The 56685-nt window shown below is 72.4% G+C and carries 48 protein-coding genes and 1 pseudogene (1 of these 49 only partly in view); 20 read left to right on the top strand and 29 right to left on the bottom strand.

What is annotated here, in order from left to right:
* From M1P99_RS16570 to M1P99_RS16560, 3 genes are all read right to left on the bottom strand, one after another.
* Positions 1-667 carry the 5' portion of a 5'/3'-nucleotidase SurE gene (locus M1P99_RS16570; RefSeq protein WP_304453519.1) on the bottom strand. Its footprint begins 455 nt before the window's first position, so 667 of the gene's 1122 nt are visible here — the first part of the coding sequence; it begins with the start codon at positions 665-667; its stop codon lies beyond the left edge, outside the window.
* A 29-nt stretch (positions 668-696) separates the two neighbouring features.
* Positions 697-1392, bottom strand: coding sequence for an alpha/beta fold hydrolase (locus M1P99_RS16565; RefSeq protein WP_304453518.1), 696 nt, complete (start codon positions 1390-1392; stop codon positions 697-699).
* 106 nt (positions 1393-1498) lie between these two features.
* A complete protein-coding gene (locus M1P99_RS16560) occupies positions 1499-2794 on the bottom strand; it encodes an MFS transporter (RefSeq protein ID WP_304453517.1) in 1296 nt (431 codons plus the stop codon).
* 171 nt (positions 2795-2965) lie between these two features.
* On the opposite strand from M1P99_RS16560, the gene M1P99_RS16555 reads away from it, so the two are divergent.
* Positions 2966-3979: a LacI family DNA-binding transcriptional regulator gene (locus M1P99_RS16555; protein ID WP_304453516.1), complete on the top strand. Its 1014-nt coding sequence runs from the start codon at positions 2966-2968 to the stop codon at positions 3977-3979.
* Between the two features lie 97 nt (positions 3980-4076).
* Here the strand turns inward: M1P99_RS16555 and M1P99_RS16550 are convergent, their stop codons facing one another.
* A complete protein-coding gene (locus M1P99_RS16550) occupies positions 4077-6527 on the bottom strand; it encodes a glycoside hydrolase family 3 protein (RefSeq protein WP_304453515.1) in 2451 nt (816 codons plus the stop codon).
* Between the two features lie 198 nt (positions 6528-6725).
* Between M1P99_RS16550 and M1P99_RS16545 the strand changes: the two genes are divergently transcribed.
* Both M1P99_RS16545 and M1P99_RS16540 read left to right on the top strand, forming a co-directional pair.
* Positions 6726-8030, top strand: coding sequence for a DNA recombination protein RmuC (locus M1P99_RS16545; RefSeq protein WP_304453514.1), 1305 nt, complete (start codon positions 6726-6728; stop codon positions 8028-8030).
* A 214-nt stretch (positions 8031-8244) separates the two neighbouring features.
* Positions 8245-8814: a DUF6542 domain-containing protein gene (locus M1P99_RS16540; RefSeq protein ID WP_304455721.1), complete on the top strand. Its 570-nt coding sequence runs from the start codon at positions 8245-8247 to the stop codon at positions 8812-8814.
* Between the two features lie 87 nt (positions 8815-8901).
* Here the strand turns inward: M1P99_RS16540 and M1P99_RS16535 are convergent, their stop codons facing one another.
* The 4 genes from M1P99_RS16535 to M1P99_RS16520 form a co-directional block, all read right to left on the bottom strand.
* A complete protein-coding gene (locus M1P99_RS16535) occupies positions 8902-9147 on the bottom strand; it encodes an exodeoxyribonuclease VII small subunit (protein ID WP_304453513.1) in 246 nt (81 codons plus the stop codon).
* A gap of 68 nt (positions 9148-9215) precedes the next feature.
* Complete coding sequence (gene xseA / locus M1P99_RS16530; RefSeq protein ID WP_304453512.1) at positions 9216-10535, bottom strand: exodeoxyribonuclease VII large subunit; 1320 nt, start codon at positions 10533-10535, stop codon at positions 9216-9218.
* A 97-nt stretch (positions 10536-10632) separates the two neighbouring features.
* Positions 10633-11097, bottom strand: coding sequence for a DUF3060 domain-containing protein (locus tag M1P99_RS16525; RefSeq protein ID WP_304453511.1), 465 nt, complete (start codon positions 11095-11097; stop codon positions 10633-10635).
* A gap of 221 nt (positions 11098-11318) precedes the next feature.
* Complete coding sequence (locus tag M1P99_RS16520; RefSeq protein ID WP_304453510.1) at positions 11319-12029, bottom strand: hypothetical protein; 711 nt, start codon at positions 12027-12029, stop codon at positions 11319-11321.
* Positions 12030-12324: 295 nt separating this feature from the next.
* On the opposite strand from M1P99_RS16520, the gene M1P99_RS16515 reads away from it, so the two are divergent.
* Positions 12325-13296 (top strand): 4-hydroxy-3-methylbut-2-enyl diphosphate reductase, encoded by a 972-nt coding sequence (locus M1P99_RS16515; protein WP_304453509.1) that lies wholly within the window; start codon positions 12325-12327, stop codon positions 13294-13296.
* Positions 13297-13410: 114 nt separating this feature from the next.
* Here the strand turns inward: M1P99_RS16515 and M1P99_RS16510 are convergent, their stop codons facing one another.
* Positions 13411-13947: a DUF4245 domain-containing protein gene (locus M1P99_RS16510; protein WP_304453508.1), complete on the bottom strand. Its 537-nt coding sequence runs from the start codon at positions 13945-13947 to the stop codon at positions 13411-13413.
* A 72-nt stretch (positions 13948-14019) separates the two neighbouring features.
* Positions 14020-14628 (bottom strand): TetR/AcrR family transcriptional regulator, encoded by a 609-nt coding sequence (locus M1P99_RS16505; protein WP_304455720.1) that lies wholly within the window; start codon positions 14626-14628, stop codon positions 14020-14022.
* 212 nt (positions 14629-14840) lie between these two features.
* Here M1P99_RS16505 and glpX point away from each other — a divergent pair, with 212 nt between their 5' ends.
* Complete coding sequence (gene glpX / locus M1P99_RS16500) at positions 14841-15863, top strand: class II fructose-bisphosphatase (protein ID WP_304453507.1); 1023 nt, start codon at positions 14841-14843, stop codon at positions 15861-15863.
* Positions 15864-16080: 217 nt separating this feature from the next.
* Positions 16081-17757, top strand: coding sequence for a hypothetical protein (locus M1P99_RS16495; RefSeq protein WP_304453506.1), 1677 nt, complete (start codon positions 16081-16083; stop codon positions 17755-17757).
* 138 nt (positions 17758-17895) lie between these two features.
* Here the strand turns inward: M1P99_RS16495 and M1P99_RS16490 are convergent, their stop codons facing one another.
* On the bottom strand, positions 17896-18717 hold the full coding sequence (locus M1P99_RS16490) for an ABC transporter permease (RefSeq protein WP_304453505.1): 822 nt from the start codon (positions 18715-18717) through the stop codon (positions 17896-17898).
* Complete coding sequence (locus M1P99_RS16485) at positions 18714-19640, bottom strand: ABC transporter ATP-binding protein (RefSeq protein ID WP_304453504.1); 927 nt, start codon at positions 19638-19640, stop codon at positions 18714-18716. The genes M1P99_RS16490 and M1P99_RS16485 overlap by 4 nt, the downstream gene beginning before the upstream one ends.
* A gap of 489 nt (positions 19641-20129) precedes the next feature.
* Between M1P99_RS16485 and M1P99_RS16480 the strand changes: the two genes are divergently transcribed.
* The 5 genes from M1P99_RS16480 to M1P99_RS16460 all read left to right on the top strand — a co-directional run bounded on the left by M1P99_RS16480 (position 20130) and on the right by M1P99_RS16460 (position 25382).
* On the top strand, positions 20130-20495 hold the full coding sequence (locus tag M1P99_RS16480) for an RNHCP domain-containing protein (RefSeq protein ID WP_304453503.1): 366 nt from the start codon (positions 20130-20132) through the stop codon (positions 20493-20495).
* Between the two features lie 2 nt (positions 20496-20497).
* On the top strand, positions 20498-20929 hold the full coding sequence (locus M1P99_RS16475) for an RNHCP domain-containing protein (RefSeq protein ID WP_304453502.1): 432 nt from the start codon (positions 20498-20500) through the stop codon (positions 20927-20929).
* Between the two features lie 121 nt (positions 20930-21050).
* Positions 21051-21641 (top strand): DUF1707 domain-containing protein, encoded by a 591-nt coding sequence (locus M1P99_RS16470; protein WP_304455719.1) that lies wholly within the window; start codon positions 21051-21053, stop codon positions 21639-21641.
* A 132-nt stretch (positions 21642-21773) separates the two neighbouring features.
* Positions 21774-23162: a class II fumarate hydratase gene (locus M1P99_RS16465; protein WP_304453501.1), complete on the top strand. Its 1389-nt coding sequence runs from the start codon at positions 21774-21776 to the stop codon at positions 23160-23162.
* Positions 23163-23372: 210 nt separating this feature from the next.
* Entirely contained in the window at positions 23373-25382 is a 2010-nt protein-coding gene (locus tag M1P99_RS16460) for a serine/threonine-protein kinase (protein ID WP_304453500.1), read from the top strand.
* Between the two features lie 171 nt (positions 25383-25553).
* On the opposite strand, the gene M1P99_RS16455 is transcribed toward M1P99_RS16460, so the two are convergent.
* From M1P99_RS16455 to M1P99_RS16445, 3 genes are read right to left on the bottom strand one after another with little or no spacing between them, the layout of a single operon-like run.
* On the bottom strand, positions 25554-26156 hold the full coding sequence (locus M1P99_RS16455; protein ID WP_304453499.1) for a transglycosylase family protein: 603 nt from the start codon (positions 26154-26156) through the stop codon (positions 25554-25556).
* Positions 26157-26213: 57 nt separating this feature from the next.
* The gene (locus M1P99_RS16450; protein ID WP_304455718.1) at positions 26214-26867 is read right to left on the bottom strand and encodes a lytic transglycosylase domain-containing protein; all 654 of its coding nucleotides are present in this window, start codon (positions 26865-26867) and stop codon (positions 26214-26216) included.
* A 59-nt stretch (positions 26868-26926) separates the two neighbouring features.
* Entirely contained in the window at positions 26927-27628 is a 702-nt protein-coding gene (locus M1P99_RS16445) for a lytic transglycosylase domain-containing protein (RefSeq protein WP_304453498.1), read from the bottom strand.
* A gap of 456 nt (positions 27629-28084) precedes the next feature.
* On the opposite strand from M1P99_RS16445, the gene M1P99_RS16440 reads away from it, so the two are divergent.
* The gene (locus tag M1P99_RS16440; protein WP_304453497.1) at positions 28085-32311 is read left to right on the top strand and encodes an SCO7613 C-terminal domain-containing membrane protein; all 4227 of its coding nucleotides are present in this window, start codon (positions 28085-28087) and stop codon (positions 32309-32311) included.
* Between the two features lie 196 nt (positions 32312-32507).
* On the opposite strand, the pseudogene M1P99_RS16435 reads toward M1P99_RS16440, so the two are convergent.
* Positions 32508-33709, bottom strand: a pseudogene (locus M1P99_RS16435) (IS110 family transposase).
* A gap of 222 nt (positions 33710-33931) precedes the next feature.
* On the opposite strand from M1P99_RS16435, the gene M1P99_RS16430 reads away from it, so the two are divergent.
* Entirely contained in the window at positions 33932-34351 is a 420-nt protein-coding gene (locus M1P99_RS16430) for a pyridoxamine 5'-phosphate oxidase family protein (RefSeq protein WP_304453496.1), read from the top strand.
* Between the two features lie 93 nt (positions 34352-34444).
* On the opposite strand, the gene M1P99_RS16425 is transcribed toward M1P99_RS16430, so the two are convergent.
* The 3 genes from M1P99_RS16425 to M1P99_RS16415 form a co-directional block, all read right to left on the bottom strand.
* Positions 34445-35827, bottom strand: coding sequence for a PhoH family protein (locus M1P99_RS16425; RefSeq protein WP_304453495.1), 1383 nt, complete (start codon positions 35825-35827; stop codon positions 34445-34447).
* A 270-nt stretch (positions 35828-36097) separates the two neighbouring features.
* Positions 36098-36859: an isoprenyl transferase gene (locus M1P99_RS16420; RefSeq protein WP_179822778.1), complete on the bottom strand. Its 762-nt coding sequence runs from the start codon at positions 36857-36859 to the stop codon at positions 36098-36100.
* Positions 36860-36956: 97 nt separating this feature from the next.
* Entirely contained in the window at positions 36957-37574 is a 618-nt protein-coding gene (locus M1P99_RS16415; RefSeq protein ID WP_304453494.1) for an RNA polymerase sigma factor, read from the bottom strand.
* A gap of 305 nt (positions 37575-37879) precedes the next feature.
* Here M1P99_RS16415 and M1P99_RS16410 point away from each other — a divergent pair, with 305 nt between their 5' ends.
* The gene (locus tag M1P99_RS16410) at positions 37880-39247 is read left to right on the top strand and encodes a serine/threonine-protein kinase (RefSeq protein WP_304453493.1); all 1368 of its coding nucleotides are present in this window, start codon (positions 37880-37882) and stop codon (positions 39245-39247) included.
* 11 nt (positions 39248-39258) lie between these two features.
* Here the strand turns inward: M1P99_RS16410 and M1P99_RS16405 are convergent, their stop codons facing one another.
* The 3 genes from M1P99_RS16405 to mca all read right to left on the bottom strand — a co-directional run bounded on the left by M1P99_RS16405 (position 39259) and on the right by mca (position 42665).
* Positions 39259-41382, bottom strand: coding sequence for a thioredoxin domain-containing protein (locus M1P99_RS16405; RefSeq protein WP_304453492.1), 2124 nt, complete (start codon positions 41380-41382; stop codon positions 39259-39261).
* 81 nt (positions 41383-41463) lie between these two features.
* The gene (locus M1P99_RS16400; RefSeq protein ID WP_304453491.1) at positions 41464-41781 is read right to left on the bottom strand and encodes a hypothetical protein; all 318 of its coding nucleotides are present in this window, start codon (positions 41779-41781) and stop codon (positions 41464-41466) included.
* Between the two features lie 5 nt (positions 41782-41786).
* Positions 41787-42665 carry a mycothiol conjugate amidase Mca gene (gene mca, locus M1P99_RS16395; RefSeq protein ID WP_304453490.1) on the bottom strand — a complete coding sequence of 293 codons (879 nt, stop codon included), beginning with the start codon at positions 42663-42665 and terminating at the stop codon, positions 41787-41789.
* Positions 42666-42821: 156 nt separating this feature from the next.
* Between mca and M1P99_RS16390 the strand changes: the two genes are divergently transcribed.
* The 3 genes from M1P99_RS16390 (at position 42822) to M1P99_RS16380 (ending at position 44673) form a co-directional block, all read left to right on the top strand.
* Entirely contained in the window at positions 42822-43238 is a 417-nt protein-coding gene (locus tag M1P99_RS16390) for a DUF4307 domain-containing protein (RefSeq protein ID WP_304453489.1), read from the top strand.
* Positions 43239-43413: 175 nt separating this feature from the next.
* On the top strand, positions 43414-43914 hold the full coding sequence (gene greA / locus M1P99_RS16385; RefSeq protein WP_304453488.1) for a transcription elongation factor GreA: 501 nt from the start codon (positions 43414-43416) through the stop codon (positions 43912-43914).
* Between the two features lie 162 nt (positions 43915-44076).
* Positions 44077-44673, top strand: a complete 597-nt coding sequence (locus M1P99_RS16380; RefSeq protein ID WP_304453487.1) for an RDD family protein — start codon at positions 44077-44079, stop codon at positions 44671-44673.
* Here M1P99_RS16380 and M1P99_RS16375 read toward each other — a convergent pair.
* The 3 genes from M1P99_RS16375 to M1P99_RS16365 form a co-directional block, all read right to left on the bottom strand.
* Complete coding sequence (locus tag M1P99_RS16375; RefSeq protein ID WP_304453486.1) at positions 44666-46384, bottom strand: cation:proton antiporter; 1719 nt, start codon at positions 46382-46384, stop codon at positions 44666-44668. The two genes, M1P99_RS16380 and M1P99_RS16375, sit on opposite strands and share 8 nt — an antisense overlap.
* 131 nt (positions 46385-46515) lie before the next feature.
* Positions 46516-47922, bottom strand: coding sequence for a hypothetical protein (locus M1P99_RS16370; RefSeq protein WP_304453485.1), 1407 nt, complete (start codon positions 47920-47922; stop codon positions 46516-46518).
* 126 nt (positions 47923-48048) lie between these two features.
* Positions 48049-49230, bottom strand: coding sequence for an FIST N-terminal domain-containing protein (locus tag M1P99_RS16365; protein WP_304455717.1), 1182 nt, complete (start codon positions 49228-49230; stop codon positions 48049-48051).
* 194 nt (positions 49231-49424) lie between these two features.
* On the opposite strand from M1P99_RS16365, the gene M1P99_RS16360 reads away from it, so the two are divergent.
* Positions 49425-50846: a sigma 54-interacting transcriptional regulator gene (locus tag M1P99_RS16360; protein ID WP_304453484.1), complete on the top strand. Its 1422-nt coding sequence runs from the start codon at positions 49425-49427 to the stop codon at positions 50844-50846.
* Between the two features lie 300 nt (positions 50847-51146).
* Positions 51147-52271 (top strand): VWA domain-containing protein, encoded by a 1125-nt coding sequence (locus M1P99_RS16355; protein ID WP_304453483.1) that lies wholly within the window; start codon positions 51147-51149, stop codon positions 52269-52271.
* A 6-nt stretch (positions 52272-52277) separates the two neighbouring features.
* Here the strand turns inward: M1P99_RS16355 and M1P99_RS16350 are convergent, their stop codons facing one another.
* Positions 52278-53090, bottom strand: coding sequence for a GntR family transcriptional regulator (locus M1P99_RS16350; protein WP_304453482.1), 813 nt, complete (start codon positions 53088-53090; stop codon positions 52278-52280).
* 8 nt (positions 53091-53098) lie between these two features.
* A complete protein-coding gene (locus M1P99_RS16345; RefSeq protein WP_304453481.1) occupies positions 53099-53830 on the bottom strand; it encodes a GntR family transcriptional regulator in 732 nt (243 codons plus the stop codon).
* Between the two features lie 303 nt (positions 53831-54133).
* Here M1P99_RS16345 and M1P99_RS16340 point away from each other — a divergent pair, with 303 nt between their 5' ends.
* Positions 54134-54409 (top strand): hypothetical protein, encoded by a 276-nt coding sequence (locus tag M1P99_RS16340; RefSeq protein ID WP_304453480.1) that lies wholly within the window; start codon positions 54134-54136, stop codon positions 54407-54409.
* 135 nt (positions 54410-54544) lie between these two features.
* Here the strand turns inward: M1P99_RS16340 and M1P99_RS16335 are convergent, their stop codons facing one another.
* Positions 54545-55690, bottom strand: a complete 1146-nt coding sequence (locus M1P99_RS16335) for a cystathionine gamma-synthase (RefSeq protein ID WP_304453479.1) — start codon at positions 55688-55690, stop codon at positions 54545-54547.
* 154 nt (positions 55691-55844) lie between these two features.
* Positions 55845-56585 carry an acyltransferase gene (locus M1P99_RS16330; protein ID WP_304453478.1) on the bottom strand — a complete coding sequence of 247 codons (741 nt, stop codon included), beginning with the start codon at positions 56583-56585 and terminating at the stop codon, positions 55845-55847.
* Positions 56586-56685 lie beyond the last annotated feature (100 nt).

Raw genomic sequence — 56685 nt, 5'->3', positions numbered from 1 at the left:
CGGCCTGGGCCGCGAACGCGGCCCCGGCGGTGCCGGAGTTGGCGATCTGGGACGCCACGTTCGGACCGGAGTTGACGCCCGAGACGACCACGTCGGGCGGCCCGTCCCAGTCGACCAGCTCGGAGAGCCCGTGGTGGAGGGCGAAGGCGACGGAGTCGACCGGTGTGGCGCTGGGCGAGTCCTCCTCGCAGGGGCCGTCGGCGACGCAGACCCCGTGGACCGCACCGCCGCTCGGGGCGTCGGCGCAGTCCCCGGCGTGCTCCTCGGGGAGCCCCGGGTGCGTGCCCAGGCCGAACGAGCCGCTGAACGAGATCGCGCTGCTCATACTCGACTGGTAGCCCCAGGGCGCGAAGACCACGGCGTCGGCACCGGCAGCGCACAGTGCCGAGCGCAGTTCGTACAGCCCCCGGCCGTCCGAGCCGTCCTCCTCGGCGGCGAGCACGGAGTCATCGTTGGTCAGGAGTACGCGCAGTCCGTCGAGGGACGCGGCCGGGAAGTCCTCCCCGGCCCCCGTGTCCTGGCCGGGGGCGGGGGCGGGATCGGTGGCACAGGCGGTGAGCAGGGTCAGGGCCGTCAGGGCGGCCGAGGCCGCCAGTGCGGTGGAGGAGATCGGTGCGGAGGGTGCGGACGGGTCGGACGGGTTCCGTAGGGACGTCCGGAGGGACATGGTGGGACCTTTCTGGGGGATGGTCGGCCTCAGATCCAGCCGTCGAGCGAGGCGAGGAAGCCCGGCAGGTCGTCGCGGTGGACGCAGTGCCCCGCACCCCTCACCACGCGCACCGTGAAGCCGCGCTCGGCCAGTAGGCGGGCGCCGTCGGCGTCGATGGTGAAGCTCGGGTCGGCCAGCTGGACCAGAGAGGGCACCACCGCTTCGGCGGGAAGCCGGTCCGCGGCCGAGGCCTCGGCGACGACGTCGAAGAACGCGGGGTCGAAGGCGGCGAACCCGGCCAGCTCGGCCGCGACGTCGGGGTCGCTCCACCGCGGGTTCATGGCGCGGACGCTCTCGGCGGTGGCCCGCTCGACCATCGACCGCATGGCGTCGGTGGCGGCCGTCGTGACCGCGTCGAACCGGAAGGCGGGATCGGAGTACACGGCGCGGGCGGGACGGAGGTGTTCGACGGCCAGCGACAACGCGAGACCGCCCATGGAGTGGCCGATCGCGACGTCGGCGCCGGTGGGCAGCGTGTCCACCAGGTCCTGTCCGAGCGCCTCGACCGTGTACTCGCCGCGCGGGCTGCGGCCGTGGCCGCGCATGTCCACGCCGATCACGCGGTAGCCACGGTCGACGAGGTCGGCCTCGACGGCGTGCCAGGTCCCGTGGTCGGACATGGCGCCGTGGACGAGCAGTGCGGTGCGGGGGCCGGTTCCGGCCTCGTAGGTGTTGAGTCGCATGGAAGGCTCCTGTCGGGCGGCCGGCCGACGGACGAACCGGCGGACGGGCTGCGGACGAGTGGTCGGCGTGCGGGCCGCCGAAGGCGGGCGGCCTACGGGCGGGCGGTCAGCGGACACCGCGGACGAAGACGATGGCGAGCGCGCCCAGGAGGCCCACCGCCGACCCCACGAGGAAGAGGGATCCGTAGCCGCCGAGGTGGAGGATGATCGCCGAGGCGATGAACGGGGCGATGATCTGCGGCCCGGCGGCGGCGATGTTGAGCACGCCCATGTCCCGCGCGGAGTCGTCCTCGCTGGGCAGGACGAGAGTGGCCAGGGCCGTGTCCACGGCCATGAAGCAGCCGAACGCACTGCCGTTGACGGCGGCGAACACCAGCATCCCCGTCCAGGTCGGGGACAGGTACGGGATGAGCATCGCCAGGGCCGAGACCACGCCGGAGACCAGCGCGAACAGCCTGCGCCGGTCCAGGCGGTCCGAGAGCGGACCGCCGACCGCGGTCACCACGACCGTGCCCACCGCGCTGACCAGGGTGAGCACGGTGACGGCCGCGGCCGGCTCCAGCCCGGCGGGCAGCTCGATGAAGTAGTCGAGGATGTAGAGCTGGAAGCCGAAGATGAGGAAGTAGCCGAGGAAGAGCAGCGCCCGGCCGGCGAAGACCAGGGCGAAGTCCCGGTGGGCGAGCGCGGAGAGGAACCGGCCGAGGGCGGCGACCGCGTTGGTGCGGGTGCCGGGCGCGCGTTCGGACAGCTCGTCTCCGCGGGGGTCGTGGGTGAGCGCGGTCAGCAGGACCGCCACGGCCACGACGACACCGCCGAGCACGATGTAGCCCAGCGGCAGCCGGGCGGTGAAGAGCGCGGCCACGCCGGTGCCCGCGACTCCGGCGACGGAGACCGCGATGCCCATGGCCGCGGCCGCGGTGCCGCGCCTCTGGTGGGGGACGCGGTCGGGGATGACCGCGGTCAGCGCCGCGTGGTGCAGGTTCATGGCGCCCTGGGCCAGGCACCAGCCGACCCCGATCATGAGCAGCGAGTCGGCGAAGCCCAGGATGAGCACCAAGAAGAAGGCGGCCACCGCGCCGCCGACGATCCACGGGTTGCGGCGGCCCCAGCGGGACCGCGTGCGGTCCGACAGGGCGCCGCCGATCGGGTTGAAGAGGGTGCCGAAGACGGCGGCGACGCCGGCGACCAGGCCCAGGTTGGCGACGGCGGCCTGCTCGTCGCCGGGGGTCAGTGCCTGCACCTGCAGGGGCAGGAGGACGGCCCCGATGCCGAGGTAGAAGGCGAAGACGGCGAGGTTGCCCGCGCCGAGCATCGGCAGGAGGCGCCGCAGACCGCGCCGGCCCGAGGGGGTCGGGGTCTTCGTCTGCTCCACGTCCGAGAGGGGGGAGGAGTTTTCGGACATCTGGTTCTCCCTGGTGTGAACCCACGAGATCTAGAAACGCCTGTTCAGGCGCTGGTTATTCGATTAAGCTAAGTTAACCGTTTAACCTTGTCAATACATTCGACATCAGGAGTTCACACCCGGGTCGGTCCCGGACGTCGGACTCCCCGGCAGGCAGGGCAAGATAGCCGCATGACTTCGATCCGCCCCCGACCCGCGACCATCACCGACATCGCCAAGCGCGCCGGAGTGTCCACCGCGACCGTCTCGTACGTGCTCAACGACGCCCCGGGCTCGCGCATCCCGGAGGGCACCAGGACCCGGGTGCGGGCCATCGCCGACGAGCTGGGGTACGTGCCGCACGCGAGCGCGCGGTCACTGCGGAAGGGGTCCAGCGATCTGGTGCTCTACGTCCAGATGGACGTCGTCCACGGCCCCCTGGCCGCGGAGTTCCACCACCGGCTCACGCTGCGGCTGCGCGACATGGGGTACACGCTGCTCCAGTACGGGGGCGAGCGGCATCGGGGCGTCAAGGCGGCGCGCACGTGGGCGGCGATGCGCCCCAGCGCCGTCATCGTGGAGCACGAGCGGCTGACGCCGGCCGGGATCGAGCTGCTGCACAAGGCGGACATCCAGGTCATCGCGACGGGCGTGGCCGCCGAAGCCGTCAAGGGCACCGGCGTGTCCACGCTCAACATGGACGACGTCGGCGTCGGCGCCCGAGCCGGCGAACACCTGGTCGGGCGCGGGTACCGCGACCTCGCGGCCGTCGTGCCGCGCGGCAACGTGCTCCGGCGGATCGGCACGCTGCGCCTCCAGGGCCTCCAGGAGGCCGCGGCCCGTGCCGGGGTCGGGGCGACCGTGCGGTCCCAGGACATGGACTGGTCACCGGAGAGCGCCGCCGAGGTCGTTCGTACGTGGCTCGACGAGGGGTTGCCGGAGGCGGTGTTCGGCTACAACGACGAGTTCAGCGGGCTGCTCCTGGGCGCGCTGCAGGACGCGGAGGTCCGGGTGCCCGACCGGACCGCGCTGGTCGGAGCGGACGACGTCATGCTCTGCCGGATGCTGCGGCCACGGCTGACCAGCGTTCGCCTCGAACCCCAGAGCATCGAGGCGACCGCCGGGGAGATCGTCAGGGCGGTCACGGAACGCACGGAGGTCCACCTGTCCCCGTGGACGCCGACGCTGGTTCGGCGCGATACCTGACGGGGCCGTCCGCCTCGCCGCACGCCAGGCTCCCCGCGGGCGGAGCGGTGTCCCGCTGCGCCCGCGGGGGTGCGGCTCCGCCCGTGGGGGTACGCGCCTACGCGAGCTCGACGCGGGCGGTCAGCCGGGTGTCGGCGTAGGAGCGCCCGACCAGGACGTCGTAGCCGCCCGGGACGGACTCCCACTCGTCGGCGTCCTCCGCCCACCGGCGCACGGCCGAGCGGGGCACGGTCACCACGGCTTCGGCGGAGGCGCCCGCGTCCGCGTGCACGCCGGCGAATCCGGCCAGGACGCGCGCGGGCCGGTCGCCCGGTTCCCGCGGGGCCAGGTAGACCTGCACGACCTCGTCGCCCTCGCGCTCTCCGGTGTTGGTCACCCGGACCCGGATCACCGCCAGGTCCTCCCCGTCCGTGAGGTCGACGTCGACGGCGTCGTAGCGCCAGGTCGTGTAGGACAACCCGTGCCCGAACCAGAAGGCGGGCTCGGCGTCCGCCCGCTCCCAGGCCCGGTAGCCCACGAAGACGCCCTCCGCGTAGTCCAGCGCACCCTGATCGGGCACCACGCCCAGGACCGGCACGTCCTCCTCGCGGCCGGGCCACGTGGTGGGCAGGCGGCCGGAGGGGTCGCGGCGGCCGAGCAGGACGTCGGCGAGGGCGCCGCCGAGCTCCTGTCCGCCGAACCAGGTCAGCAGGATGGCCTCGACGTCCTCCCGCCAGGGCATCGTCACCGGAGCACCGGTGTTGACCACCACCACCGTGCGCTCGTTCACCTCGGCGACCCGCGCGACCAGTTCGTCCTGGCGTCCGGGCAGGGTGAGCGTGGACCGGTCGAAGCCCTCCGACTCCACGTCGGCCGTGGTGGCGACCACGACGACGGCGACGTCGGCGTCGCGGGCGGCGGCCACCGCCTCCTCGATGAGCTCGTCGTCCGCGGCCATCGGCGCGCGGTGGGTCAGGGTGAAGCCGATGAACGCGAAGTCGCCCATCCCCAGGTCCTGATGGGTCTTGGTCACCCGCACGCTGACCTTCTCGCCCTCGGTGAGCGGGACGACGGCCGTGGTGGCCGGCGGGTCGAACATGGCGGCGGCGGGGTCGTCGCCCTCGAAGTCCAGATCGCCGTCGAACAGCACCCGCCCGCCCACCGTGAGGCGGTACCGTCCGGCACCGGTGACGCCGAACACGTGCTCGCCGGAGCCGGACGGGGTGAAGTCCCCGCCGACCTCGATCCGGTCCAGTTCGGCGTTGGTGACGCCGTCCGGGAGCTCGCCGATCCAGCGGGCGGTGCCGTCGGGCAGGGGCTCGGAGGCGAGCGTCCGGCCGTCGGCCGCGTAGAAGGTGGCCGTCATCGGGACCTCCACCGGGGGCAGGCTCGCCCGGGGGTCGGTGCCCACGGCGTAGGTGAGTTCGACGCTCCCCGGCAGGGCCGCGCGCAGACCTTCCAGTGGGGACACCGTGCGCTCGGCGAAGACGCTCGCGCTGCCGCCGCCGCTGGTGCGCGCCTCGGCGGCCGCCAGGCCGATCAGCGCGACGCGGTCCACCCCGTGCGGGTCCACCGGCAGTGCGGCCTCGTTGCGCAGCAGGACGAAGGAGCGGGTGGCGACCTCGCGGGCGACGGCCCGGCCGTCCAGCCCGGAGGGCCGGTCCGCCGGGGCGACCACGGGGTCGGCGCCCTCCAGCAGTCCCACGCGGGCGGCCAGGAGCAGGACGCGCCGCGCGAGGGCGTCCACGGCCTTCTCCGGGACCCGGCCGTCGCGGACCGCGTCGAGGAGGTGCTGGCCGTAGACCGTGTTGGGGCCGGGCATGGCCACGTCGAGGCCGGCCAGGCAGTCGCGGACGGTGTCGCGGGCCGCGGTCCAGTCGGAGACGATGAATCCGTCGAAGCCCCACTCGTCGCGCAGCACGGCGTTCAGCTCGGTGTGCTCGGTCATCGTGGTGCCGTTGACCTTGTTGTAGGCGGCCATCACGCCCCAGGGCCGGGCCCCGCGGACGATGCTCTCGAAGGGCGCGAGGTAGATCTCCCGCAGGGTGCGCTCGTCGGCCCGTACGTCCACCGTGAACCGGTCGGTCTCGGAGTCGTTGGCGACGAAGTGCTTGACGGTGGTGCCCACGCCGCCGTCCTGGACGCCGAGGACGTAGGCGGTGCCGATCTCGCCGGTGAGGTAGGGGTCCTCGGAGAAGGTCTCGAAGTGGCGCCCGCCCAGCGGTGAGCGGTGCATGTTGACCGCCGGGGCCAGCAGTACGTGGACGCCCTTGCGGCGCGCCTCCTGGGCCAGCAGGCGGCCGGCCTCGCGCACCAGGCCGCGGTCCCAGGTGGCGGCGATCGCCGTGGGGCTCGGCAGCTGGACGGAGGGGTCGTCGGGGGTCCAGCGCTCGCCGCGCACGCCCACGGGGCCGTCCGACATGACCAGGCGGCCTAGTCCGATGGCGGGGTTGGCGGCGATGGACCACATGGAGTCACCGGAGAGCAGGCGGACCTTGCCCTCCAGGTCCAGTGCGGCCAGGGCCTCGTCGGCGCGCCGGGCGCGTTCGGCGTCGGTCGGTGCGGTCATGTCTCTCCGTTCGTCGGCAGCATGCGGCTGGATGGCGTGGCGCGGGTCTCCCTACCGACCACTCGGCCGATTCGAAGCTTAAACGAATAACCAACGCGTGGGAAGCACGTCGCACCCGGTGTCCGTTTTGATGGGGCTTCTCCCCACCCTGCGTGGCGAGAGGCCCTCGGGAGCCGCGTACTGACACCATGGAGCGCCATGGACGGCCTCGCACTCGTACTCATGCTCCTGATCGGACTGGCCATCGGCGCGGCCGTGGGATGGATGCTCGCGCGCGGGCGCGACGCCGAGGCACGCGCCGACGCCCGGGCCGCCGAGGAGCGGGCGGCCTACGTCGAGGAGCAGCTCGCCGACCGGTTCCGCGCGCTCTCGGCCCAGGCCCTGGACCAGACCAACCAGCGCTTCCTCGAACTGGCCGAAGGGCGGCTGCGCGCGGTCAGCGCCGCCGCCGACGGCGACCTCGAGGAGCGCCGCCGCGCGGTGGAGCGCATGGTGGAGCCCCTGACCGCGACGCTCAACCGGGTGGAGACGCAGCTGCGCGAGGTCGACGCGGGACGGGCGGCGGCCCACGCGGAGCTGGCCAAGCAGGTCGAGACCGTACGGGAGGGCTCCGAGCGGCTCCGGGACCAGACGCAGTCCCTGGTCACCGCCCTGCGGCGCCCCGAGGCCCGCGGCCGGTGGGGCGAACTCCAGCTGCGCCGGGTGGCGGAGCTGGCGGGGATGAGCGCGCAGTGCGACTTCGAGGAGCAGGCCGCGACCCGGGACGGCTCCCAGCGCCCCGACATGGTGGTGCGCCTGGCGGGCGGCAAGAACATCGTGGTGGACTCCAAGGTTCCCCTGGCCGCCTACCTGGACGCGGTGGAGGCGCGGGCGGAGGACGCCGCGGAGGAGCGGCTGCGCGCGCACGCACGGCAGCTCCGCACGCACGTCGACCAGCTGGCGGGCAAGTCGTACTGGTCCGCGTTCACCCCGGCGCCGGAGTTCGTGGTGCTGTTCATCCCCGGCGAAGCCTTCCTCGCCCCCGCCCTGGAGTACGACCAGGGGCTGCTGGAGCACGCGATGGCCCGGAGGGTGCACATCGCGACCCCCACGACGCTGATCTCCCTGTTGCGCACGGCGCAGTACGCATGGCAGCAGGAGGCCCTGAGCGAGAACGCCCGGGCGGTGTTCGACCTGGGCAAGCAGCTGCACGCCCGGCTGTCGACCCTGGGCGGGCACGTGGAGGGCCTCGGGCGGGCTCTGACGCGCACGGTGAGCGCCTACAACCAGACGGTGGGATCACTGGAGAACCGGGTACTGGTGACGGCACGGAGGTTCCACGAGATCGGTCTGGTGGACGGCGAACTGGACCGGCCCGGCGGGGTGGAGGAACGGCCCCGTACAGCCGCCGCCCCCGAGCTGGCCGAGATGGATGCGACGCCGGTCGACGACTTTCGGCGCGTGGAAAACAGGCCCAATGGTTCGACCCAAAACCCCGAATCCGAAGACGCTCACGGACGGTGACGGACGACCGGTGCCGGGTCCGCATGGGCGGACTGCCCGATTTCCACCAGAACCCCGGCGCCCCATCCCGGTGTCCAAGGGTGAGGAAGGAGTGTTCGGCGCGGAAGGGGTCAAGTAGCCGAAATGACGACACGATCCCCGCAAAAGACGGGGGATCTTCACGAGAAGTGACATACTAAACACCGTGAGTAACAAACTTGGGAGGCGTACGGTCGTGCCTCAGCGCAAGACGGACGGTCCGGCACCCGGACCCGCCCCGTACTTCGTGCGAACGCAGGACCGCGGCCGCAGCGGACCAGCCGCAGGACAACCCACGCGCGCCGACGCGCGCTCGCAGGCGCCTCAGGGTGCGCAGAGGCCGCGCCCGGCCCCGACCCCGTGGCGCCCGCCCCGGTTGACCGGTCGCGGCGGCATCCTGCTCATCATCATCAGCAGCTTCACGGGGACCCTGGTCGCGCACTGGACGGGGACCTCGGCCCCGCCGGGCGTGGCCTTCACCCTGGCCTGCCTGCTGACCGCGGCGCTGGTCCGCCCGACCGACCTGCTGTCACTGTCCGTGAGCCCGCCGATCGCCTTCTTCGCCTCCGTGGTCGCCGCCGAGGCCGTGCTCGCCCTCGGCAACGAGGGGTTCGCGCGCGTGCTGCTGCTGGGGCTGGCGTCCCGCCTCGCCGAGGTCGCTCCGTGGCTGTTCCTCGGGACCGCGCTGGTCCTGGTGATCAGCGTGTTCCGCGGCCTGCCCGGCAACATCCGCGCCCTGGGCGACGAGCTCAACGGCCGCAGGTAGCGGGCGAGCGCCACCGGCCCCGTTTCCGGGCCGCCCTGACGCGCTCGCCGCCGCTCCCCTGCCTCGGGCCGTTCGCAGGCCCCGGCCTCAGAAGGGCGTCTCCTCGTCCTCGGAGGTCTCACCACGGCGCTCGTCCATGGCCGCGGCCATCGTGGCGCGGGCCCCCTCCAACCACTGTTCACACGTCTTGGCCAGCTCCTCGCCCCGCTCCCACAGGGCGAGGGAGTCCTTGAGGCTGAGGCCGCCGGACTCCAACCGGCGGACGACGTCGGTCAGCTCCTCCCTGCACTCCTCATAGCTCTGCTTCGGCTCGGCTGCGCCCTTGTCGGCCATGTCTGCTCCGTCCGTCGGTGGGTGGATGTCCCGGGTGGTGGCGGTGGTCCGGTGGCTGCGCCCGGGGACTACCGCTCGGTGTCGTCGGTGGTGGCGTCGTCGCTGGCGTCCGCGTCGGTGTCACCGCCGGTGCGGGCGTCCGCACCGACATCGGCACCGTCCCCGGCGGGGGTGTCGGCGAGGTGCACGTCCGCCACGGTCGCGGTCAGGCTGTCGCCGGTGAAGCGGATCCGCAGCTCCTCCCCCACGTCGGGTTCGGCGGCCGAGCGCACCACCGACCCGTCCTCGCGCTGCACGATGGCGTAGCCGCGGGCCAGCGTGGTGGCCGGGGACAGCGCGTGCAGGCGGGCCCGGGTGTGGGCGAGGCCGTCGGCCGAGCGGTCGAGCGCCACGGTCAGGCTGCGGCGTGCCCGGTCGCGCAGGTCCACGACCTGCTCGGTGAGCCGGTCGATCTCCCGGACGGGGTCGGCCAGCGCCGGGCGCGAGCGCACGCCCTGCAGCCAGGACAGCTCGCGGTCCACGGCGCCCTGGAGCACGCGGCGTGCCCGGTCGCGGAGCTGGCGGACCAGTTCCATCTGCTCGCCGACGTCGGGGATGGTCTTCTTGGCCGCGTCCGTGGGGGTGGAGGCCCGCACGTCGGCGACGTAGTCCAGCAGCGGCGCGTCCTGTTCGTGGCCGATGGCGCTCACCACGGGCGTGCCCGCCTCCGCGACGGCCCTGACCAGTGCCTCGTCGGAGAAGGGCAGGAGGTCCTCCAGGGAGCCGCCGCCGCGCGCGACGATGATGACGTCCACCTCCGGGCGGGCGTCGAGGTCCTTGAGCGCCTCCATCACCTCGCGCACGGCGCGGTCGCCCTGCACGGCGACGGGGCGCACCTCGAACCGCACGGCGGGCCAGCGGCGCCGCCCGTTCTCCAGGACGTCGCGCTCGGCGGCGGAGTCGCGGCCGCAGACCAGACCGACCGTGGAGGGCAGGAAGGGCAGCGGACGCTTGCGCGCGGCCTCGAACAGGCCCTCGGCGGACAGGGTCCGGCGCAGCTGCTCCAGGCGGGCCAGGAGTTCGCCCAGGCCCACGTGGCGGATCTCCAGGGCCCGCAGCGAGAACGTGCCGCGCACTTCGTAGAAGTCGGGTTTGGCGTGCACGACCACGCGGGCGCCGGCCTCGGGCGGCGGGCTCTGCGCGTCCAGCACGGTGGTCTGGCAGACCACCCGCACGGACACGTTGGCGACGGGGTCGCGCAGCGTGATGTAGGCCATCCGGCCGCGCCGGTTGAGCTCGGCGATCTGGCCCTCGACCCAGATCCGGCCGAGGCGGCCGATCCACTGGCCGACGGCGTTGAGGACGACTCTGACCGGTTGCGGCGCCTCGGCGGAACTCTCCATGCCCATGACACCCGAGCCTAGGCCAGCGGTACGACAGCGCCGCTCACCCGCGCCCCGCCACGCCCGGGGCCGCACCCGTCCGGGCGGTGGGCCCCGGCCGGGCTCAGGACTGCGCGTCGCCCCCGGCGGAGATCTCGTTGCCCGTACCGACGTCGATGATGGAGGGGTCGCCGGTCGCGTGGAGGACGGTGTTGTCGGCGCCCACCACGTTGATGGTGTCGGCGCTGCCCACGTGCACGGTCATGTCACTGCCGAGGACGTTCACCCGCTCGCAGGCGCCGTTGAGGACGACCTCGCCCGTGTTGGCGGTCACGTTGACCGTGCGGCCCTCACAGTCCTCGGTCACGGTGCCGTCGGCGCTGGCGATGGTGAGCGAGCCGTCCCCGTCCACGCTCACGGCCGGGTCGCCGTCGGAGTCGACGGAGACCTCGCCGTCGCCGTTGCCGACACTGACACCGTCCTCGTCCACGGACACCGAACCGTCGCCCCAGGGCAGGTCGACCGAACAGCCGGTCACCCAGAACGCGGCGGCCAGGACGGCTGCGGCGGCCAGAGGTCGCTTCATCATGTGGAGCCCTTCGCACGAGGGGCGCGCGGTACGCCCCGTCAGCAAGCTAGACGACCGGAACGGCCGCGGGGTTCCCCTTGCGCCCTCCGGCGTGCCGCCGCGGGCCGCTTGCTCCACCGGACCGCGTGGGTGCGCCGCGCGCGAGTTTCGAGGGCCCAGACGGGCCGAGCCCCCTCCCGGAGATCGTCCGGGAGGGGGCTCGGTGTGCGTGCCGGGGGCGACTACTCGCCCGACTCCAGCTTCGCGATGCGGTTGTCGTACATCTTGATGAACTCGGGGCGGCCCTGGTGGGCCACCTCGTAGGCGCGCAGGTCACGGACCTGCTCGATGGTGAGCTTGCGCAGCCGGGCGCGGATCGACGGCAGGGTGAGCTCGTCGTAGGTGGGCACGGCCAGGTCCTCGGCCGCCGGGGCGGCGCCCTTGCGCACCTTCTCGAACACCTCGTCGCTGGCGACCTCGGTGTGGGCCTCGGCCACGGCGAGCTCCTCGGCGATCGCCGCACCATCCTTCGCGACGTCCACCGCGGGGGCGGGCTCGGCCGCCTCCTCGGGGGCCTCGACGACCTCCGCCGCCTCGACCGCCTCGGGGTTCGCGGCCGGCGCCCCGTCACCGGCGCTCCCGGCGGAGGGCTTCTCGGCGGAGGTGTCCTCGGCCTCGGGCTTCTCGGCCTTCTTCTCCTCGACCGCCGGCTCGGCAGTGGCCTCAGCGGCCCCGGTGGCCTCGTCCTTCTTCTCGGCGTCCTCCGCCACGGTCGACTCGGTGGGGGCCTCGTCGGGGGTCTGGGCGGGGGACTCGGCCGTGTCGGCCGCCGCGGTCGTGGACGCGGTGTCCTCGTCCTTGGGGGCGGAAACGGTGGCGGTGACCGGCTCCTTTCGGCCGAAGATGCCCTGGACCAGGGTCTTCAGCTTCGTGGCGAGCGTCGGGTTCGACATAGGACGGGGGCTCCTGATGATCTCGGCGGTTGGGCCAGCGGCGCGCTACCAGCAAACCAGGCAAGGCCGAGTTGAGGGCGAACCGCCTATAACAGATGTGATGGTGAACCAGGATAGAGGAGGGAGGAACACCATGAGCAGGGGATAAGTGAACGATTTCGCCACGTCGAAGTGGAACCGCATACTTCCTGTCACGCTTCCGTGACCCTTGCCGCAGATACGCCCGAAATGCCCACTTCAGTGCCCTCCCCCACACCCGCACACCGGACCGTTCATCGCACCTAGGATGTAACACATGACTGCGACGACGACTGCGACGAATCAACGCCGTGTGCTACTCGCCAACCCCCGGGGCTACTGCGCCGGTGTCGACCGTGCGGTCATCACCGTCGAGAAGGCCCTGGAGCAGTACGGCGCGCCGATCTATGTGCGCAAGCAGATCGTGCACAACACGCACGTGGTGCGCACCCTGGAGGAACGCGGGGCGATCTTCGTCGAGGAGACCGAGGAGGTGCCCGAGGGCGCCATCGTCGTCTTCTCCGCCCACGGGGTCTCCCCCGCCGTGCACGAGCAGGCCGAACGGCGCCAGCTCAAGACGATCGACGCGACCTGCCCGCTGGTGACCAAGGTGCACAAGGAAGCCAAGCGCTTCGCCTCAGAGGACCGCGACATCATCCTCATCGGCCACATCGGCCACGAGGAGGTCGAGGGCACCAGTGGTGAGGCCCCCGAGCACATCCAGATCGTCGAGAGCCCCGACGAGGTGGACAAGGTCGAGGTCCGCGACCCCGACAACGTCTCGTGGCTCTCCCAGACGACGCTCTCGGTGGACGAGACCACCCAGACCGTCGACGCCCTGCGCCAGAAGTTCCCGAACCTGCTCGACCCGCCCAGCGACGACATCTGCTACGCCACGTCCAACCGCCAGGACGCGGTGAAGGAGATGGCGCCGGAGTGCGAGCTGGTCATCGTGGTCGGCTCCGACAACTCCTCCAACTCGGTCCGCCTGGTGGAGGTCGCCCTGGACGCCGGCGCCGACGCCGCCCACCTGATCGACAACGCCTCCCTCATGGAGGACGCCTGGTTGGAGGGCGTGACCACGGTCGGCGTGACCAGCGGCGCGTCCGTGCCGGACATCCTGGTCCGCGAGCTCCTCGACAAGCTGGCCGGGCACGGGTACGGCTCCGTCAGCCCGGTCACCACCGCCGACGAGACCCTGACCTTCTCGCTGCCCAAGGAACTGCGCCGCGACCTGCGCGCGGAGTAGCGCCGCGGCACACCGGACACGGAGGGACCCGCGCGGAGCAGTTCGGCGCGCGGGTCCCCCGCCCGTGTCCGCCGTGTCACCCGGGTACCGCCCGCCCGGATCAGCGGGCGGCGGTCACTCGGAGCCGGCCGGGTCCGTCTCCAGGCCGCCGGCCAGGTGGGCGAGCTCGTCCACCTCGGCGCTTCCGGCCACCACCAGGGTCACGTCCTCGCCCCGCGACACCAGGGCGCCCCAGTCCTCGGAGTCGTAGTGCTCCCACTCCCGGCCGCCCACGGCGACCGTGCCGACCGGTTCGGCGTCCTCGATGCTCTCGGCCACCACGGAGGCCGGATCGCCATCGCTCTGGATGAGCCGGGCGTGGCTGTCCGCGGCGGTGGCGAATCCCACGCTCCACTGCACGGGACCGCTCACGTCGAGGGTGGAGCTGGTGGGCGTCCACCCCTGCTCGACGAGGTCCTCGGCGGGAACCGTCACCGGGTAGTCCGCCGCCTCGCGCAGGACGTCGGCGTCGGGGCGGTAGTTCACGGAGGGGATGTGCTCGCCCCTGCGCGTGGAGACCACGAACGCCATGGCCAGCAGGATCGCGACGAGGATCCCGAGGGAGATGGCGTAGTTCTTGAAGGTGGCGTTGGACCGGCTGTACTCACTCATGACGGTTACCAGCTTGCCGCAGGTCCGCGACCCCTCTGATCCGGGGTGCCGCTACCGGTCCCGGGGGCGCGTTCAGGACCGGCGCTCGAACTGCGAGAGCAGCGCCGTGATGTCGTCGGCGAGCTTGTAGGCGTCGGCGTCGTCGCGCCGCACCACCTCGGCCACGGCCAGGAGCATGGCCCCGCTCACCACGATGAGCAGCGCCTCGTCCACGGGCTCGTCGGCCTTGCGGAACAGGGCCACGTTGCGGTCGCTCCACTGGGTGAGCCGGGCGCGGAGCTGGTAGTCGAAGCCGGGAGGGCCGTCGCCGCTGAAGAACAGCCGCGCGGTGTCGCGCTCCTCGATGCTGCCGAGCAGGTAGGCACGGGCGGCGATGTTCATCAGCCGTGTGGGATCGCTCTCACCCTCGGCCCGCGCGTCCACCACCGCCTGGTGGGTGCGCTCCTGCTGGCGCTGCTGGAACTCCTCGTACAGCGCGAGGTAGAGGTCGGCCTTGCCGGTGAAGTGGTGGTACAGGCTGCCGACACTCGCACCGGCGACCGAGACGACCTCGCTCACGCCCGCCTTGGCGAAGCCCACGGTGCGGAACACCTGGGCGGCCGCCCTGAGCAGAGCACTGCGTGTGGCGGCTCCGCGCGGCGAGACCCGCACGGCCTTCTCCGGCCTGTCCGTCTTGTCCACTGTCACGCCCTCACTCCGGTCCGGGTCAGGCCAGGGTAGACCGTCACCGCCACCACGTGCCCGCTCCGGGTGGCACCCAAGGGCGCCGACCACCGCTCGGGGCCGGACGGGGTGTGACACCCCGGGCGACCCGTGCCAGTCGGGGAACACGTCGGGTGACTACCCTAAGACGTGTACCCCCGCCCTGATCCCTGATGGAAGGTGTCACCTCCATGTCGCAGTCCGCGAGCTCCACCGCGCAGTCCTCGGCGCCCGACAGAAACCTCGCGTTGGAGCTGGTCCGCGTCACCGAGACCGCAGCGCTCGCGGCGGCCCGGTGGGTCGGCAAGGGCGACAAGATCGGTGCCGACGGGGCGGCCGTGCGCGGCATGCGGCACATGATCAGCACCGTGTCCATGAACGGCACCGTGGTGATCGGCGAGGGCGAGAAGGACAACGCCCCGATGCTCTACAACGGTGAGAACGTGGGCGACGGCGGGGGCCAGGGCTGGGACGTGGCCGTCGACCCGATCGACGGCACCACGCTGACCGCCATGGGCATGCCCAACGCGATCGCCGTCATCGCGATGAGCCCGCGCAACACGATGTTCGACCCCTCCGCGGTCTTCTACATGGAGAAGCTGGCCGCGGGCCCCGAGGCAGCCGACGTCGTGGACATCGCCGCGCCGGTCGCCGACAACATCCGGGCGGTGGCCCGTGCCAAGGGCAAGTCCCCCCAGGACGTCACGGTCGTCATCCTGGACCGTCCCCGCCACAAGCAGATCGTGCAGGACGTCCGCGACGCGGGCGCCCGGATCAAGTTCATCAGCGACGGCGACGTGGCCGGCGCGATCATGGCGGCCCGTGCGGGTACCGGCGTGGACCTGCTGCTGGGCATCGGCGGCACCCCGGAGGGCATCATCACCGCCTGCGCGATGAAGTGCCTGGGCGGCGTCATCCAGGGACGGCTGTGGCCCAAGGACGAGGACGAGCGCGCCCAGGCCCTCGCGGCCGGGCACGACCTGGGCCGGGTGCTGCACACCGACGACCTCGTCTCCTCCGAGGACGTGTTCTTCGCCGCGACCGGCATCACCGACGGGGAGCTGGTCGGAGGCGTGCGCTACGAGGCCTCGCGGGTCATCACCGACTCCCTGGTCATGCGCGGGCGCAGCGGCACCGTCCGCGAGGTGCGCAGCGAGCACCGCCTGAGCAAGTTGGCGGCCTACAGCGGCGTGGACCTGACCTCCGCTCCCTGACCCCGCCCCGGTGGATCGCGTCTCGGCACGGCCGGAACCCGGGGTCCGGCCGTGCCGACGCGTCCGGGCCGAGCCGGACGCGCGGCCCGACCCGCCCGTCCGAGCCGGGCACGTCCGCACGACCGGCAACGGGTGCGAACCACACCGGGGTGACCCTGCATCAGAACCCACGTCGACCCCGCGCCCACGCGCACCGTAATTCCCCGTCGGAGGCACGATGTCCTACCCAGATCCCCCACAGCAGCCCCAGTGGCAGCCGCAGCAGCCCGGGCAGCCTGGGCAACCTGGACAGGGCTACCCCCCTCCGTACGGCGCCGCCCCGGGACAGCAGTACCCCCCTCAGCACCAGCAGCCCCCGTACCCGCAGCACGGCGCGCCCGGCGGCGGCGCGCCCGGCGGTCCGCCCTACGGGGGCCAGTACTCGGGCGGTCAGATGCCGCCCTCGGGCGGCGGCCGCCGCAACCGCTGGCTGATCCCCGCCGCCGCGGGCGTGGCCGTCGTGGTCATGGCGGGTACCGTCTGGGCGACGGTGTCCCTGGTGGACTTCGGCGGGCCGCAGCCCGAGACCGTCCTGCCCGGCAACGCGATCGCGTTCGGCAAGGTCGACCTGGCCATCGACGGCTCCCAGGCCATCGAACTGCTCCAGTTCGTCGACCGCCTGCCCCAGGAGATGCTCGAGGAGATGGGTGAGCCCGACGGCGACACCTCCTCGATGATGGCCGAGGGCTTCGTCGAGGCCTTCCCCGAGGCGGACCAGGCCGACGTGGAGGAGTGGATCGGCCAGGGCGTCGGCGGCGCGGTGTGGCCGACCGACGACGAGGAGGCGGCCGAGGGCGCCGGTGTCACCGGCGCGATCGCCCTGTCGGTGACCGACGGGGCCCTCGCGGAGGAACAGCTCAGCACCCTGGCGAGCCAGAACGACGACCTCGCCTTCGAGATCGTGGACGACTTCGCGCTGATGTCGTACAGCGAGGCCGCGATCGCCGACCTGAACCGCCAGGTGGAGGACTACGGCCCCCTGGACGAGAGCGACACCTTCTCCGGCGACCTGGCCGACGTGCCCGGCGGTAGCGTGGCGGTCGGCTGGACGGACCTGGGCGGCCTGATGGCGGTCGAGGAGATCGCGCGGGACATCGAGTCCGAACTGCCCTCGGGCTCGGGAGCGTTGTCGGGCCGGGCGACCGCGTCCGTGCGGATCGACGGCGACTACCTCGAGGCGCGGATGGACGTGTTCGGCTTCGAGGTGGACCAGGCGGACCTGTCCTGGCTCGCGGAGTCCCCGGGCGCGAGCGTGGGGGCGATGGGCGACCTGCCCGAGAACACCGTCATGGCGTTCGGCGGCACCGGCCTGGACCAGGCCGTCACCAGCGCCTACGAGGACGGGATCCCCTTCCTCAGCCGCGGCGAGCAGACCGAGATGGAGCAGGAGCTCAACGCCATGGGCGTGCCGGTGCCGGACAGCTTCAGCGGTCTGCTGGGCACGTCCACGGCGTTCGGCGCCACCGATATGGACTTCTCCCCCGGAGGCTCCGACGAGGCGGCCTTCGAGTACCGCGCGGTCGGCGGCGAGGAGCAGGTGCTGAACACCCTCATCGAGGAGATGGCCGGCCCCTACGCCACCTCGGCTCCGCAGGTGCGCACCGACGGCGACACCGTGGTGGTCTCGAACGGCTCGGGCGGTGGGCGCCTGGCCGACGACGAGGTGTTCCAGCAGACCATGCAGGAGATGGACGACGCCGTCCTGGCCGGATACGTCGACCTGCGGCAGGCCGTCCCCGCCGAGGAGGTCAGCGCCCCGGACGAGTGGGGCGCGGTGGGCGTGGCGCTCAGCGTCACCGACGGGGGCGAGCGCGCGAGCTTCGAGCTGCGCTGGGCACCCAGCGGCGGCGAGTAGCCGCGAACAGACGGCGGTGGCGCGGGAGGGTCTCCTCCCGCGCCACCGCCGCGTTCGGGCCCCGGTCGGGCCCCGTGGGCCGGGGCACGGTCGGGGGTGTCCGGCCAGGACCCCGCGCGCGGCCCCGCGGACCCCGGGTCAGCTGACGACGCGGCGACGCATCTGGAAGCCCGCCAGGAACCACATCAGGACGATGAAGGCCACCAGCACGGCGACGTGGCCCAGCGCCGTCCCGGGCTCCAGACCGCCGAAGACCACCCCGCGAATGAGCTCCACGGCGTGGTAGAGCGGGTTGACCATGGCCGCCGACTGCACCCAGTCGGGCAGCTCGGTCAACGGGAAGAAGGTCCCCGCCACGAGGAACAGCGGTGTGAACAGGCCGCTGAAGACGTAGTCCATCGACCGAACCGACGAGATGACCGCCGAGATCCAGATGCCGAACAGCGCGAAGGCGAAGCCCGCCAGGAACGCGATGAACGGCACGAGGAGCATGCCGGGACCGGGCCGCAGCCCGAAGCCGATGGCGACGAGCAACGGCACGCAGCCGTAGACGCCGGAACGCATGGCCAGCCACAGCGCCTCGCCCGTGACCAGTTCGCGCACGTCGATCGGGGTGGCGAGGATGCCCTCGTACGTGTGCAGGAAGCGGCGCTTGATGAAGGTGTTGATGACGGCGGGCATCATCGACTGGAACATGACCGACACCGCCACGATGCCGGTGCCGAGGAAGTCGATGTAGCTGTAGCCGGCGAGCGTGCCGATGAGGGCGCCCATGCCGAAGCCGAAGCACAGCAGGTACAGCGTCGGCTCCACCACCGCGGCGAAGGTGGTCGCCCGCCAGGACTGGCCGTACAGGATCCACTCGCGCGCGACCACGCCCATGACGGCGTCGGCCTCGAACCGTCCGGGACGCGCGTGGATCTCCGGCCGGGCGTCCTCCCTGGTCTGTCGCAGGGTCATTCCACACTCTCCCCGGTCAGGGTCACGAACACGTCCTCCAGGTTGCTGGCGCGCCGCAGTGGCGTGGCCAGCCGGTCCCGGAGCGACTCGGGCAGTTCTTCGGCGCGCAGGACCGACACGGTCGTGCCGGTGCGCCGGGTGGTGAAGCCGTGGCCGCGGATGAGGGATTCGAGGGCGTCGATGCCGTCCTCCCCCGGTTCGTACTCCTCCACGGTCGCCCCCGCGTACTTGGCGACGAGGTCGGCGGGGGTGCCGCGCTCCACGACCCGGCCGGCCGCCATCAGGGCCACCTCGTCGGAGAGCCGTTCGGCCTCCTCGATGTAGTGCGTGGACATCAGCACGGTGACGCCCTCGGCGCGCAGGGCGTTGATGACGCCCCACAGGTCCTGGCGGACCTGCGGGTCCAGGCCGACCGTGGGTTCGTCCATGAGGACGAGTTCCGGCCGGTGCAGGAGGGCTCGGACGATGAGGAGCCGACGGCGCATTCCGCCGGAGAGGTCGTCCACGAGGGTGTCGCCGCGGTCGCCGAGCTGGGCCAGGCGCATGGCGCGCGCGATGGCCTCGCGGCGCTGCCGGCGGGGGACGCGGTAGAGGAAGGAGAACATCCGCAGGTTCTGCTCGACGGTGAGTTCCTCGTCGAGGTTGTCGTGCTGGGGGACGACTCCCATGCGGGCGCGCGCCCACTTCGACTCGGCGGGGATCTCGTGGCCGAGGATGCGGATCTCGCCCTCGTCGGCCAGGCTCTGGGCGGTGAGCATCTTCATCGTGGTGGACTTGCCCGCGCCGTTGGGGCCGAGCAGGCCGAGGACGACGCCTTGGGGGACGTCGAGGTCCAGACCGTCGACCGCGGTCAGTGAACCGAAGCGCTTGACGACGCCGCGTAGCAGGAGCGCTGGGACGGCTGTGGAGTCACGGGGGCCCATGGACGCGCTCCCAGGCACACTCCGGCCCGGATCAGATGAGGTCATGAGGCCACGGTGGCAAACTCGCGGGTGAATATCCAGCGAGTTTCCGGCCCGCGGGAGGGCGCGAAGGGCGGCGGCGGGCGGGCAGGCGGCCGGTCCCACGATCTCCGGTCGCCACCGGGAGCAGGCGGACCACCCCTCCCGTACCGGCGCGCCGGGCACGGACCCCTCCGCGCTCCCGCCGGGCGCGAAAAATCCGTTGCGCGGGGAACCGGACCCTTCCTAGGATCGGCCGAACCACGACGACCCGCCCGGGCGCGCACCAGCCGACCGGGGCCACAGGAGGATGTTGATGACCCGGATCGCGCCGAGCGCGCTTGACCACCGTGCGGGCTGCTCCCGTCCCCGGCCGCTCACGGCCCGCTGACGGACACGCCCCGCCCCACCGTCGAAACCGCTCGGCCTGCTCCTGCTGCCCGATACCGATGTCCAGCAAGGAGTTCCCGGGTGTCCACCACCGAACCCAGCCCCGTCCTGCGCACCACCACCTTCACCTGCGTGCGCTGCGGGCTGACCACCTCCGTCCTCGACCCCGAGGGCGCTCGACGCGACCACTGCCCCAGCTGCCTGAGTTCGCGCCACGTCGTCGACCAGGTCGAGGGCGGTGCCGCCGACTGCGGCGGCCGCATGGTCCCGATCTCCATCGCCGTTCCGCGCGGCGGGGCGTGGCGTCTCATCCACCGCTGCACCATGTGCGACGAGCTGTCGGAGAGCGCCGTCTGCGCGGACGACAACCACCTCGTGCTGATGCGCCTGGCCGTACGGCCGCTCGCCGAACCGCCCTTCCCGCTCGACCTGTTCGGGGAGGTGTGAGCATGGGTCGGCGCAACACGCGCGGCCGACGGCGCACCCAGCGCCCGAAGACCGTCCTGCACGCCCACGGCGAGGCCGGCCGGTCCGGGTCGTTCCGCTGTGTGCGGTGCCGTCTGGAGGTCCCCGCCGACGCGCCGGGGACCGCGCACCGCAACCACTGCCCGCACTGCCTGGCCAGCCTGCACGTGGACCGTCGGAGACCCGGCGACCGCGCCGCGGACTGCCGGGGGCGCATGGACGCGGTGAGCATCTCGGCGCGGCCGGACGGGGAGTGGATGATCATCCACCGCTGCACGCGCTGCGGCGGGCTCAGTGCCAACCGGGTCGCGGGCGATGACAACGCCAGGGCGCTGGTGCGGATGGCGGTCCGCCCGCTGGCCGCCACCCGGCCCTCGGCCACCGCCGTCGCCCGGCGGGTGCTGATCGATCTGTGACGCGGGTGGGCCCGGCGCCCGGGCCCACCCGTCGCCCGCCATCGTCCGTGCGGCCAACCGGCACCGGGACGACGGACATGAGGGAAGGGTTGCTCTAGTGTTGACCGACGTGAGTGAGGAACTGTCCCCCGCCAGGCTCCGTGCCTCCGACGCCGACCGTGAACGGGTCCTGAAGGTGCTGCGCGAGGCCACCGCGGACGGCCGTTTGGACCTGGAGGAGTTCGAGGAGCGTTCCGCACTCGTGCAGGAGGCCCGGACCCTGGGCGAACTGCCCGGCGTGACCGCCGACCTCGTCCCCGCCGACCAGCAGCCCATCCGGCTCGACTCCCAGCCCGTGATCGGGCTGTTCGGACGCGTCGCCCGCCGCGGCCGCTGGGTGGCCATGCCCGGTGAGCTGGTCGCGGCCTTCGCCGGCCGCGTCGACGTCGACATGCGCGAAGCCCTCCTGCTGCGCAACCACCACCGGATCGTCGTCCACGCGTTCCTCGGCCGGGTCGAGATCGACGTCCCCGAGGGTGTCGAGGTGCGGATGACCGGTTGGAGCTTCCTCGGTCGGCGCTCCACCAACGCGCAGCGGTCCGAGCTTCCGAGCCCGCCCGTCATGGAGGTCGACGGGTTCAGCGTGTTCGGGGTCGTGCGCGTGCGGGCGCCCCGGCGGCGGCGCTTCCTCGGCCTGGGCCGGCGCCGCCCCCAACGCGGTATCAGCTCCTGATCACGTGTGTCCCCACCTGCGCGGATGTCAACATGACGCGTGCAACACCACCAACTCAGGGTGAGTGACGCCGTCCTTCTGTGCGTCTGGCAGGCTTGTCTCACAGGTTTTCCCAGGAGAGATGGGCCAGCGATGAGTGAGTTCCGTATCGAGCACGACTCGATGGGTGAGGTCAGGGTTCCCGCCGAGGCCAAGTGGCGGGCCCAGACCCAGCGTGCCGTCGAGAACTTCCCGATCTCGGGCCAGGGCCTGGAGGGCGCCCACATCGCCGCTCTCGGCCAGATCAAGGCCGCCGCCGCCAAGGTGAACGCCGAACTGGGCGTCATCACGGACGAGTTCGGCAAGGCGATCCGCGACGCGGCCCTGGAGGTCGCCGACGGCAAGTGGAACGACGAGTTCCCGATCGACGTCTTCCAGACCGGTTCGGGCACCTCCAGCAACATGAACACCAACGAGGTCGTGGCGACCGTCGCCAAGGAGCGCACCGGTCTGGAGGTGCACCCCAACGACCACGTCAACGCCTCGCAATCCTCCAACGACGTGTTCCCGTCGTCCATCCACATCGCCGCCACCTCGGCCGTGCAGAACGAGCTGATCCCCGCGCTGCGCCACCTGGAGGGCGAGCTCACCCGCAAGTCCGTCGAGTTCGCGTCCGTCGTCAAGAGCGGCCGCACCCACCTGATGGACGCCACCCCGGTCACCCTCGGCCAGGAGTTCGCCGGGTTCGCCGCGCAGGTCCGCTACGGGGTCGAGCGTCTGGAGGCCGTCCTGCCGCGCGTGGCCGAACTGCCCCTCGGCGGCACCGCCGTCGGCACCGGCATCAACACCCCCGAGGGCTTCGCCTCGCGGGTCATCGCCGAGATCGCCGCGAACACCGGCCTGCCGCTGACCGAGGCCCGCGACCACTTCGAGGCCCAGGGCGCCCGCGACGGGCTCGTCGAGCTCTCCGGCCAGCTCCGGACGATCGCGGTCGGCTACTGCAAGATCGCCAACGACATCCGCTGGATGGGTTCGGGCCCGACCACCGGTCTGACCGAGGTCTTCCTCCCCGACCTGCAGCCGGGCTCCTCGATCATGCCGGGCAAGGTCAACCCGGTCCTGTGCGAGGCCATGCTCCAGGTCTCCTCCCAGGTCGTGGGCAACGACGCCGCCGTCGCCTTCGGCGGGGCCAGCGGCAACTTCGAGCTCAACGTGCAGCTGCCGATGATCGCCCGCAACGTGCTGGAGTCCATCCGCCTGCTGGCCAACGTCTCCCGCCTGTTCGCCGACCGCTGCGTGGCCGGGATCGAGGCCAACGAGGAGCAGTGCCGCACCTACGCGGAGTCCTCCCCCTCGATCGTCACGCCGCTCAACCGCTACATCGGCTACGAGGAGGCCGCCAAGGTCGCCAAGCAGTCGCTGGCCGAGCGCAAGACGATCCGCCAGGTCGTGCTGGAGCGCGGCTACGTCAAGGACGGCAAGCTCACCGAGGAGCAGCTGGACGCCGCACTCGACGTGCTGAAGATGACCAACTCCCAGTAGTCGGCACCGCGGTGATCGGTGAGGGGCACCCCGCTGCGGCGGGGTGCCCCTCCCGTCTGCGCACGGCCGCCGCGGCCCCGGGTCGCGGTTCGGTTCCGCTCCCGCACCGTCCGGAACCTTTGGCCCGGGGTGGACGTCGGACAGTCGTACCAGTACATCTGGTTCCGAACCCCTTGCACCGGAGAGCAGCCCGCCTCGAGAGGGCAGTACATGTCGAGCAACAGCGACAGCGAACACATCGTCGCGGACCGCTACGTCCTGCGCCGTGAACTGGGACGCGGCGGCATGGGTGTCGTCTGGGAGGCCTTCGACCCCTCTCTCGACCGCGTCGTCGCGATCAAGCAGGTGCTCCTCCCCGACCACTTCACCGACGAGGAACGCTCGGACGCGCACGCCCGTGTGCGCCGGGAGGCCCAGTCGGCGGCGCGGATCTCCCATCCGAGCGTCATCACCATCCACGACGTCTTCCAGTCCGGGGGCGACCCGTGGGTCGTGATGGAGCTCGTCGAGGGCGGGTCGCTCCAGGAGGCGCTCGACGCGCACGGCCCGCTGGACCTGGGGACCGCGGCGACGGTCGCCGAGTCGCTGCTCAGGGCCGTCAGAGCGGCCGACGCCGCCGGAGTCCTGCACCGCGACATCAAGCCCGGCAACATCATGATGTCCTCGGACGGGCGGGTCGTCCTCACCGACTTCGGGATCGCCACCATGGAGGGCGGTCCGAGCATCACCCGCACGGGCGCGCTGATCGGCTCACCCGAGTACATGCCGCCCGAACGGCTGGAGGGCGGACCGGCCGAGCACCGGGGCGACCTGTGGAGCATCGGGGTGACCCTCTTCGCGGCGGTCGAGGGCACCTCGCCGTTCCGCCGGGACAGCATCACCGCGGCGATCGCCGCGGTGATGGCCGCGGAGCTGCCCCCGATGACGGGCGCGGGGTGGCTGACCCCGGTGATCGAGGGTCTCCTGGAACGCGACCCCGACCGGCGACTCACCACCGGGCAGGCGCTCGACCTGCTGCGCGAGCGCCGCGACGGCGCCGGGGCCGGTGACGGCACGACCGGCTCCGGGGTCGGCCCGGACATCGCGGGTCCGGCGGCGGCCGGAGCCGCCGCGGGTGCGGCGGGCACTGTGTCGGCCGGTACGGGCGGTACCGGCGGATACGGCGGCGGCCCCTACACGTCACCCGGCGGCGGCCACACCGCCCCCAGCGGAGGCTACGCGTCCCCGAGCGGCGGGTACCGGCCAGCGGCGGCCACACGGCCCTCCGGTGTCCCAGGCCCTGCGCCGGGCCCCGGGGGCGGACCCCAGGGCCCGTCCGCCCCCTTCCCCGGACCTGGACGCCCACCGGCCTACGGGCACGCGGCCGGGCACGGCGGCGGGCCCGTGACGGGCGTGGGCCACGCATCCGGCGGATACCCGTCCGCCGGTCACCCGGGAGGCGGACCGCCCACCGGACACCTCCGCCCGGGCGGGGTCGGCGGGGGCTCGGGCTCGACGTCCCGGGTCCTGTTCGGCGTCGGCGCGGGCGCGGTCGCGCTGCTGCTCATCGCCGTCGTCGCGGTCATGGTGGCGGTGAGCCGCACCGGCGGCTCCGGCCAGCCCGCCGAACCGGCTCCCGAGGCCGGCGGTCCCGCCGGGGGTGAGGCCGAGCCGGGCGAGCGGGGCACCGGCGCCACCGGGAGCCCCGTGACCGGCGACGACGACACCGATGGCGACGGCGGGGGCCGGCCGCCCTACGACTCCCTGGAGACCTTCGACTCCGACTGGTTCTCCGTGGGCCACCCGCGGGGGTGGTACGTCGACGACTCCGACATCGACAACACCATCGTGGCGATCCTGGCCGAGGGCGGGAACCACCAGGTGTGGGTCTCGGGGTGGACCGAGGAGGAGTTCACCGGCACGAGCGCGGAGTTCCTGCGCGAGACGGACGGCGGCACCAACACCGGCGGCGAGACCATGCCCGGCTACACGCAGCTGGACCTGGCGGAGGTCGACGACCACGACCTGGGCGAGGGCTGGGACGTGGCGCGCGTCGAGGCGGAGTTCACCAACGACTCGTGGACCACGCAGGAGCGCCGGTTCTGGTCCTACGCCATGAGCACGGACTACCAGGGCGACCGCGCCTTCTACCTCATGAGTGTGAACGTCCCGGTCTCGGACGCCGACTTCTACGCCGATCTGCCCGAGGAGGTCTTCGAGACGTTCTCGCCGAACCTCTGACCCCGTACGACGGCGGCGGCCCCCGTTCCGCAGTGGGAACGGGGGCCGCCGTGTTCGTCCGCGTCCGGCCGCCCGAGGGTGGGCCGTCGCCGTTCGGGTGGCTTCGCGTCCGGGACGCGCGCGGTGCCAGGAGACGGGTCCACGACCCGCCCCGGACACGACGCGGAACGGTCAGTCGAACAGGTGCACGCCGCAGTGGGGCCACTGGCTCTGCCAGTTGCCGCCCACGGCGTTGTAGAGCTGCTGGGCGCGCTGGGTCTGCTCCTCGGAACTGGCCTCCGACGGCAGGCCGGTGCCGCCCACGGACTGCCACGTGGTGGTGCTGAACTGGTAGAGGCCGTAGTAGCCGCCGGCGGAGTTGACCGCGGTGGGGTCGCCGCCCGACTCGCACTGGGCGAGGGCGGGCCAGTTGAGCCCCGCGGCGTCTCCACCGCCGACCGGCGGTGTGCCGGTGCCCTCCTCCGGCTCCTCCTCTTCCGGCTCCTCCGGCGCGACGGCGGTGCCCTCGACCTGAGCGGTACGGCTGCCCTCGCCCAGAGCGGCGTCGCGCTCCCCGGCGGAGGCCTCGCGGAGGGCGGCCAGTTCGTCCTCGGTCAACTGCTCCGAGGCGGCGAAGAACTCGTCACCGTTGTCGGCTTCGGGTGCGGCCTCCTCGACCGCGGCACCGGCCGCGACATCCGGGTCGACCGTTTCCTCCGCGAACGCGGAGGCGGCGAACGTCGCGCCCGCGACGAGCGTCGCCGCGGCGACCGCCGCCGTACTGCGCAGCGACATGCGATTGAGTAACACGATTGCCTTTCCCAAGAGGGGGTATCGGGCAGGCAGGCCGGGTCAGTACCAGCCCACCGACTGCGAGTGCGACCAGGCGTCGCAGGGGGTGCCGTAGCGGCCCTTGATGTAGTCGATCCCCCAGGCGATCTGCGTGGCGGGATTGGTCCGCCAGTCGTCGCCGTGGGAGGACATCTTGCTTCCCGGCAGGGACTGCGGAATACCGTAGGCGCCCGAACTCGGGTTCTCAGCCGTGTGGTTCCAGTTGGACTCCTTCTCCCAGAGCGGCTCCAGGCAGCCCGAGAACTGGTCGGAGCTCCACCCCTCGGCCAGCACCAGCTCCAGGGCGATCTCCTTGGCCGAACCGGCGGGAACGGAGGGGGTCTCGGTCTCCTCTTCCTCCTCCACCTCCTCCTCGATGGCGGGGCCCTCGCCCTGGGCGGTGACCCTGCCCTCGCCGAGGGCGGCGTCACGCTGCCCGGCGGCCTCCTCCCGGAGGGCGGCGAGCTCGTCTTCGGTCAGCTGCTTCGAGTCCGCGAAGAACTCCGCCTCGGTGTCGGGGTCGGGTTCGGAGGGGGTGGGCTGCCCGGCCCCTTCGACGGCGGCACTGGCCACGGCCTCCGGGTCGACCGATTCCTCCGCGAACGCGGAGACGGCGAACGTCGCGCCCGCGACGAGCGTCGCCGCACCGACGGCCGCCGTACTGCGCAGCGACATGCGGTTGAGTAGCACGATTGCCTTTCCCAAGAGGGGGGTATTGGGCAGGGAAAGCCCTATTAATACCAGTTGTTGGTTTGTGAGTGGGACCAAGCGCCGCACGGATCCCCGTAGCGGCCCTTGATGTAGTCGATCCCCCAGGCGATCTGCGTGGCGGGATTGGTCCGCCAGTCGTCGCCGTGGGAGGACATCTTGCTTCCCGGCAGGGACTGCGGAATTCCGTAGGCGCCCGAACTCGGGTTCTCAGCCGTGTGGTTCCAGTTGGACTCCTTCTCCCAGAGCGGCTCCAGGCAGCCGGAGAACTGGTCGGAGCTCCACCCCTCGGCCAGCACCAGCTCCAGGGCGATCTCCTTGGCCGAACCGGCGGGAACCGGCGCCGCGGATCCGGACGGACCCGACGCGCCCGCGGAGGAGTCCTCGCTCTCGGCGGGCTCGGGCTCCGGTTCGGGTTCGGGGACGTCCTCGCCCTCACCGCTGGAGGACTGCACGGCCTCGGCCGTCGCGGCCTCGGCGGCGCTGCGGGACTCCTCGCGCGCGGCCGCCAGGTCCTCCTCGGACCGGGTGGGCGCTGCCGCGAAGAAGTCGTCCTCGGCGGCCTCGGCGTCGGGGGTCGTCGGGGCCGCGACGACGGCGGAGGCCACCTGCCCGGGGTCGGCATCGCCGGTCCGGGCGAAGGCCGCCACGCTGAAGGTGGTTCCGGCGACGAGCGTCGCGGCGCCGATGGCACCGGCATGACGCAGTGAGATCCGATGGAGTAGCAAGATCGCCCTTTCGCGCGTTGACGCTCACGGACGGAGGGCCCGTGGGTGTTGTTCGCCGCTCTCCGCGTGGCCCGGGGTGGCGCGCGGTGGGAAGGGCCATGCCGTTCGACCGTCCGTGCTCGGGGCTCCCACACGGTTGGGGGTGCTCTGTGCAGCGGATTCAGCCTGCATCATCGTCACGGCCAAGTAACGCCATATTTACTATGTCTTGGATCACATCACGGAATGTGCCCATCTTTCGGGCCTTTGACCTGCGGAGTATCACGAAGAGTCAAGAGAGGGTCAACTCGTCAGGTGGGTGTGGCGACTCTCTCGGTGTCCTCAGACGGAGACCGAAACCCCCGGTGTCCGGAAGCGGCTGGGCACGGCGCCACGGGCGCCCGGGATGACGCACAGGAACTTGCCCTGAGTACGTGTACGGATGCCATCGTCCGCGTTTGCCACCACTATGTCGGTATGAACGCCCACGGATCGCCTTCCCCCGCGGCCCCGCCCCTGCGGTGCCCCGACTGCGCCGCGCCGTTCCGGCCCGGTGCGGCGGCCTGCCCCCGGTGCTCCCTCGTTCTCGTCGGCCCGCTCGCGCAGCGGCTCTGGGAGATCGACACCCAGCTCGTGGAACTGGCCGACCGGTCGCGCCGACTGCGGGCGGAACGCACCGAGGTCCACCGACTCCTGCGACGGGAGTCCGTGGCACGCCCAGCGCCCGCCCCGCCGGCCCCGACCGCCGACCCGGCCCACGCCGCGCGGTCGGCCTGGTCCGAGCCCCCGGCGGCGGTCGCGAGCCCACCTCAGCGCGCGCGGCGGCGCTCGGAACTGTCGCGGCTCTCGGCCCAGAACCTCATCCTCGGGTTGGGCGGGCTGCTCGTCGGCATCGCCGCCCTGGTGTTCGCGGTGTGGACGTGGAGCGACCTCACCACGGGTACGCGCGCGCTGATCCTCGCCCTGACCACCCTGTTCTTCGCGGGCGTGGCCCTCCCCCTGCACCGGCGCGGGCTGACCTCGACCGCCGAGACCTTCGGCGCGTTGGGCGCCGCGCTGCTGTGCGTCGACGCGCTCGCCCTCTACCTGATCTCCGACGGGATCACCAACGGCGCCGGATACGCGGCGGCCGCGCTGGCGGTGATCGGCGCGCTGCTGGTCCTCTATCCGCTGCTGGTCCCCCTGCGGGTACCCCGGGTGATCGCGGTCCTGCTGGTCCAGCCGGTTCCGCTGCTGGTCGTGGCCGCCTCCACCTGGGACGGGCGCTGGGCCTGGACGGTGACCGCCCTCGCGGCGACCGCTCTGCTCGACGTGCTCGTCCAGGCCCGCCTCGGCGCCCCGCGCCCCGGTGTCCCCGTCCGCACCCTGCACGTGGTCGCGCTGGTCGTGTGGGCCGCCGCGATCGGACTCACCGCCCTGGCCGTGACCCTGATGTCCACCGTGACCGACCCGCTGCGGTGGTGGTCGGCGGCGGCCACGCTGCTGGCCGCCGGGGCGACCTCGCTGCTCCTGGCGCGGCTGCCGCGCACCACCCCCTCCGAGCGCGCGCGGGGACGGTTCCACTCCGTCACCGCGCTCCTGGCCCTCGGCCTGGTCCCCCTGCTCGCGGGCCCCACCCACCTGCCGGTCCTGCCCCGCCTGCCCGGGCGGGCGTGGTCCGGCGATCCCTCCCTGGCGATGCGCCCGGCCACCGACGTCCTCGCCCTGTTCCCCTACGGCTCGGCGACCCCGTCGGCGCCGGTCCAACTGGCGGCGATCCTGCTCGGTGCGGCCCTGGCCGTCGGCCTGGTGGTGCTGCTGCGCCGCGCGCTCCTCGTCCCCGCGCTGGCCCTGGTGGCTCCCCCGACCCTGCTGTCGGTACCGCTCCTGCTGGGCTTCCCGCTGGTGGCGGCGGCCGTGTGGGCGCTGCTGCTGGGCGCCGCGCTGATCGTGTGGGCCACGCTGCTGCGCACCGGCCACCGGAGCCGCGTCCCCGCCCTCACCGGGTTCCTCACCCTGCTGACCGGTCTGGCCTGGGCCCTGCCCGAGTGGTACACGTCCGCGGCGGCCCTGCTCCTGATGGCGACGAGCGCGCTGGTCGCCGCCCTGGCGGTGCGCCGGATCCCCGAGGGGCGCGCCGACGGCGCCGCCACGACCCTGTACGCGGTCGCGTCCGCCCTGTGGCTGGTGGTCCTCCTGGTCGGCGCTCCCCTGGTGGTCGCGCTCCTGGACATGCCGCGGCCGGACCGGGTCCAGTGGTGGCTCCTGGCCGTCCTGGCCCTGCTGGCGGGGGCGACCGCCCTCCGGCTCGGCCGGATCGCTCCCCCGTTCGTGAACGGATCCGCGCCGGATCCCCGACCCGCGCTGACGTGGGCCGGCCTGCTCCTGCTGCCGCTGGCGCCGCTGGCGGCACTGGTCCACGGGTCGCCCTCGGCTCCGCTGTTCGCCGGACCCCACGCGGTATGGGCGGCCCCGCTGGCGGAGATGCTCGAACCCGCGTCCGCCGTGCTGGGGTACTCCGCCCGGCCCGGAGCGGGCGCGGCCGCGCTGTCCGTGCTGGGCCTGGTCGGAGCCGCCGCCCTGGCGGTCGTGATCGTGCGGCTCGCCGATCCGGGGCTGGTGCCGGCCGCGATGGCCCTGACCGTCCCCGCGGCGCTGGTTCCGCTTCCGGTGGTCCTCGGCCTGCCCTACGTCGTCGCCGTGGTGTGGGCGCTGGCGGTCGGCGCCGCGCTGGCGCTGTCGGTGGCCAGGACCGGGGAGCGGCCGCACGCCTGGGTCGCCACCGCCACCGGGATCGCCACGCTCCTACTCGGCGTGGCGTGGGCCCTGCCGGAGCGGTACACCAGCCTGGTCGCCGCCGTCCTGGTGGCGTGCGCCGCCCTGCTGGGCGCCTTCGAACTGCGCCGCCTGGGCAGGCCGGGAACGGGCCGTTCGGGCTCGCCGGTCCGTCTGGTGTACGCCTCGGTGCTCGCGATCGGCGTCGTCGGCCTGGTCCTGGTCGGAGCGCTGGTGGTCGACTCCGCCGCGGCCGCCCGGCACGTACCCTCCGTCTGGGCCCTGTCGTCGCTGGCCGTCCTGGTCGTCGCGACGGCCGCCCTGGTCCTCGGACGCCTCCCCCACGCCGGGCCCTGGCCGGTGCCGGCCGCCACCGTGCGCCCGTCCGCGGGGGCCGCGCCCGCGCCCCAGGGCCTCGCCGGAGCGGACACGTCCCGCGCGTCGGGCACCGCCCCGCCGACGGGCGCGCCCGTCGGCGCACCCCCCGGTGCTCCGCGTCCGACGATCCACCCGGCGCCCTCGGTGTCCCCGTACAGCGTGGCGGGCCTGGTCCTGCTGACGCTCGCCCCGCTGGTCGCCGGGCCGCCGGGCCTGCCCGTCCTCGCCTTCGTCTCGCGGAGCCACGGAGTGGCGGCGGCGCCCCCGGAGGCACTCATCGGCCCGGCGCACGCCTTCCTCGGGCTTCCGGGGCCGACCGACACCGCCACCGGCCTGGCCTTCGCGGTCGGCTGTCTCCTGGCGGGCGCGCTGGCCGTGCTCGCGGCCCGGTTGGTGGACCGGCCCCGTGTCCCCCACGCCGCCGCGCTCGCGGGTCCGGCCGCGCTGCTCCCGCTGCCGGTGGCCCTCGGGGCGCCCTTCCTCACCGCCCTGGTGTGGACTCTGGCGGTAGGCGCCGGACTGGCCCTGTGGGCGGCGCGCCTGGCCGATCCGCGGCTGAGCCGACTGCCCGCCTCGACCGGCCTCTTCGTCCTGCTGCTCGGGTTCGGCTGGTCCCTGGCCGAGCCGTTCACGACCGCTGCGGTCCTGGCGTTCGTCGCGGTGACCGCCTCCTTCGCCGCGGCGCTGTCCCGGACGACGGTCACGGCCGTGGGCGCCACCGCCCTCGCCACCGCCGCCACCGGCGGCCTCGCGCTGGCGCTCCCGCTGGCCCTGGACGTGCCCGTCCAGCTCGCCGCCCTGGGGCCCCTCGTGGTGGTGGCGGGTGTGGCGGCGGTCGCGCCCCGGCTGCGGTCGCCGCTGTTGGAGGCCACGGAGGGCCCGGCCGCGGTGTGGGCCGTGGCGGCGCTGGGCATCAGCTCGCTCGCGCACACCCGGGTCGGGGTGCCGGGCCCCGACCGGTTCGGCGCGCTCGCCGAGCCCCGGCCGGAACTGGTCGCGGTCGCCCTGGCGGTGCTCGGTGTCATCGCCCTGGCCAGCGCGGTCCGTCCCGGTCGACGGCCGCTGGCCGTGGTCGGGGGCCTGCTGATGCTCATCGCGCTGTGGACGGTGCTGGCCGCCTGGGACGTGGGCGCCGCCGAGGCGTACACGGTCGTTCCGGCGCTGGCCGCGCTGGTCCTGGGCTGGGAGTGGAGCCGCAAGGCCGAGGTCCCCCCGTCGAGCTGGGCCGCCTACGGGGGCGGGCTCGCGCTGCTCCTGCTGCCCACGGTCGGGCTGGTGCTGGGAGCGGAGGATCTGTTCTGGCGGGTGCCGGCGGTACTCGTCGCCGGTCTGGCCGTGGCCGTGTGGGGGCTGCGCCGACGGCTCCAGGCCGCGCTGGTGATCGGCGGGGCGGCCCTGGTCCTGACCTCGCTGCGGGCCTTCGGTCCGCCGCTGTGGGACCTGGCCCTGCTCCTGCCGAACTGGGTCCCGTTCGCGGTGGTCGGCGCGCTGCTGCTGGTCGTCGGAGCCCGGTACGAGGCGAACCTGGCCCGCCTGCGCCGGCTCGGCCGCACGGTCGCGGCCATGCGCTGACCCCGCCCCGGAAGGCCGAAACCCCTCGGGACCCGAGGGGGGTGGGACGTCGACCGTGCGGCCTGCCCGGGCCCGAGGGGGGTGGTCCGGGCCGAAGCCGGGGCGAAGCGACCCGAGCCCCTTGACCTCGACCGCGGTTGAGGTCGCACCATCGGAACAGTCCGAGACCGACCCGAGGAGAATCTCAATGAGCGTGTCAAGGCGCTACGGGCCTGAGCGGAGCACTGCGCTCGAAGAGGCGGCCGTCGCGCAGCAGCGCCCACAGCACGTCCACGAGCCTGCGCGCCAGAGCGAGCAGGGCCTGCTTGTGCAGCATGCGCTCCCCGCGTTTCTTGCCGTAGAAGGCCCGCGAGGGCCCGTCAGCCTTGATCGAGGACAACGCGGCCAGGTAGAACACCCTGCGCAAACGCCGGTTGTAGCGCTTGGGCCGTCTGAGGTTGCCTCTCACCCGCCCCGAGTCCTTGCTGACCGGCGCCAACCCGGCGTAGGAGGCCAGGCGGCCCGAGTGGGCGAACGCCGCCAGATCCCCGCCGGTGACCGTGATGAACTCCGCTCCCAGGACCGGCCCCATCCCGGGCAGGGACTCGATGATCTCCGCTTGGGGGTTGGAGCGGAACACACCGGTGATGGTCTTGTCCAGGTCCTTGCGTTCGCGGTCCAGCTCCAGCAGCTTGGCAGCCAGGCGCTTGACCAGGGCCGCGGTACTGGCCTCGCCCGGGAGCACGAGGGTCTGGGCCTGGGCGGCCCCCAGCGCGGCGGCGGTGATCTTGGCCAGGCTGGGCCGGTGCGCGCCGTGCTCGCGCAGGTGGGCGAGGAGCCCGTCCTCGCCCGCGTCGCGGACCTCGGCGGGGGTGGCGAAGCCGGTGAGCAGGATCAGCGGGGACCGCTGGGTGTAGTCAAAGCGCGTTCCAGGCCGGGGAAGACCGCCCCGAGCAGGTCGCGGAGCCGGTTGACGCCGCGCACCCAGTCCGCGGCCAGGTCCGCCCGGTGGGCGGTGAGCCGGGCCAGCTCGGCCACCTGTTCCGGCGGGGTGGTGACCGTGGCCAGGTCCGGGCGCATGCGGGCGGTCTGGGCGATGACCAGGGCGTCCTTGGCGTCGGTCTTGGACTCGCCGAACGTGCTGGTCATGGTGTTGACCATGCGGCCGGGGACGTAGACCACGTCCTGGCCGGCGGCTCCGAGCACGGCCAGGAGCAGAGCGGCGTAGCTGTTGGTCAGGTCCACCGCCCAGTGGACCTGGCCACCGCCGGCGGTGGCCTTGTCGATGAGGGTCTCGATGGCGGTCTGGTCGTTGCGGACCTGCTTGGACCAGACCACCTCACCGCTGCTGTTGACGGCGGTGGCGTGGTGGTTGGTCTTGCCCGCGTCGATCCCGATCCACATCGGCCCTGCGCTCATGCGATGCCGCTCCTCGCTGTTGGTGGTCCCCGTGGACAGCCCCGCCACCAGGTCCCTAAACAGCGACTACTTCGCAGATCTCAATCAGAGGTCGGGGAGTCCCGGACGGTGGGGCGGCCATTCTCCTCGGGCCACCGGGGGCAGACACCCTGTCAGCCACACCCCACCGTCCTGGGCATCCAGAACATTCCGTCCTGAACAACCACAACCTTAGGGACCCCTGTGCCCGACACCGGTACCGACACGTCCGTGCCCGCCCCCGCCGACGTCGTCGAACGGCTGCGCGCCGATCGGAACGTGTGGCTGTGCACCCTGCGGCGGGACGGGTCCCCCCACGTCACCCCGGTGTGGTTCGCCCATCTGCGCGACCGCTGGTGGATCAGCGTGGGAGCCGCGTCGGTCAAGGTCCGCAACGCCGCCGCCGATCCCCGGGTCTCCCTCGCCCTGCAGGACGGGGACGCCCCCGTGGTCGCGGAGGGCCGCGCCACCGTCCGCACGGAGGACTTCCCGCCGGACGTCGTGGCGGCCTTCCAGGAACGGTACGGCTACGACATCCGCGTCCCCTTCGCGTGGCACGGGCAGGACCGCGCCCTGATGGAGGTGAACGTCACCCGCTGGCTGATGAGCGGAGCGGCGCGGTGACGTCCCTCTGCGGGGACCGACCGACCGCCCCGGACGGAAGCAGGGTCCGGGGCGGTCGGTGCGCGGCGGGACGGCCGTGGCGGGCCGCCCGGATCAGTTCTCCAGCATCTCCGTGACCAGCGCGGCGATCGGAGAGCGCTCGGAACGGGTCAGGGTGACGTGCGCGAACAGCGGGTGGCCCTTGAGCTTCTCGATCACCGCGACCACGCCGTCGTAGCGGCCCACCCGCAGGTTGTCCCGCTGGGCGATGTCGTGGGTGAGCACCACCCGCGAGTTCTCACCGAGCCGGGAGAGCACCGTGAGCAGGACCCCGCGTTCCAGGGACTGGGCCTCGTCCACGATGACGAACGCGTCGTGCAGGGAGCGCCCCCGGATGTGGGTGAGCGGCAGGACCTCCAGCATCCCGCGGTCCACGATCTCCTCGATGACGTCCTCGGTCGTCACCGCCGAGAGGGTGTCGTGCACCGCCTGGCCCCACGGGGTCATCTTGTCGTTCTCCGTGCCGGGGAGGTAGCCCAGCTCCTGGCCGCCCACCGCGTACAGCGGGCGGAACACCATCACCTTGCGGTGCTGGCGGCGCTCCAGGACCGACTCCAGGCCCGCGCACAGCGCGAGCGCCGACTTGCCGGTGCCCGCGCGCCCGCCCAGGGACACGATGCCGACGTCGGGGTCGGTGAGCAGGTCCAGCGCGACCCGCTGCTCGGCGCTGCGCCCGTGCAGACCGAACACGTCCCGGTCGCCGCGCACGAGCTTCACCGACTTGTCCGGCTGTACCCGGCCCAGCGCCTTGCCGCGCTCGGAGACCAGCACCAGGCCCGTGTGGCAGGGCAGGTCGCGGGCCTCCTCGATGTCGCTCGAGCCGCCCTCGAACAGTTCCCCGATCTGGTGGGCGGGCACGTCCAGCTCGGCCATGCCGGTCCAGCCGTGCTCGATGGCCAGCTCCGCGCGGTACTCGTCGGCCGGGAGCCCGATGGCGGAGGCCTTGATCCGCATCGGCAGGTCCTTGCTGACGAGGACGACGTCGCCCTCCTCACCGTCCTGGCCGGGCTCGCGCCCGTGCGGTGCGGCCTGGAGGTTGCGAGCCACCGTGAGGATCCGGGTGTCGTTGTCGCCCAGCCGGAAACCCGCCGGCAGGATCGACGGATCGCTGTGGTTGAGCTCGACGCGCAGCGTGCCGCCCTGGTCGTTCACCGGTACCGGATCGTCCAGGCGGCCGTTGGCGACGCGGAGGTCGTCCAGGAGACGGAGCGCCCGACGAGCGAAGTACCCGAGCTCCGGGTCGTGACGCTTGCTCTCCAGCTCGGTGATCACCACCACGGGGATGACCACCTGGTGCTCGGCGAACCGGGTCACGGCCATCGGGTCGGCGAGCAGGACGCTGGTGTCGAGCACGTAGACGCGCATTCCCTCTCCTACCTCCGGGACGGGGGTGGTGGGGGACTGGGTGTCGCGGCGATCGGTCGAGGAACTAGCCACTCGTTCTCCCCTTGGGCACCACTGGGGCGCCCTACTGTCACGGGATCATGGAGGACCGGGACCAAGCCCCTGAGGGCCGGGTCCGGCCCTCCTCGTCGAAGTTCCTCGATGACGCAGGAGTTCAAAGAGCCGGGGCCTCCCGAACGGGTGGACGAACGCCACCCGCCTGATCCGACGCTACGCGCCCGTGAACCCCGGGTCCAGGCCCCCGTCCCTCCACACGGTGAACACCGCGTTAAGGGGACGACCGACAGGGAGCTGCTGAGGGGATCAGGAGCCGAAGCGGCGGTTGCGCGCGCCGTACGAGCGCAGTGCACGCAGGAAGTCCACTCTGCGGAACGCGGGCCAGTAGACCTCGCAGAAGTAGAACTCCGAGTGCACGCTCTGCCAGAGCATGAAGCCGGACAGACGCTGTTCCCCGGACGTGCGGATGAGCAGATCGGGGTCGGGCTGACCGCGCGTGTAGAGATGCCGTGCGATGTCCTCGATGTCCAGGCGCTCGGCCAGCTCCTGGATACCGGTGCCCTTGGCCGCTTCCTCGTGGAGGAGCGACCGAACCGCATCAGCGATCTCACGTCTACCCCCATACCCGACAGCGACGTTGACAACCAGGCCGGGGTTGCCGGATGTGGCCGACTCCGCCTCCTTGAGCGCGCGGGCGGTGGAGTCGGGCAGCACGTCGAGGGCCCCGACGGGGCGTGTGTTCCAGCCCTCCTCGCGCAGTCGGGCGATGGTGGCCTCGATGATCCGCACCAGCGGGCCCAGCTCCGACTCGTCGCGGGTGAGGTTGTCGGTGGAGAGCATCCACAGCGTCACGACCTGCACTCCGAGCTCGTCGCACCAGCGCAGGAGCTCGAAGATCTTGTCCGCGCCGGCCTGGTGGCCCTGCTCGGCCGCCCGCATCCCGCTGCTCTTCGCCCACCGGCGGTTGCCGTCCATCGCGACGCCGACGTGCCGCGGGATCTCCTGGCTGGTCAGGCGGCGTTCGAGCCGCCTTTCATAGAGCCAGTACAGGGGGTCACGAAGCCCCATGGGCGAAACCTCTCAGAGCTGGAACATGGCCGACACGCACACTCCTGTGGCTGATGTGCCGACGGGGATGGGGTCCAGGGTAGTTCGCCGCGGGACTCTACGTCACTGTCAGGGATTTGCGCACGTGCTTGCGGCCCTGGTGGATCCGGGACTTGACCGTGCCCAGGGCGAGGTTGAGTTCGGAGGCGATCTCGTTGTAGTCCATCTGGCACAGGTCGCGCAGCACCAGCGGCGCCACCAGGTTGGGGCGCTCCTTCTCCAGCTGGTCGAGGGCTTCCAGCAGGTCGATGCGCGAGCCGGCGATGACGCTCGTGGTGCGGGGGTCGCTCTGCGGGGGCATGCGCTCGGCCTCGGTGGGGTACTCGGCCGAACGGCGCTTCATGGAACGGTAGGTCTGGCGGGCGGAGTTGGACACCACGGTGTAGAGCCACGTGGTGAAGAGCGAGTCGCCCTTGAAGCTGTCGATCTTGCGCGCCACACGCAGCAGCGCGTCCTGGCAGGCCTCCTCGGCGTCCTGCCGGTAGGGGAGGAATCGGGCGCACCGGCGCAGCACCTCGGGCTGGATCCGACGGAGCAGGTCGTCCAGCGCGGCTGCGTCGCCCGCCTTGGCCCGGCGCGCGAGCTCCTCCAGCTCCTCGTCGACGTTGCTCGCCACCCGCCTACGGGGCTTCGGTGCCGAGTGCTCGGCCTGGTCTTCGTATTCGCCACTGCTCATGGCTGGCTCTCTCCCTGGCTGACGGCGGACATCCGTCCGTTGGAGGACGCGCATGCGTCCACGATGGATCACGCGTCACGTGAACGCGGACCGACTCCTGTCGGCCCGCCGCCCGGCGGCCGGGTTTCGGCCACCCCATTCCATGGTGCACACGACTCTCCGGGCATTCCACCCAGTTTCGCCGCCTTCACGCACCGGTGCCACCCGAAGACGTGGATCATATCCACGAAAGCGAATGCGAACGCGTAGATGGTGTATTAGTGGGCAACGACCGCGTACGCACCCCCTGACAGACCGAGGCGGAAATGAGTCAACCGGAGGCCTTCGGGCGTTACCGCGTCATACGACGCCTGGGTTCCGGTTCGTTCGCCACGGTATGGCTCGCCCAGGACGATCTGCTCAACTATCCGGTCGCCATCAAGGTACTCGCCGAGAACTGGGCGCACCAGATGGACATCCAGCACCGTTTCCTGGAGGAGGCGCGCATCCTGCGCCAGACCGACTCCACGTGGCTGGTGGCCGTCCACGACGTGGACGTCCTGCCCGACGGCCGGCCGTACATGGTGATGACCTACGCCGACCAGGGCAGCGTCTCCGACCTCGTCAACCGAGGTCAGCTGCCCTTGGACGAGGCCCTGCGGCTGCTGACCGAGATCGGCCAGGGCATCACCGTGCTGCACAACCACGGCACGATCCACCGCGACATCAAGCCCTCCAACGTGCTGCTCCAGTCGTCACCCGTGGGTCAGAGGGTCCTGGTGGCGGACCTGGGGTTCGCCAAGTCCATCGACGAGGCCTCGGGCTTCACCGCGGCGGCGGGGACTCCCGGCTACATGTCGCCGGAACAGAGCATCCCCGGCGGTGACCTGGACGTCCGATCGGACGTGTACTCGCTCGGCGCGGTCGCCTACGAGCTCATCACGGGACGTCCGCCCTCGCGCCCGCCGGTGCGGATCGCACCTGGCCGGATCCGGCCAGGACTGCCCCCCGCGCTGGACGACCTCATCCTCTCCGCACTTTCGGTGGACCGTGAAAGCCGCCCGGCGGACGCCAAAACCTTCACCGACCGGGTCAGGGCGATCCGTATGGCGCCGGACCTGCCGCGCGCGGAGCCGTGGTGGCAGCGGTACCGGATGCCGTGGCGCCGCGTCGGCCTGCTGGCCTCGGCCCTGGTCGTCCTGGGCGGTGTGCTGACCGCCTCGGCCGGCACCCCCGGGGCGTCCCTGACCACGGTGCGGCTGGCGTCCCAGGGGATCTCCATGTCCGTCCCGCGCGTGTGGGCCAAGGACTTCCACCCGACCATGGCGGCCCGGCCGGCCGCCACGAGCGCGGGCGCCGACACGGGGCTGCTCGTGGCCACCGACGCCGCCCACTGGGACGACACGGAGATCCCCTCCTACGGGGTGTACACGACCGTGGTCCCCGGCTCGCGCTCCCTCGCGGGCGTCGCCGACGCCGACGCCTGCGAGGGCACCCCGCAGGAGCGCGGGGTCGACCTGAACGGCTGGGTGGGCTCGGCGTGGGACTGGCCCGACTGCAACGGCTCGGGCGCGTTCACCAGCGTCGCCGTCCACACCGAGGGCGAGCCCACCACCGTGTACATGGAGGTCCGCCAGCCGCACCACCGACCGGACCTGGTCGACGCGCTCGTCGATGGGCTGCGGTTCTCCTGATCCGGGGCCGGTCAGCCGGACGTGAGCTGGTCCCGGAGTTCTTCGGGGGTGGTGACGGGGAGCTTGCAGACGAAGCCCTCGCAGACGTAGGCCGTCGGGCGTCCGCCGAGCGGCGCGCGGTCACGCAGGAGCGGCACTCCCCCGTCGTCGACGCCGTCCCCTCGGGACAGGGCGGTTCCGAGCGGGGCCCAGCGCAGGGCGGTGCGCACCAGTTCCTCGGTGGCGGGGTCGGCCGGATCGCCGACCACGGCGACCGCGCGCGGCCCCGTGAGCAGAGCCTCACTCGCGGCCAGTCCCCAACCCGCGAACCGCGCGGCCTTCTCCACCAGCAGGGAGACCGCCGACAGGGCCGCCTCGGCGGCCGTGCGGTGGCGCTCGGACCCCGTGAGGGCGGCGTAGGTCAGCAGGGCGGAGGCCGCGGCGAAGCGGCCGGAGGGGGTCGCGCCGTCGGTGGGGTCCTGGGGACGGCTGAAGAGCCGCTCTGCGTCGTCGGCGGTGTCGAAGAAGCCGCCGTCGCCGTCGGCGAAGTGCTCCAGGACCGCGTCCAGCAGGCGCCCGGCCTCGTGCGCGTACCGCGCCTCCCCGGTGACACCGTGCAGGGCGAGCAGCCCTTCGGCGACGTCGGCGTAGTCCTCCAGCACGCCGGCGCTGGTCCCCGCCCGTCCGTCGCGCGAGGTCCGTACCAGCCGCCCGTCCACCACGTGCGTGGTCAGCAGCAGCTCCGCGGCACCGCGGGCGGCGCCCACCAGGCCGGGGCGCTCCAGGAGCGTGCCCGCCTCGGCCAGCCCTGCGACCGCCAGCCCGTTCCAGGCCGCCACCACCTTGTCGTCGCGTGCCGGGGGAACGCGTTCCGACCGGGCGTTCAACAGGGCCTCGCGGACGCGGTCGTAGCGCCACCGGTCCGCGGGCGGGGCCGGCAGCTGCAGGACGGAGGCCCCGCGCTCGAACGTGCCCTCCTCGGTCACGTGGAAGGTCCGGGCGGCGAAGTCGGCGTCCTCCTCGCCCAGGGCCTCCCGCAGCTGAGCGGGCGTCCACACGTAGTAGGTGCCCTCCTCGCCCTCGCTGTCGGCGTCCAGCGCCGAGGCGAATCCCCCCTCGGCCGTGCGCAGGTCGCGCACCATCCAGTCGGCGGTCTCCTCTGCCACCGCGCGCAGGACGGCGTGCTCGCTCGCCGTGACCGCGGCCCGGCCCGGGGGCCGCCGGCTCATGCGCGTGTAGGCGCGCAGCAGCAGGGCGTTGTCGTAGAGCATCTTCTCGAAGTGGGGCACGACCCAGCCCTTGTCGACGGAGTACCGGGCGAAGCCCCCGCCGAGCTGGTCGTAGATCCCCCCGCGGGCCATCGCCAGGGCGGTGCCGCCCGCCATCAGCGCGGCGGGGGTGGGCGATACCGGGTCGGAGGCCTCCGTTGAGGGCGGCAGCCCGTCCTGGCGCGAAGCGCCCCCGACGGGCGATGGCGGGCGACGGGCGGGATCGGCGGCGGTCTGGTGCGGCCGGGTGCGTTCGTCCTGGGCGATGAGGAAGGACAGCAGCATCGAGGGCGGGAACTTGGGCTCGTTCCCGAATCCGCCGTCGGCGCTGTCGTAGTCGCGCACCAGCGCGCGTACGGCCAGGTCGAGCCGGTCGGGCCCCGGGGGCTCGGCGGACGGCAGGGTCCGCGGCGCCGACAGGGCGTCGACCACGCGCTCGCCCTGGTCGAGGAGGTCGGCGCGCTTGTCCCGCCAGGCGCTCGCCACGCCTTCGAGGAGCCGCTGGAAGTACTCGCGCGGGAAGTAGGTGCCGCAGTAGAAGGGAGCGCCGTCCGGGGTGGCGAACACGGTCATCGGCCACCCGCCCTGGCCGGTCATGGCCTGGGTCGCCTCCATGTACACCGCGTCGACGTCGGGGCGCTCCTCGCGGTCCACCTTGATGTTGACGAACAGGCTGTTCATCCGGTCCGCGGTCGCCTGGTCCTCGAAGGACTCGTGCGCCATGACGTGGCACCAGTGGCAGGCCGCGTAGCCGACGGAGATCAGCACCGGCACGTCGCGGCGGCGCGCCTCGGCGAAGGCCTCCTCACCCCAGGGCCACCACTCGACGGGGTTGTCCGCGTGCTGCAACAGGTACGGGCTGGTCGCGTCGCTCAAACGGTTCGGCATGGTTCCACTGTGCCACCCGCCGCACCGGACGCGGGTCCCGCCCGTCCCGCGGGTCAGGGCGGGACGCGCGGGGCGCCGGTCCTAGGCGCCGCGGGCCGATCCCTCGTCGGGACCGCCCTGGGCGTCGTCCTTCGGGGCGTCCCCGGCTGTCGAGGCCGCGACCTCGGCGGGGGCCTCCTCCGGCTCCGCGCCGTCCGCGTCGGCCTCCGCCTCGGCGCGCTCCGCCTCCTCGGCGCTGCGCAGCGTGCCGAGCTTGCCCGACATGTTGCGCATGAGGAAGTAGAGCGCCGTGCCGATCGCGGCCACCATGAGGAAGCCCAGCACGCCCGGCGTCACGGAGTCGCGGTCGAGGTCGACGCTGTCGGCCAGGACCACCGCGGAGGTGAGAAGGGTGTTCATACCGCTCATACTCTCACTGCTTCTCGGACACCGTCGAAGAGGTCCTTCTCCGGGACCTCGGTGTCCACCAGCGAGCGCACCAGGTGGTAGTCCTCGGTCGGCCATGCCTCGGCCACGACGTCGTTGGGGATCGCGAACCAGAAGCCGTTGGGGTCGACCTGGGTCGCGTGCGCCTTGAGCGCCTCGTGCGCGACGTCGAAGTACTCGGAGCAGTGCACGCGGGTGGTGATCTCCCACGTGGGGCGGTCGCGGTCCTTGATCCGGTCCACCCACTCCGCGAACGGGTTCTCCATGCCGCGCTCGGCCAGGACGTCGGCGAGGGCGTCGAAGCGCTCGGCCGGGAAGGACACGAAGTAGTACAGCTTCAGCGGCTGCCAGGGGTCGCCCGCGTCGGGGTAGGCGTCGGGGTCGCCCGCGGTGTCGAAGGCCCGCATCGAGACCTTGTGGGTCATGATGTGGTCGGGGTGGGGGTAGCCGCCCTGCTCGTCATAGGTGAGGACCACGTGCGGCCGGAACCGGCGGATCGACGCGACGAGGGGCTCGGCGGCCTCGTCCACGGGCAGGGTGGCGAAACAGCCCTCGGGAAGGGGCGGAAGCGGGTCGCCCTCGGGCAGGCCCGAGTCCACGAAGCCGGCGAACTCCTGCTGGATACCCAGGATCTCGCGGGCCCTGTCCATCTCCTCGCGACGGACCTGACTGATGTTCTCCAGGATCTCGGGACGGTCCATGGCGGGATTGAGGATGTCACCGCGTTCGCCACCGGTCATGGTGACGACGAGCACGTCGACGCCCTCGTTCACATAGCGCGCCATGGTGGCCGCGCCCTTGCTGGACTCGTCATCGGGGTGGGCATGAACGGCCATAAGCCGCAGGCGCTCGGACAACGGAAGGGATCTCCTTGACTCGGTGGGCGGCCGCGCGGTCGCGGCCGTCCGGACGCCCCTCGCCCTCGGTCCCGCGACTCACGTACGGGCCGAGTAGGGGGGCTGTCAGGTCGGGGATATCTTAGACAACACCGTCCCCTTGTTCGGAGATTCCCGATGCAGCCGACCCCGGAAGAAGACCCCGTGAACAGTGCCGACCCCGCTCCCGCGCTACACAAGCGGCACGGCAACGGCCCGGTCTTCTTCGTCATCGCGACCGTGTTCGCGGTGCTGTGCGCCGTCGGGTGGGGCTACTCCGTCATGAGCTACAGCGGGCTGGGCGGTGGCGTGTACCACCAGGTGGTCTCGTACTCGGTGCCCTCGGCCGACGAGGCGGCCATCACCTACGAGGTCAACAGCCGCGGCGGCGCCGACTGCCTCATCACGGCGCTGGACGACCAGCACGTCGAGGTCGGCCAGACCAGGTCCTCCGTCGAGGCCGGGAACCGAATGGTCTCCACGACCGTTGACACGGTTCGTCAGGCTTCCACGGTAGAAGTGGCCTCCTGCAGGGAACAAGGTTCGCAGGACTGATCCCACAGACCGCCCCTGCCGGTCCCGGCCACCACCGCTGAACCGACGCGCCACCACACGCCGTGCACCGGCGGCCTCCGACGAGGAGACCATTGGCCACGACGCACGGTGATATTCTCGTAAGTTCAGCTCTGGCCGCCTGGTGGCCTCTGCTACTAGCACTCAAGGAGTTCCCGTGACCCAGACCCGCGATGAGAACGTCACCTGGCTCACCCAGGAGGCGTATGACCGGCTCAAGGGAGAGCTGGACCGCCTGTCGGGGAGTGGTCGCATCGAGATCGCGGAGAAGATCGAGGCGGCCCGCGAAGAAGGCGACCTCAAGGAGAACGGCGGATACCACGCCGCAAAGGAGGAGCAGGGCAAGATGGAGGCCCGCATCCTCCAGCTCACCGAGATCCTGCGCACCGCGCGCGTGGGCGAGGCTCCCCGCACCGAGGGCGTGGTCGGCCCCGGCATGACCATCACCGTCAAGTTCGACGGCGACGAGGAGGAGGTCACGTTCCTGCTCGCCTCCCGTGAGGAGAGCGGCGCCCCCATCGACGTCTACTCTCCCCGGTCCCCCCTGGGCGCGGCCATCAACGGCAAGCGCGTGGGCGAGAACGTGAGCTACAAGCTCCCCAACGGCAAGAGCCTGGGTGTCGAGATCATCGACGCGGTCCCCTACAGCGGCATGTGAGCGGTACACGGCGTTCATCGAAAGGGGCGGCCGCGGCCGCCCCTTTCGGTGTATCCAGGGGAGATGGCGTGTGGCGTGACGGCGCCCCTCGGTACTCTGGGGCGTGCGCCGGCCCGCGACGCTCACGGTGACCACCACTCCGACGGAGAGACGCCCACACCGATGTCCTCGCCCCACTGGAACCCCCCTCAGCACGATCCCCGCACCGCCGGCGGTTGGGAGATGGCCGGATACCCGCACGGTCCCGCGCCGGTGCCTCCGCCCGGTTGGGGGCCTCCCGCGGCAGCCCCGCGTCCCCCCGCCCTGGAACCGGCCTCGTTCGGCCGCCGCCTGGCCGCGCGGACCATCGACTACGTGCTGGCGGGCATCACGGCCGTGGCGTTCTTCTTCGTCATGACGGTCGTGACGGTGGCCGTCACCGGCAACACCGACTCCACCGACGGCGAGGTGACCCTGTGGGCCCTGCTGTGGGTGTTCGGGTGGGGTCTGCTGCTGTTCTTCTACGACTGGCTGTACCTGGTCACGTGGGGCCGCACCATCGGCAAGCTGTTGGTGGGGATCAAGGTGGTCGCCGCCGTCGACGGCGGACGGCTGACCCAGGGCCAGGCCGTGCGGCGGTCCGCGGTCTTCTGCCTGCCCCAAACCCTGCCCGTCGCCGGGCACCTGTTCTCGCTCGGGGAGTCGATGGCCGCGCTCGGCACCAGTGCCCAGGCCCTACACGACCGTTCGGCGGGCACGCTGGTCGTGCGCGTCAGGTAGGCGCGGAACCGGCTCCGGTCCCGGTGTCGGGACCCGCCCCGGTGTCGGGGCCGGGAGCCGTGCCCGGGGCGCCGGGGCCTTGACGGTCGGCGTGCTCGCGGACCAGGCTCAAGATGGCGTCCGCGCCCCGTGCGTAGGGTTCCACCACCACATCGGCCCCGGCCGCGCGCAGCCGCTCGGCGTCGCGCCGGGTCAGTGTGGACAGCACCACCGTGCCCGCGTACTCGTGGTGCTGGAGCGCGTGCAGCAGGACCAGATCGACGTTGGACGACGGGATCGCGCTGATCACCATCGGCGTGGTCGCCAGCGGCAGCGACTCCAGGAACTCCACGTCCTCGGCACTGCCGTACACCGTGGTCACCCTGGGGTGGAGCTTCCGGGCGACCCTCTGCGGGTCGTAGTCCACGGCCAGGACGTCGTACCCGGCCTCGGCGACGCGCTGGGCCGTGCTCCGCCCCATCCGGCCCAGGCCGTAGAGGATCACGTCCGCACGCCCCACCTGGTCGGCGGGCAGCCGCCGGGACCGGCCGATGCGGTCCAACGGCTCCAGCCAGCGCTTGACCCGGTCGTAGAGCTGCTTGGAGTACAGGATCAGGTACGTGGAGAAACCGATCGTCACCAGGCCGACCACGGTCACCAGGCTCAGGGTCGTACTGGTGATGTGGCCCAGGCTCAGCCCGAGGGCGGCGAGGATCAGGGAGAACTCGCTGATCTGGGCGACCGAGAGCCCCGAGAGGAAGCCGATGCGCACCGGGTACCCCATCAGCCGCATGATGAGCACGACGATGATCGGGTTCCCGACCAGGACGAACAGCGACAGCACACCGGCCTCGAACAACTGGCGCGAGGCGTCGTCGAACTCCAGCTGCGCGCCGAGCTGGATGAAGAAGAACAGCAGCAGGAAGTCCCGCAGGCTCACCAGGCGGGCGCCGAGCGCGTCACGGTAGGTCGTCGAGGCCAGGGACATGCCGGCGAGGAAGGCGCCCACCTCCAGGCTGAAGCCGAGCCACTCGGTGAGCGCCGCCACGGACACCGCGTAGGCCACGCCGAAGATGACCAGGAGCTCCTGCGAGCGCGCGATGAAGTGCAGGAGCCAGGGCAGCACGAACCGCGACAGCAGCGCGAGACCGACCAGCAGCCCGACCCCGGTGCCCACGGTCAGCGCGATCCGCACGGGCATGGGCTCCGTGCTCTCCCGGCCGAAGGACGTCAGCACGATCATGACCAGGACCACGACGATGTCCTGGACGATGAGGAAGCCGACCGCGATGCGGCCGTGCAGCTGGTCCAGCTCCCGCTTGTCCGAGAGCAGCTTGACGATGATGATCGTGGAGGAGAAGGTCAGCGTCACCGCGACGTAGAGGGCGGTGACGGGGCCCATGCCCAGACCGAGGGCGATCCCGTAGCCGATGACCGAGGTGAACACCACCTGGCCGATGCCGGTGGCCAGGGCGACGGGACCGGTCGTGCGGATCAGGTGCAGGTCCAGCCGCAGGCCGACCATGAACAGCAGCATCGCGATGCCGGTCTGGGCGAGGAGTTCGATGACCCCCTCGTGCGAGACCAGGCCCAGGCCCACCGGGCCGACGAGGATACCGACGGCGATGAAGGCGACGATGAGCGGCTGCCGCAACAGGTTCCCGACCAGCGCCACGGAAGCCGCGACCGCCAGGACCGCGGCGAACACCCAGAAGTCGTCTGCAGCCGTCATTGTCCTGATCGAAACACATTCGTGCTGCTCAAAGCGAGTATGAACCGCAAAATCCACCCCCGGATCCGGGCGGCCCCGCCGGGTGCGCGCCGCCGCGCCCTTCGGCGGCGCGCGCGTCCGAGGGCCACGCCCTACGGCTTCGGAAGGGCGGTGCCCGGGTCGCACTCCGGTGCCTCGCCGCCGCCGTCGGCGAACACCGCCGGGACGTAGTGGCCCTCACCGATCCGGTACCAGGTCTCGCTGGTCCCGAACGGCCCCGTGGCGCGGTCGCCCGCGGTCCGGCAGCCGACGTCCACATTGGCCGCGTGGGCGGCCAGGCCCACCGGGTCGTACTCCAGTCCCGGGCCGCCGCGCACGATCACCGGGTCGCTCCGGGTGCTGGTGGCGATCTCCGCGCGGGCGCGGTACTCGCCGGTCCACAGGTAGTCGACCTCCACCCAGCCGTTGGTGGGCAACTGGAGTCCGTCCCGGAACGCGCCGTCGGCCAGGTCGATCCCGGCGGGATTGGCCACCCTGCGGCCGAAGCCGTCGAGGCCGTCGTTGTAGCCCTCGGCGTAGGCGGCCTGCGCCTGGGGGCGGCCGCGGTCCAGGTCGCGCCAGGACTGGCGGTCGTCGTTCCAGTGGTCGTCGGTGATGTTCCACGGGCCCACGTCCCACACGGGCAGGTAGGCGCAGCGCGGTTCGTGGTTCTCGGTGTCGCCCTTGCCCTGGGGGCCGAGCGCGCCTGTGGTGCACACGCGCACGGTGTACTCGCCGCCGCCGCGCGTGGCGAGGCCCCTCCGGGAGGGCAGGGCGACGAAGTGGTCGTCGGGCCGCACGGTGTGCCCGTTCGCGGTGGTACCGCCCACCAGTCCGATGCGGGTCGCGAAGAGCCGCGCGGAGTAGGGCGCTTCGGGCACGGCCTCGTCGTCGGTCCCGTCACCGCCCTCGTAGCCGCTCTCCCCGTCGGCCCCGTCGTCGGTCCCGTCACCGCCCTCGTAACCGCTCTCCCCGTCGGCCCCGTCGTCGGCCTCATCGTCGGCCTCCGGCACGGGGGGCGGCGGAAGGGGCCGCACCTGGACCCCGTCGATCGCGGCGTCGATGCCGTCCACCACCACCCGTATCTGGACCTGGGACACCTCGGAGTCGAGGGTCACCGGACCACCGCTCTCCGGTACGGGGTGCCACTCCGTCCACATCCCGTCGAGCCTGGTGCCGCGCGCCTCGGCGGCCACGTCCTCGGCCGTGCCGTCCGCCTGGATCCGGACGTCCAGGACGTCGGTGGCCTCCTCCAGGGGCTGGTGGGGAAAGGTCGCCAGCCCGCTGCGCGCCAGCCCCGGCTCACGGCGGGGCGCGGCCGGGGCGCCGCGCCCCCCGGTGTCCAGGCGCAGTGCCCCGTCGTCGAGCACCAGCCCGACCCGGTCGGCGGACTCCAGGTCCTGCTGGAGCCACCCGTCCTCCGCGTGCGCCAGGGGCACGGCCGTCGGCAGCAGCAGGACGGCCGCGCCCAGCACCGTCAGGGTTCGCACCGTGGAGCTCTCACTCCGGTCGTCGGACATCACGCCATCCCCACCCATCACCTGGAGCACCACAAAGAGTCACTCTTAGTAATCACCCTGATGTGGGCACACTCAAGGAGCTTGTGGCGAGTGTTGGTGATCCGCCGGTAAAAGTCCGACTCGCCCTCAGCGGGCGAAGGCCAACAGGCAGGCGGTGAACTCGTGCACGTGGTTGACCCCGCTCACCGGACCGATCTCGCCCGCGGCGAAGAGCCCGGCGACCGCGTCCACGCCCAGGATGCGGCGGACCGCGAGCACGTCGTGGTCCGCGCGCGGGAACAGGGCGGAGCCGCGGCCGTTGCAGGAGAACAGCAGGCCGGCGCCGACACTGCGGTCGGTACCGAAGGAGGCGAGTCTGCGCGCCAGGTCCTCGTCGGCCGTTCCGGCGTCACGAACCTGGAAGCGCACGGTCTGCCCGACCTCCACCATGTCGCCGATGGTGAGCGCGCCGATCTCGGGGTCCGCGCCGCTGAGCGAACGGATCAGGAAGTCGCCCTGCTCGTGGTGGTCGGCGTACTCGTCCATGGCGATGCCGATGTGCAGCCCCTGCGCGGCCAGCTCCCGGTCCTCCTCGGACAGGCCGTCGACCAGCTCCTCCAACTTCTCGTAGGCGTTGGTGCCCGCCAGCTCGACGAGCAGGTTGCCCTCGGACTTGGTCACCGTCATGCTCGGGCCGATCGGCCGGCAGCCCTGGCTGACCACGGTGCCCAGCACACCCTCGCCGCCCACGAGGACGCCGATCGCGCCGTTCTCCGCGACGTCGCCGTCGACGAAGAGCCGGACCGACTCCTCGCCGCGCAGCCCGTCGGCCATCCCGCCGACGACCGGCAGGCCGTGGAGGGCGTCGGTGGACTCGCGCACGAACGCCTGCGTGGGGAACTCGTAGGGGTTGGAGAGCAGGATGGCGGCCCGGTCCCGGGGGCCGGGCTCGCGCATGCCGACGACGGCCAGATGGTCGCCCTCGATCACGGTGTCGAGCCGGAACGGGGTGATCTCGACGTCCGGCAGGCTGGCGCACCAGACGCTGACCGCGCCCTGGCCCTCCACCCCCCGGCCGCCACCGATCACCCCGGTGGAGCTGCATCCCAGGGTGACGGCGTCCCCGGCGAGCGCCATCACACGCTTGCCGGCGAGGGTGACCTCCTCGGGATCCGCCCCGCACACGAAGAAGCACAGCAGGTCGGCGCCGCCGGCCTCGGCCGCCGTCGGCGCGCTCCCCTCCAACTGCTCCAAGGCCGTCATGACGGCGCGTTCGGCCGCGTTCACGAGGTCGGCCCCCGTCGTCAGTGCATCGCCGAACCGTGCCACCTGCCGCCACCCCGCTTCCACCGACGCCTCGCGCCGGATCTCGGACTCCGCCGTCACGCCCATTCTTCCACTCCCGCGCCGAACCGGCCCTGTTCTCCTCGACCTACCACCCGTCACCCCGGTGTCCACTGCGCGAAGCGTGTACGACCACGCCTCTCAGCGGCGTCACCGCGGCCGGTACGTACACTGCGGGAGTGACCCACGACTCACCCCCGCCGACCGGTCTTCCCCTCACCCTCGCCGGCCTGCGCGCGTCCGGCCACGTCCACCGGCCCGTCGCCGTCGAGGTGCGGGAGAACCTGCTCCGGCGCATGGGCGCCGGCGAGGCCCGCTTCCCGGGCGTGCACGGCTTCGACGCCACCGTGCTCCCCCAGGTGGAACGGGCCTTGCTGGCCGGGCACGACATCGTGCTGTTGGGCGAGCGCGGTCAGGGCAAGAGCCGGCTGATCCGCGCCGTCGCCGCCCTGCTCGACGAGTGGTCCCCGGCCGTCGCCGACTGCCCGATCAACGACCACCCCTACGCCCCCGCCTGCCCCGGCTGCCGACGGCGCTCGTCGGAGGAGGGCGACGCCCTGCCCGTGGTCTGGCGGCACCGCCGGGAGCGCTACGGCGAGAAGCTGGGCACGCCCGACACCGGGGTCGGCGAACTGATCGGGGACGTGGATCCGGCACGGCTGGCCGAGGGGCGCTCGCTCGGTGATCCCGAGACCGTGCACTACGGACTGGTGCCGCGCGCCAACAGGGGCGTGTTCTGCGTGAACGAGCTGCCGGACCTGCCCGCGCGCGCCCAGGTGGCGCTGTTCAACGTGTTGGAGGAACGCGACCTCCAGATCCGCGGGTACACCCTGCGCCTGCCCCTGGACATCCTGGTGGTGGCGAGCGCCAACCCGGAGGACTACACGAACCGGGGGCGGATCGTGACGCCGCTCAAGGACCGCTTCGGGGCCCAGGTGCGGACCCATTATCCGCCCGAGCTCGACGACGAACTGGCGCTGATCCGGCAGGAGGCGGACCTGCCGACGGGCACGTGCGTGCCCTCGCACCTGTTGGAGGCCGTGGCGCGCTTCACCCGGCTGGTCCGGGCGAGCAAGAAGGTGGATCCCCGCTCGGGGGTCTCCGTGCGCTTCTCGGTGGCCGCCGCGGAGACCGTGGCCGCGTCCGCCCTGCGCCGGGCGGCCATGGTCGGCGAGGAAGTGCCCGTCGCCCGGGTGTGCGACCTGCCCGCGGTGGTGGAGCCGCTTCTCGGCAAGGTCGAGTTCGACATCGCCGCCGAGGGCCGGGAGGCGGACGTGTTGCACGCCCTGCTGCGCCGGGCGACCGCCGAGGTCTTCCGCGAGCGGCTGGGCGAGGCGGACCTGTCGCCGCTCGGTGACCGGTTCTCCGGTGGTGCCACGGTGGAGACCGGCGACCTGGTCGGAGCCGCGGAGCTGCTGCGCCGGGTCGGCGGGGTGCCGGGGCTGGCCGACATGATCTCCCGTGCGGCGCCCGAGGAACAGGACGGACCGCCGACACCGGGGTTGGCGGCGGCGGTGGTGGAGTTCGCCCTCGAAGGGCTGTTCCTGGAACGGAGGCTGTCGAAGGACACCGTCCCCGACGGCGGCGTCTACCGTTTCTGACCGCCTATGACGGCGTCGGGGACGCCGCGAGGGGGCACCGGGCGCATCGCGCCACCGTTGAGGGTGGAAGCCCCCCACCCTCCGCACAGCGGACACCCGGGGCGATGGAGGGAGACGGCAGGAAGGAACCGGGCGCATCGCGCCACCGTTGAGGGTGGAAGCCCCCCACCCTCCGCGCAGCGGACACCCGGGGCGATGGAGGGAGACGGCAGGAAGGAACCGGGCGCATCGCGCCTCCGTTGAGGGTGGAAGCCCCCCACCCTCCGCACAGCGGACACCCGGGGCGATGGAGGGAGACGGGTGGGACGGTTCCGATACCGCCGCTACACCGGCGGCCCCGACCCGTTGGCCGAGCCCGATCCGCCGGCCGACGCGGCCCTGCGAGCCGTCGACGAGCTCCGTGCCCTGGTGGCGGCGGCCGAGGCGGACTCCGACGCCCACCGCGCGGAACTGGCCGCTCTGGAGGCGGCCCTGTCCCGCTACGGGGAGGGCGATCGCGCGGCACTGGCCGAGATGGACCCCGCCGACCTGCGCCGCCTGCTGGGCCCGGAGGGCGAGGCGGCCCGGGCCCGCCTGGACTCGGCCGACCACGGCCTCAGCCCCCGCGAGCTCCGCCGCCTCGGCGACGCGGCGCTGCGCGACTTCGAGAAGGGCCGGGGCGCGCTCCCCGGCGGGCACGCGGGCCCCGCGGGCCCCGGCGGGGCCACCGGCGAGCCCACAGGCGCGTTCCTGCCGTACGAGGCCGCCGGGGACCGGCCGCTCGACGCGCCCGCCACCGCGCGCGAGGCGGCCCTGCGCCGCGCCCGCGCGGCGGGCCCCTCCCTGCTCCCCGAGGACCTGCGGGTCGCCGAGACCGAACCGGAGTCCGCCGCGGCGGTCTCCCTGCTCATCGACCTGTCCCACTCGATGGTGACGCGCTCGCTGCACGAGGCCGCCACCCGGGCGGCCCTGGCCCTGCACGCCCTGGTCCGTACGCGTTACCCCGAGGACCGGGTGCAGGTGGTCGGCTTCGGCGAGAGCGCGGTCGAGCTCACCCCCGCCGAGCTGGTCGCGCACGACTGGCGCCGCGTCCCCGGCACCAACCTGCACCACGCCCTGCGCCTGGCACGGGGCCACCTGCGACGGCATCGCGGGCTCGTGCCCCGGGTCCTGGTGGTCACCGACGGCGAACCCACCGCCCATCTGGGCGAGGACGGCGGCGCGCGGTTCGCCTGGCCCCCCGTGCCGCGCACGCTCGAGGCGACCCTCGCCGAACTGGACGCGGTGCTGCGCGCGGGCGCCGAGGTCACCTTCGTCCTGTTGGCCGACGACCCCCGGCTGCGCGCGTTCCGGGCCCTGGTCGAGCGCCGTCGGGGCGTGCGGGTCGTGGACGCCGACGCCGACCTCCTCGGCCCCCTGGTCCTGGACCGGTACCGGCGGCGCTGACCCGGATCAGCGCTCGAAGATGTTGACGTCCGAGGCCATCAGCAACAGCTCCTCGGGGGCGTCGCCGCCCGAGTACAGCAGCTGGTGCCGGTTGGCGGGCATGATCGTCTCGGTGAACCGCAGCGGGCGCTCGCCCTCGTGCGCCACGCGCTCCTGGACGAGCAGCGGGATCCCGGGACCGAGCCCGAACGAGTCGGCCTCGTCCTGGGAGGGCATCCGCGCACCGACGATGTCCCAGTTCCAGTCCTCGCGGTACCCGAGCTCGCGCAGCACCGCGCTGACCCCCTCGTCGAGGGGCGCGGGAGACATGAGGGCGGTGCTGTTGGCGATGCTGAAGGGGAAGTAGGTGACCTGGGACTGCCACAGCCCGCCCTCGACGAAACGTTCGCAGGAACGGATGACCACGAGCCCGCCGTAGGGGCCGTTCTCGTCGGCCTCGAAGCGCAGCCGCTTGGCGACCTTCGGGCGCATGGTGTCCAGGCTGACCTTGATCTTCTCGTCGACCTGGTAGTAACCCGCCTCGCGCAGGTGCGGCTGGTAGCCGGCCTCGAACCGCTCGGAGTCGCTGCCGCCGGAGATCGGCGCGGCGAGGTGGATGATGGGCTGGTGATCGGCCGCGAAGGCACCGCGGCCAGGCTGGATGGTGATGCGGCCCTCGTCCTGGAGGATGCGCATGCCGAGCCGCGCGGTGGCGCGCGAGACGTCGAAGCGCTCGGCGAGCTCCTCCTCACCCGGCAGGCGGTCACCCGGCTGGTAGTCACCCCGCCCGAGCGCCTCGCGCAGGTGGTCGGCGACCACGGTCTTCCTCGACGTGCTCATGTGGTGGCTCAGTCCCGGTGGTAGGCCTTGAGGTTGCCGTGTTCGAACTGGTACCGGATGCTGTACCCGGCGTACACAGTGTGCACCAGTCTGATCGGGCGGTCCTCGGAGTAGTCGGTGCGGTGGACGTCCAGAACCGGGACTCCCGGGGGAAGTTCGAGTTGTGACGTCTCCTGTGGCGTGGGCATACGGGTCTGCAGCTCGTCGACGTAGCCGACCTGCCGGTGACCGTGTTCGAGCAGCACCACCAGGGCGCTCTCGACGTCCTCGGGCAGCATGAGCGGCGTGCCCTGGACGAGTTCCATGGGGTAGTACGCCGAGGCGATGGAGCCGGACTGCTCACCCGAGAACCGGTACATCCGACGCACGACGGTCATGTCGCCCTCGGAGACGCGCAGGCGGCTCGCGATGTCGACCGTGGCGCTCAGCAGCTGGAGCTCCTCCAGGGTCTGCCCGGACAGGGCCGACTCGTTGAGCCCGTCGGGACCGCCCTTGGTGCGGGTGGCGTAGAAGGTCTCCGGCACGATGTGCTGGACGAAGTGGCCGCGGCCCGGCCTGCTGAGGATGAGGCCCTGGTTGCGCAGCATGCCCAGCGCGAGCCTGATCGTGTTGCGGGACGCGTCGAAGCGCTCTTCCAGCTGCTTCTCCGACGGCAGCTGATCGCCCCGGGGCAGACTTCCCTCCTGAATCTCCCGACGCAGGGTCCGAGCGATTTGTCGATATCTACTTTCTGCCCGCATACGTCAGCCCTCTGGGGGTATCAATGGGTCAGGTCAACTTGTACCAACAAGGTGATCGGAACACCAGCCAAACACGTCCATCCGGTTCTCACAGGCCCATCTTAAGTGAAGGCCACACTGAGTCCACGGCGGAGCTGCCGGAAGAACACCTGGAAGGGAGAAGATCACAGCACAGCCCGATCCGACCGACGGATCTCCGCCCACCACCGACGGAACACGCATCGTGACGACACGGACCGACCCGCCCCACAGCACCTGGGGGCGAACGACGAACTGACCGCCCCCGACCCGAAGGTGACCAGTATGATCCCCGTCTTCATCGCATTCATCGGCCTCGTACTCCTGGGCCTGGCCGCGGGATTCTTCCTCGCCATCTCCATCGGCATCCGCCGCCAGGACAACAGCGGGCGCTACCGCTCCCTCCGCGAGGAGGACGACAACAGTGCCCTCTCCCGCACCGGCAGCCTCGTCGTCGGACTGCGCTTCGCCAACGGCGCCACCGCCGGGCGCCGGGGCCGCACCGACCGCACGGCCCGTACGCGGGCCGCCCTCCGGGAGCGCACTCCCTCCGCGGTCTGACCCCCGCGGCAGCTCCCCCACCACGAAGGACACGCCGTGAAGGGCCCGGCAGAGTGGCCGGGGCGCCCTCACGGCAGGACCGTGCGAGCGCGCACCGACCGGCTCGGCCCCTCCCCCGGCGGCCCGGGGCGACGGTCAGCCCTCCAACGCCCCCAGCAGGTCCGCCACCAGGTCGTCACCCGACTCGATACCGACGGAGATCCGCACCAGATCGGCCGGAACCTCCAGCGGGGAACCCGCGGTGGACGCGTGCGTCATCCGCCCGGGATGCTCGATCAGGGACTCCACCCCGCCCAGGGACTCGCCCAGCGTGAAGACCTCGGTTCGCTCACACAGCTCCAACGCCGCCTTCTCCCCGTCGCGCAGAGCGAAGGAGACCATCCCCCCGAAGGCACGCATCTGCCGTTCGGCGACCTTGTGCCCCGGATGCGCGTCCAGCCCGGGGTAGTACACGCGCCGAACCGCCGGGTGGCCCTCCAGCGCGGCCACGACCCGCTCGGCGTTGGCACTGTGCCGGTCCATCCGCACACCCAGAGTCTTGACTCCGCGCAGGGTCAGCCAGGAGTCGAAGGGCCCCGGAATGGCACCCATGGTGTTCTGGTGGAAGGCCAGCCGTTCCCCGAGCCCGGCGTCGGCGACCACCAGAGCGCCCCCGACCACGTCGGAGTGCCCGCCCAGGTACTTCGTGGTGGAGTGCACCACCACGTCCGCGCCCAGGGCCAGCGGCTGCTGGAGGTAGGGCGAGGCGAAGGTGTTGTCCACGACGTGCAGAGCGCCGGCGTCGTGGGCGATCGACGCGACCGCCTCGATGTCGGTGATGTTGAGCAGGGGGTTGGTGGGAGTCTCGGTCCACACCACCCTGGTCTCGGGGCGCACCGCCGCCCGCACGGCCTCCGGGTCGCTCTGGTCGACCGCGTCCCAGGCCACGCCCCAGCGCTCGACCACCTTGGAGATCAGGCGGAACGTGCCCCCGTAGGCGTCGCCGGGGATGATGATGTGGTCGCCCGGAGACAGGACCGTGCGCAGCAGGGTGTCCTCGGCGGCCATGCCGGAGGCGAAGGCCAGCCCGCGCGTACCCGCCTCCAGGGCGGCCAGGCACTCCTCCAGCGCGGCGCGCGTGGGGTTGCCGGTGCGCGAGTACTCATAGCCCTGACGCAGCCCGCCCACGCCGTCCTGCGCGTAGGTGCTCGTCTGGTAGATCGGTACCACTACGGCCCCGGTGCCGGTGTCCGGTTCCTGGCCCGCGTGGATGGCCAGCGTTTCAAACCCGTCGAACGTCATGCCGCCACAATAGTGGCCTGAGCCCCCCGCAACCCCTGCTTCACCTGCACAGCGTCGCGATCCGGCCCACTCCGCGGCAGCCGCTCCCCCACCGGAGGCGAGGCGGCCCGGCGGGCGCGGGCCCGCCACACCCTGGGCATCCACGGAACACGCCCTAGGCGGGCGGGAAGCGGGTGGACGATCCCGGCTCGGGCGGTTCGGCGGGCAGGTCGGGAGTCGGTCCGGCGGCGGGGGTCGGGACCCGCGTGGGCGTCCCGGTCTCGCGCATCGGCGGCTCCCAGCCCAGCTCGGGGTCGTACGCGCGCACGACCTTGCCGGGCACGCCCGCGATGACGCTGTGGTCGGGGTACCGGCCGGGCCGCACCACGGTCCCGGCCGCGACGACGCAGTTGCGTCCCAGGTGCACGCCGGGCAGGACCACCGCGTTGGCGCCCACCCAGGTGCCGTCGCCGATGCTGACGGGGTCGTCCACGGGCCACTGCAGGCCGACGGGGATCTCGGTGTTGGTGTAGGAGTGGTTCTGGTCGGTGATGTAGACGTACGGACCCGTGTAGACGTGGTCGCCGATGTCCACCGACTTGTGCGCGACGATGTGCGAGCCCCGGCCGATCGCGCAGCCGGAACCGATGCGCACGACCGTCCCCTCGCCCAGGTCGTAGTCGGGGCCCATTCCCGCGGCGAGCGTCATGTCCGCGCCCAGCACGGTGTGCACGCCGATCTCGATCCACGGTTCCCCGTACAGGGTGGCCGTGGGGAAGGCGATCGCCGATCCGACGCCGAAGCGCGCGAACCTCCGGGACGCCTTGGAGTCCGCACGGATTTCGGCGTTGCTCCGGGCGAACGACCAGACGGAGCGGATGATCCAGGACAACAGCCGCGACACGCGTGCTCCCATTTATTACCTGCCAGTAATACTGCCGCGAACATTAGCAGTGTCCGAGTATGCGTGGTCCGGTGCGGTCTGTCCGCACCGCCCCCGGGATTCGCGCAGGCAG

The sequence above is a fragment of the Nocardiopsis sp. YSL2 genome (genome assembly GCF_030555055.1).
In the GTDB taxonomy this organism is placed as follows: domain Bacteria; phylum Actinomycetota; class Actinomycetes; order Streptosporangiales; family Streptosporangiaceae; genus Nocardiopsis.
This window is presented reverse-complemented; position numbering and strand designations above follow the sequence as displayed.

What these genes read in the sequence shown, in the direction of transcription:
- M1P99_RS16565 (WP_304453518.1), bottom strand. Translation starts at nt 1,392, where the DNA reads ATGCGACTCAACACCTACGAGGCCGGAACCGGCCCCCGCACCGCACTG.
- M1P99_RS16560 (WP_304453517.1), bottom strand. Translation starts at nt 2,794, where the DNA reads ATGTCCGAAAACTCCTCCCCCCTCTCGGACGTGGAGCAGACGAAGACC.
- M1P99_RS16555 (WP_304453516.1), top strand. Translation starts at nt 2,966, where the DNA reads ATGACTTCGATCCGCCCCCGACCCGCGACCATCACCGACATCGCCAAG.
- M1P99_RS16550 (WP_304453515.1), bottom strand. Translation starts at nt 6,527, where the DNA reads ATGACCGCACCGACCGACGCCGAACGCGCCCGGCGCGCCGACGAGGCC.
- M1P99_RS16545 (WP_304453514.1), top strand. Translation starts at nt 6,726, where the DNA reads ATGGACGGCCTCGCACTCGTACTCATGCTCCTGATCGGACTGGCCATC.
- M1P99_RS16535 (WP_304453513.1), bottom strand. Translation starts at nt 9,147, where the DNA reads ATGGCCGACAAGGGCGCAGCCGAGCCGAAGCAGAGCTATGAGGAGTGC.
- xseA (WP_304453512.1), bottom strand. Translation starts at nt 10,535, where the DNA reads ATGGGCATGGAGAGTTCCGCCGAGGCGCCGCAACCGGTCAGAGTCGTC.
- M1P99_RS16525 (WP_304453511.1), bottom strand. Translation starts at nt 11,097, where the DNA reads ATGATGAAGCGACCTCTGGCCGCCGCAGCCGTCCTGGCCGCCGCGTTC.
- M1P99_RS16520 (WP_304453510.1), bottom strand. Translation starts at nt 12,029, where the DNA reads ATGTCGAACCCGACGCTCGCCACGAAGCTGAAGACCCTGGTCCAGGGC.
- M1P99_RS16515 (WP_304453509.1), top strand. Translation starts at nt 12,325, where the DNA reads ATGACTGCGACGACGACTGCGACGAATCAACGCCGTGTGCTACTCGCC.
- M1P99_RS16510 (WP_304453508.1), bottom strand. Translation starts at nt 13,947, where the DNA reads ATGAGTGAGTACAGCCGGTCCAACGCCACCTTCAAGAACTACGCCATC.
- glpX (WP_304453507.1), top strand. Translation starts at nt 14,841, where the DNA reads ATGTCGCAGTCCGCGAGCTCCACCGCGCAGTCCTCGGCGCCCGACAGA.
- M1P99_RS16495 (WP_304453506.1), top strand. Translation starts at nt 16,081, where the DNA reads ATGTCCTACCCAGATCCCCCACAGCAGCCCCAGTGGCAGCCGCAGCAG.
- M1P99_RS16490 (WP_304453505.1), bottom strand. Translation starts at nt 18,717, where the DNA reads ATGACCCTGCGACAGACCAGGGAGGACGCCCGGCCGGAGATCCACGCG.
- M1P99_RS16485 (WP_304453504.1), bottom strand. Translation starts at nt 19,640, where the DNA reads ATGGGCCCCCGTGACTCCACAGCCGTCCCAGCGCTCCTGCTACGCGGC.
- M1P99_RS16475 (WP_304453502.1), top strand. Translation starts at nt 20,498, where the DNA reads ATGGGTCGGCGCAACACGCGCGGCCGACGGCGCACCCAGCGCCCGAAG.
- M1P99_RS16465 (WP_304453501.1), top strand. Translation starts at nt 21,774, where the DNA reads ATGAGTGAGTTCCGTATCGAGCACGACTCGATGGGTGAGGTCAGGGTT.
- M1P99_RS16460 (WP_304453500.1), top strand. Translation starts at nt 23,373, where the DNA reads ATGTCGAGCAACAGCGACAGCGAACACATCGTCGCGGACCGCTACGTC.
- M1P99_RS16455 (WP_304453499.1), bottom strand. Translation starts at nt 26,156, where the DNA reads ATGTCGCTGCGCAGTACGGCGGCGGTCGCCGCGGCGACGCTCGTCGCG.
- M1P99_RS16450 (WP_304455718.1), bottom strand. Translation starts at nt 26,867, where the DNA reads ATGTCGCTGCGCAGTACGGCGGCCGTCGGTGCGGCGACGCTCGTCGCG.
- M1P99_RS16440 (WP_304453497.1), top strand. Translation starts at nt 28,085, where the DNA reads ATGAACGCCCACGGATCGCCTTCCCCCGCGGCCCCGCCCCTGCGGTGC.
- M1P99_RS16420 (WP_179822778.1), bottom strand. Translation starts at nt 36,859, where the DNA reads ATGGGGCTTCGTGACCCCCTGTACTGGCTCTATGAAAGGCGGCTCGAA.
- M1P99_RS16415 (WP_304453494.1), bottom strand. Translation starts at nt 37,574, where the DNA reads ATGAGCAGTGGCGAATACGAAGACCAGGCCGAGCACTCGGCACCGAAG.
- M1P99_RS16410 (WP_304453493.1), top strand. Translation starts at nt 37,880, where the DNA reads ATGAGTCAACCGGAGGCCTTCGGGCGTTACCGCGTCATACGACGCCTG.
- M1P99_RS16405 (WP_304453492.1), bottom strand. Translation starts at nt 41,382, where the DNA reads ATGCCGAACCGTTTGAGCGACGCGACCAGCCCGTACCTGTTGCAGCAC.
- M1P99_RS16400 (WP_304453491.1), bottom strand. Translation starts at nt 41,781, where the DNA reads ATGAACACCCTTCTCACCTCCGCGGTGGTCCTGGCCGACAGCGTCGAC.
- M1P99_RS16390 (WP_304453489.1), top strand. Translation starts at nt 42,822, where the DNA reads ATGCAGCCGACCCCGGAAGAAGACCCCGTGAACAGTGCCGACCCCGCT.
- M1P99_RS16380 (WP_304453487.1), top strand. Translation starts at nt 44,077, where the DNA reads ATGTCCTCGCCCCACTGGAACCCCCCTCAGCACGATCCCCGCACCGCC.
- M1P99_RS16375 (WP_304453486.1), bottom strand. Translation starts at nt 46,384, where the DNA reads ATGACGGCTGCAGACGACTTCTGGGTGTTCGCCGCGGTCCTGGCGGTC.
- M1P99_RS16370 (WP_304453485.1), bottom strand. Translation starts at nt 47,922, where the DNA reads ATGTCCGACGACCGGAGTGAGAGCTCCACGGTGCGAACCCTGACGGTG.
- M1P99_RS16350 (WP_304453482.1), bottom strand. Translation starts at nt 53,090, where the DNA reads ATGAGCACGTCGAGGAAGACCGTGGTCGCCGACCACCTGCGCGAGGCG.
- M1P99_RS16345 (WP_304453481.1), bottom strand. Translation starts at nt 53,830, where the DNA reads ATGCGGGCAGAAAGTAGATATCGACAAATCGCTCGGACCCTGCGTCGG.
- M1P99_RS16340 (WP_304453480.1), top strand. Translation starts at nt 54,134, where the DNA reads ATGATCCCCGTCTTCATCGCATTCATCGGCCTCGTACTCCTGGGCCTG.
- M1P99_RS16335 (WP_304453479.1), bottom strand. Translation starts at nt 55,690, where the DNA reads ATGACGTTCGACGGGTTTGAAACGCTGGCCATCCACGCGGGCCAGGAA.
- M1P99_RS16330 (WP_304453478.1), bottom strand. Translation starts at nt 56,585, where the DNA reads ATGGGAGCACGCGTGTCGCGGCTGTTGTCCTGGATCATCCGCTCCGTC.